The organism is Providencia sp. PROV269, from assembly GCF_028477785.1.
Lineage (GTDB): Bacteria > Pseudomonadota > Gammaproteobacteria > Enterobacterales > Enterobacteriaceae > Providencia > Providencia rettgeri.
In genome coordinates, this window is the sequence record NZ_JAMPLV010000003.1 from 173015 (window position 1) to 230685 (window position 57671).

Here is a 57671-nt window from a genome sequence, read left to right on the forward strand (position 1 = left end):
TGAAATGTTAAAAGGCGGTGGGCCTTCTCGTTTATTTATTTTGCGCCCTGTAGCAACCACATTATTCATGGTGGCTATATTACTCGCAGGGATCATCGGTTATCGCTTCTTACCTGTTTCTGCCCTGCCTGAAGTCGATTACCCAACGATTCAAGTTGTTACCCTTTACCCAGGCGCCAGCCCTGATGTGATGACCTCGGCAGTGACAGCACCACTGGAAACCCAGTTCGGCCAAATGTCAGGGCTTAAACAGATGTCATCGCAAAGTTCAGGAGGGGCATCCGTTATCACGCTGATGTTCCAATTAACCTTGCCTCTAGAAGTTGCTGAACAAGAAGTTCAAGCAGCGATTAATTCTGCCAGTAGCTTACTACCTTCGGATTTACCCTATCCTCCAATTTATAATAAGGTAAACCCTGCTGATCCACCTGTACTCACCTTAGCGGTCACCTCTGATGCAATGCCGTTAACGCAAGTACAGGATATTATTGAAACGCGAATTGCCCAGAAGATATCCCAAGTAAATGGAGTGGGCTTAGTGACGTTAGCCGGCGGCCAACGTCCTGCTGTTCGTGTGAATATCAACCCACAAGCCATGGCTGCTAAAGGGCTAGATAGCGAAACAATTCGCCTTGCCATTAATAATGCGAACGTCAACTCCGCAAAAGGGAGTTTCGATGGCCCTACGCGCGCGGTAACGCTGTCTGCTAACGACCAAATGAAGTCACTTGACGACTATCGTCAACTTATTGTGGCCTTCCAAAATGGTGCGCCGGTACGTTTAGGTGATATTGCAACCATTGCACAAGGTGCTGAAAATGCCTATTTAGGTGCATGGGCGAATAATGAGCAAGCGATTGTGATCAATGTTCAGCGACAGCCCGGCGCTAACGTGATTGAAACCACAGATACCATTCGTACGCTATTGCCCGAATTGATTGAAAGCTTACCTAAATCGGTTAATGTCGAAATTTTAACCGATAGAACCAGTACCATTCGTGCATCCGTTAATGATGTCCAATTTGAATTAATGCTAGCCATCGCCCTCGTAGTGATGGTGATTTACTTGTTTTTACGCAATGGAATTGCCACCTTAATACCGGGTATTGCCGTACCGTTGTCACTTGTTGGCACCTTTGCAGTGATGTATTTCTGTGGTTTTTCTGTCAATAACCTCACCCTAATGGCTTTAACCATCGCCACCGGTTTTGTGGTCGATGATGCGATAGTGGTGATTGAAAATATTTCTCGCTACTTAGAGCAAGGCGATAAACCGCTGGTCGCCGCACTCAAAGGGGCTGGTGAAATCGGATTTACCATTATTTCCCTCACCTTTTCCTTGGTTGCAGTATTAATCCCACTGTTATTTATGGGGGATATTGTCGGCCGGTTATTCCGCGAGTTTGCCATTACCCTAGCCGTGGCTATTTTGATCTCTGCTGTCGTCTCATTGACGCTAACGCCAATGATGTGTGCGCGTTTATTAAAACCGGAGTCGCAGCATAAACATAACCGTTTTGAACTAGCGTGTGAGCGCTTCTTTGACCGTATGGTTGCTGGATACGCAATTTGGTTAAAACGTATTCTTAATCACCAATGGTTAACCCTTTCTGTGGCGCTAGGTACCATGGTGCTGACTGTTTTACTGTATCTGTGGATCCCAAAAGGTTTTTTCCCTTTGCAAGACAGTGGAATTATTCAGGGCTCAATTGAAAGCCGCCAATCTATTTCATTTGCAGCCATGGCGCAAAAGCAGCAAGAAGTCGCGTCAAAATTATTAGCAGATCCTGCAGTCGACAATGTCACCACCTATGTGGGTGTTGATGGCAGCAACCCGACATTAAACAATGCGCGTCTCCAAATTACATTAAAGCCTCTTGATGAGCGTGAAGACAGAGTGATGGCGATTATTGATCGTCTCCAGCAATCCGTTGATAACATTGCTGGAGTGAATCTCTATCTGCAACCCATGCAAGATCTCACCATCGATACGCAAGTAGCGCGCACACAGTATCAATTTACTTTACAGGCTGGTTCATTAGAAGAATTAACCACTTGGGTTCCACGCTTGTTAGATGCCCTAGAACAACAACCTGAACTCACCGATGTCAGTAGTGATTGGCAAAATAAAGGGTTAGTTGCCTATGTGAATGTTAATCGTGATACGGCAAGCCGTTTTGGTATCACGATGTCGGCTATTGATAACGCCTTATATAATGCGTTTGGGCAGCGAATGATTTCGACTATCTATACGCAGTCAAATCAATATCGTGTGATATTAGAACATGACACACAAACCCGTGATGGTATGGATGCGCTGAATGATATCCGTCTAAAAGGGACTGATGGTGCCATTGTACCACTGAGTACTTTAGTGAACATTCAAGAAGGTAATGGGCCATTAGCCATTAATCACCTAGACCAATTTCCCGCGGTGACTTTTTCGTTTAATGTAACGGATGGCGCTTCTCTAGAGTCAGCTGTCAATGCAGTGAAATTGGCCGAATCTCAAATTGCGATGCCAAAATCTATTACAACGCAATTCCAAGGAGCGACTTTAGCCTTTGAAGCGGCACTGAGCAGTACTATTTGGTTAATTGCAACTGCCATTGTGGCGATGTATATCGTATTGGGCATTTTATATGAGAGTTTTATCCACCCGATTACGATTTTATCTACCCTACCGACAGCCGGGGTTGGTGCATTACTTGCTTTAATGATGGCAGGGAAAGACCTTGATGTCATCGCGGTCATCGGCATCATCTTACTAATTGGCATTGTGAAAAAGAATGCCATTATGATGATTGACTTTGCCCTTGCCGCGGAGCGTGAACAGGGAATGTCCCCTTATGATGCCATCTATCAAGCTTGCTTGCTGCGTTTTCGCCCAATTCTAATGACCACCATGGCGGCCTTGCTGGGTGCCTTACCATTGATGCTGAGTACTGGTGTAGGTGCAGAATTACGTCAACCATTAGGGATTTGTATGGTTGGTGGCTTAATTATGAGCCAAATCCTCACTTTATTTACCACACCGGTTATTTACTTATTGTTCGACCGTCTTTCTCATTACTTTAAAGACCGTCGCCAAGCGAAGAAGGCACAGGTGTCATAATGAAGCGCTTTTTTGCTCTGTTTATTAGCCGACCGGTAGCAACGACGCTTATCAGCGTTGCGATTACTTTGTGTGGTGCCCTGAGCTTTCTGTTTTTACCCGTTTCTCCGTTGCCTCAAGTGGACTACCCTGTGATTAACGTGACAGCGTCACTTCCAGGGGCATCACCCGAAACTATGGCGTCCTCCGTTGCGACGCCACTTGAACGCTCTTTAGGCAGTATTGCTGGGATCAGTGAAATGACCTCAAGCAGTGCGCTTGGGCGAACCACCATTACACTAGAGTTCAATCTCGACAAAGACATTAATAACGCTGCACGCGAAGTTCAAGCCGCAATTAATGCCGCACAGAACCTGCTACCCAGCGGTATACCAAGCCGTCCACGTTATTACAAGTCAAACCCGTCTGATGCGCCAATTATGATTTTGACCATGACCTCAGACACCCTAAATACTGGCGAAATTTATGATATTGCTTCGACGCGTTTAGCCCAACGAATTGCCCAAATTGAAGGGGTTAGTGAAGTTTCTGTGGGGGGAGGCTCGCTCCCTGCCGTACGCGTTGAACTCAACCCAACCGCCCTATTTAACCAAGGGGTTTCCCTTGATGCCGTGCGCTCAGCCATCAGCAGTGCTAACGTTCGCCAACCGCAAGGCTATATCAATGATGACGAAAAACGTTATCAGGTACAGACCAATGATGAACTAAAAAAAGCCGCAGATTATCGACCCATTATTGTTCATTATAGCCAAGGTAATGCCGTTAAACTCAGCGATGTCGCCAATGTTAAAGATTCCATTGAAAACGTGCGTGCGGCAGGTATGGCAGACGGTAAACCGGCTATTTTGATTGTCATTCGTCGTGAAGCGGGTGCCAATATCATTGAAACGGTTAACCGTATTCGTGATGAATTACCCGAATTCAATGATATGATCCCCGCCGCCATTGAGTTAAAAGTAGCACAAGATAGGACACCGACCATCCGCGCGTCTTTAGCGGAAGTCGAGCGCGCCCTACTGATTGCCGTTGCCTTGGTGATCCTCGTTGTGTTGCTATTCTTACGTTCAGGTCGCGCTACTTTGATCCCTGCTGTTGCCGTCCCCGTCTCATTGATTGGAACTTTTACGGCCATGTATTTATGTGGCTTTAGTTTAAATAACTTGTCATTGATGGCACTAACGGTTGCGACTGGCTTTGTGGTCGATGATGCGATTGTGGTATTAGAAAATATCTCACGTCATATCGAAAATGGCACAAAACCGTTTATTGCCGCGGTTAAAGGCGTGCATGAAGTCGGCTTTACTGTCGTTTCCATGAGCATTTCTTTGGTGGCTGTTTTTATTCCCCTATTGCTAATGGATGGGCTAGTCGGGCGCTTATTTCGCGAATTTGCTATTACCCTTGCAACCGCTATCGGTATTTCATTGGTGATTTCGCTAACGCTCACCCCCATGATGTGTGCTTATTTACTGAAGAAACGTCCTCGCAACGTCAAAGCCAAACATCGTGGGTTTGGACGTGTGTTACTGCGTTTGCAAGAAAGCTATGGTGTCGCTTTAAATTGGGTGCTCGGACATCGCCGGAGTGTTCTCGCGGTGCTATTTGCCACAATCGGCTTAAATGTTTACCTGTATATCACCGTTCCGAAGACTTTCTTTCCTGAACAAGATACTGGCCGAGTGCTGGGCTTTGTGCGCGCAGACCAAAGCATTTCATTTCAGTCAATGAAAGAAAAAATGACCCGTTTTATGCAGCAAGTTAAAGCCGACCCAGCGACGGATAATGTCACCGGTTTTACTGGCGGTAGCCGAGTAAACAGCGGTTTTATGTATATCTCATTAAAACCACTGGGTGAACGTACTGAAAGTTCAGCTGAAGTCATTAATCGGTTACGCATGAAATTAGCCAATGAGCCTGGGGCTAACCTGTTTATGATGCCAGTACAAGATATTCGTGTGGGAGGTCGACAGGCCAATGCCAGTTACCAGTTTACCCTGCTTGCAGATGAACTTTCAGCATTGCGTGACTGGGAACCCGCTATTCGTAAAGCACTCGGTGAATTGCCACAGCTAACAGATGTGAACTCGGATAAGGAAGACAAAGGCGCGGAAATGGCGATCACCTACGATAGGGACTTAATGGCCCAGCTAGGTATCGATGTCCGTGAAGCTAACAGTCTGCTTAACAACGCATTTGGCCAACGCCAAGTTTCCACTATTTATGAGGCGATGAACCAATATAAAGTCGTGATGGAAGTTGCTCCTGAATATACGCAAGATGTCAGTGCTCTCGACAAAATGTTTGTCATCAACAAAGATGGAGACGCTATCCCACTGTCTTATTTTGCACGTTGGCAACCCGCAAATGCACCGCTAAGTGTGAATCACCAAGGGCTATCTGCTTCATCCACTATCGCGTTTAATGTTGCGGACGGCTATACCTTAAATGATGCCATTGTCGAAATTGAAAAAACCATGACTGCACTTGGCGTACCATCGACGGTAAGAGGCACTTTTGCAGGAACGGCACAAATATTCCAAGAAACCTTACAGTCACAATTGTTTTTAATTTTAGCCGCCATTGTGACCGTTTATTTGGTTCTGGGTATATTATATGAAAGTTATATTCACCCACTGACTATTTTATCAACTCTACCCTCTGCAGGTGTCGGGGCATTATTAGCTCTTGAATTATTTGATACGCCATTTAGTTTAATCGCCTTAATTGGCATCATGCTATTAATTGGGATCGTCAAGAAGAACGCGATTATTATGGTGGATTTTGCCATTCAAGCCCAGAGAACGGCGGGTTTAACCGCCCGAGAAGCCATCTTTCGTGCCAGTTTATTACGATTTCGCCCTATTTTGATGACAACACTCGCAGCTATTTTTGGTGCATTACCGTTAATGTTGGGTAGTGGTGATGGCGCAGAACTCCGTCAACCTCTCGGGATCACCATTGTCGGTGGCTTAATAATGAGCCAATTGCTAACGTTATTTACCACCCCTGTTGTGTATTTAAGTTTTGATAGCTTGAGACAACGTTGGCAGCGCAAGAAATCAGTAACGCAGCAAATTGCGGAGGATACCCATGAAGCTTAGGTTGAATAGCGTGAGTACTCGGCTTTTTCTGGCTATTTTTGCGACATGCTTGTTGTTAGTGCTGATTATGCACCAAGGCGTACGCATGAGTTTCCAGCACGGCTTTATTGATTATATTAAAGAAAATGATCAACAACGCGTTGAGCTGGTTTCTTCTGCCCTTGCCGAACAATATGAAGAAATGGGCAATTGGCGGTTTTTGATTGGTAATGATCGCATTTTCTTTCGCATTTTGCGTTCTGTAGAACATCAACAACATCGTGGCCCGATGCGCCAACGCTGGCGAACCTTTTTTTGGGTTTATGATACACAAGACCGACTCATTTTCGGGCAAGACACGCCCTTGCCGAGTAAAGTTCTTCGTGAACCTATTGTTACTAGCAATGGCGATACCGTCGGCTGGCTCGTTGCCAGTTATGAAACAGGAATTAGCAGCGCCCTTGACCGCCGTTTTGATACCAAGCAAATGTATACCAGTTGGATCATCGCTGGGCTATCTTTGTTTGTGGCTCTGATTGCCACATTGTTCCTTGCTCGTAGCTTTTTAAAACCAATTAAGCGGTTACTCGAGGGCACTAACCGGCTCGCCAATGGTGACTTTGCCACACGAGTTCCTGAATCTGGCCGCGATGAACTAGGGCAACTGGCTAAAGATTTTAACCATCTGGCCTCGACTCTCGAAAAAAACGAACAAATGCGTCGTGACTATATGGCGGATATTTCCCATGAACTCCGCACACCATTATCAGTTCTGCGAGGCGAATTAGAAGCAGTGCAAGATGGCGTCCGGCAAGCCACTCCCGAAACAATCAATTCTCTACTCAATGAAACCCAAACTTTAATTAAGTTAGTTAATGACCTCCACCAGCTCTCATTATCGGATAGAGGTTCATTGGTCTACCGTATGCAACTTACCGATATTATCCCTTTAATTGAAATGGCAATAGGCCAAGCCCGCTGGCGGTTAGAAGACCAACAACTTTCAGTTGAACGGAAATTTATTGCAGAAGGCTACGTGTTTGCAGACCCAGATCGCATCACCCAGTTGTTCTATAATTTAATGGAAAACAGCTTACGCTATACGGATCCACAAGGTAAAATTGCCATCCAAATCACACAAGACCAAGACCAGCTCTGTATAATTTGGCAAGATAGCGCTCCGGGGCTTACAGCTGAGCAATGCCAACATTTATTTGAGCGTTTTTATCGCGCTGAAGGCTCACGTAATCGCGCCAGTGGTGGTTCCGGTTTAGGACTGGCCATTTGCTATAATATTGTTGAGGCTCATCATGGTACAATTTCTGCAGCACCGTCATCATTAGGAGGTGTCAAAATTACCATCAATTTGCCGATTCAATTAAAAGATAAAGGGTTATGATCATGGCTGAACAGAGCAATACCCCTATTTTGGTTGTGGAGGATGAACCCAAACTAGGCCAACTGCTGTTTGATTACTTACAAGCTGCAAACTACCAACCTGCGTTAATTGCACGTGGCGACGAAGTCATTGAGTATGTGAAACAACACCAACCTGCGCTCATTTTATTAGATTTAATGTTACCGGGTCTGGACGGTATTTCAGTGTGTCGTGAACTGCGAAAATTCAGTGATGTTCCCATTATTATGGTGACGGCAAAAACTGAAGAGATTGATCGCTTATTAGGGTTAGAAATCGGCGCTGACGACTATATTTGTAAACCATTTAGCCCACGAGAAGTTGTGGCTCGTGTCAAAACGATTTTACGTCGTTGCCAACCAAACATAACGACCAACAATAACCAAACCAAACTTATTATCGATGAAAATGCCTTCCAAGTACGCTATGGCTCACAGTTACTTGAACTCACACCTGCTGAGTTTCGGTTGCTTAAATTTATGTCTGATAATGCAGGCATGGTATTTTCTCGCGACCAGTTACTGGATATCTTGTATGACGACCACCGCGTGGTAACAGACCGTACAATTGATAGCCACGTCAAAAATTTACGCCGTAAATTAGAGTCCCTCGATAACGAAAAAACTTTTATTCGGTCAATCTATGGCCTTGGCTACCGTTGGGATGAATGTTAAGTAACCAATAGACATACTATTCTTGTGGGATATTTGGTTTTTTTAGCAAATAGGAGTAAAATCCCCATCCCTTAAAAACACTCTCTCGTATGAGTGAGTGCTGACTTGACATCAGATAGAGAATAACCATGTTTACACCAGAGCTTTTATCCCCCGCCGGTTCGTTAAAAAATATGCGCTACGCTTTTGCGTATGGCGCAGACGCCGTTTATGCAGGCCAGCCTCGTTACAGCTTACGCGTACGAAATAACGAATTTAATCACGAAAACTTAGCCAAAGGCATTCAAGAAGCCCATGAGCTGGGTAAAAAGTTTTATGTGGTCGTGAATATTGCCCCTCACAATGCGAAATTAAAAACCTTTATTCGTGATTTAACCCCCGTCATTGAAATGGGACCAGATGCACTGATTATGTCTGATCCTGGCCTTATTATGATGGTTCGTGAAGCGTTTCCTGAGATGGATATTCATTTATCTGTGCAGGCCAATGCGGTTAACTGGGCATCGGTGAAGTTCTGGAAACAAATGGGCTTAACACGCGTGATCTTATCGCGCGAATTATCCCTCGACGAAATTGCTGAAATTCGCCAACAGGTACCGGAAATTGAGCTTGAAGTTTTTGTCCATGGTGCCCTTTGTATGGCCTACTCCGGCCGTTGTTTACTTTCCGGTTATATTAATAAGCGCGACCCTAATCAAGGGACTTGCACCAATGCTTGCCGCTGGGAATACAACGTACAAGAAGGTAAAGAAGACGATGTGGGTAACATTGTCCATATTCATGAGCCCATCCCAGTACAAAATGTGACACCAACCTTAGGTGCGGGTGCGCCAACAGATAAAGTCTTTATGATAGAAGAAGCCAAACGACCTGGCGAGTATATGACCGCCTTTGAAGATGAACATGGCACTTATATCATGAACTCAAAGGATTTACGCGCAATCGAGCACGTAGAAAATTTAACAAAAATGGGTGTTCACTCATTAAAAATTGAAGGCCGTACAAAATCGTTTTATTACTGCGCTCGAACAGCACAAGTCTATAGACGTGCAATTGACGATGCTGTCGCTGGAAAACCCTTTGACCCAACGTTACTCTCCACTTTAGAAGGATTAGCGCACCGTGGTTATACTGAAGGCTTCTTACGTCGCCACACCCACGATGCCTATCAAACCTATGAATATGGCTACTCTGTTTCTGAAACTCAGCAATTTGTGGGTGAATTTACCGGCAAACGTGTCAATGGTATGGCAGAGGTTGATGTAAAAAATAAATTTAGCGTTGGAGACAGCTTAGAGATGATGACACCTGCGGGTAATATCGTCTTTACCTTAGACGCCTTAACAAACCGCAAAGGTGAAACGATTGATGTTGCACCAGGCAACGGCCATGTGGTTTATCTGCCAATCCCTGAAGATGTTGATGTCAATTTTGGTTTGTTGATCCGTAACCTAGCAGGAACAACCACCCGAGCACCTCATCAAGCTCAGCCAGAAAAGCAAATTGCAGGCTAATCACCACTTAGTTATTTTTAAATAGCTTGTTCACTATAAGCCAAAACATCATCGTTTAATACTTTGATATTTTGGCTTTTTTTTACCTATAAAACGATATTATTTCACTTTATATGCTTTTTTCTTATATGATAATCATTCGCGTTATTGACATTTCCATTAAAAAATGCGCTGAATATCCAATTTTATGCAACAGATCACATCAATTGGTTATTCAATATCGTATAGTCACTCTCGAAAACGAAGAACTAGAAAGTCATAAAATAAGACTAGGAACCACCTCCTTGGCTGGCTCAATCTCCCTTGAGCTAGCCATTTCTTTTATCTGCTACTTTATTTCATTTCTCTTGTTAACTCTATTTCTGTAAAAAAACTAAAAAAAGCTCATCAATATTTTATTAATCCATTTATACTCATTTTAACGAATATTTGACATACGTTAAGCCAAATGGATGGGTATTTATGAATCAATATCAGTCAGCCATGGTTATTCTTAATGGTAAACAAGCAAATCACATTGAGCTGCGAAAAGCCATTACTCACCTGCGTAAAGAAGGCCATAAAATTCAAGTCCGTATTCCTTGGGAGCTGGATGATACGCATTATTTTATTTCTCAGGCGATAAAACACGGTGTTGATACCATTATTGCCGCCGGAGGTGATGGCACAGTGAATGTGGTTGCCAGCACCCTGATGAAGTTCCCTAGCGAGTCTCGTCCTGCTTTAGGGGTCCTTCCGATGGGTACAGCAAATGATTTTGCCACTAGCGCGAATATCCCAATGGATATTGAATCTGCCCTAGCACTCTCATTAAAAGGCAAAGCTGTGCCTATTGATATTGCGCAAGTCAATGAGCAATATTATTTCCTCAATATGGCCACTGGCGGCTTTGGGACACGTATTACCACCGAAACACCAGAAGCACTAAAGTCAGCATTAGGGGGAGCGGCTTACGTGATAAATGGCTTACTGCGTCCTGACACACTAAAAACGGACATTTGCCATATTGAAGGGGAAAATTTTAGTTGGGAGGGAGAAACGTTAGTCATTGCTGTCGGAAACGGCCGACAAGCAGGTGGAGGTCAGCAATTGACACCACAAGCACTCATTAATGACGGTGCATTAAATTTACTGATTATTCCTGCAAGGGATGTGATACCCGCATTTTTATCGAATTTATTTTCAGCTGATAAAAACGAACACTTAGTTGAAAAGCAATTATCGTGGGTAAAAATTTCATCTCCTCACGATATGATCTTAAACCTTGATGGTGAGCCATTATCGGGAGATACCTTTACGTTCTCAGTGCAGCCAAACGCCATTCAGTGCCGGTTACCTCCTCAATGCAACTTATTAACCTAAAACATAATATGAAAGCCCAAGTATTTGGGCTTTCAATCTTTTAAGGTTACCACCATGCATGGAAGTGATGCACAGGACCAATTCCCTTTCCAACCTCTAAGCTATCTGCTTGTTCTAACGCAGCTTGTAAATACGCTTTAGCCTGCGTAACCGCTTCTTGCCAATCAGCGCAACGAGGCCGCAACGCAGCCAAAGCTGCTGACAAAGTACACCCTGTACCATGGGTATTTTTAGTATTTATACGAACTGACGTAAAACGCCATTCACCTTCTGGTGTGATTAACCAATCTGGGCTTTCAGCATCACTTAGATGACCACCTTTCATCAATACCGCTTGGCAACCTTTCTCAAGCAATTTATACCCTTGAGTCAGCATTTGGCTTTCTGTTTGTGCGACTTTTTCGTCTAACAATACCGCGGCTTCGGGTAGATTTGGTGTAATAATAGAAACGAGGGGTAATAACTGTTGACGTAGCGCATCAACCGCATCTGGTAATAGCAACGGGTCGCCACTTTTAGCCACCATTACAGTGTCCAATACCACATACGGAATAGGATATTGTTTCAGTGCATTCGCCACAACTGCGACATTACTTTGGTTAAACAGCATACCGATTTTTGCGCTATCAATTCGCACATCACTGAGAACCGAGTCTAATTGTGCCGCTACAAATTCAGGGGGTAAGTCTTGAACAGATTGCACACCTCGGGTATTTTGAGCCACCAATGCTGTCATCACACTCGTACCATAAGCCTCTAATGCAGAGAACGTTTTTAAATCTGCCTGAATACCCGCCCCACCCGATGGGTCTGTTCCGGCTATGGTTAACGCATTGATCCTCATGTGTGATTCCCCTTTTCGTCGGCTAAAGCAATTGAATAGATTGATAAGCAAGGTTTACTGACATCATTTTAAACCAAACAATAAAACCGCCTTAATTGTCTCATAACATTTAACAAATACCAGCGGTTAGTGAATGAATTTTAATGAGTTAGATAAAAAGAGAGGATATCTCACACAGGAAAAATTGACATGATTTATAAGTACACATTAGGCAAATGAATATGACCAACGCCTCGTTGTCGTAATAGTTGAGCGAATGCCTCCACTTCTGTTTGGGTTGCCGCAGGCCAGCTAGCTGCTTCATTTTTTACGCCATATTGTTGAAAGGCGTTAATCTTTATCCGTGTGTTTGTAGGCAATTGATTTAGGAAATCAGCAAGTTTATCAATATGCTCTAAGTAATCTGTTTGCTGAGGAATATACAATAAACGCAATTCATACAATTTCCCCGCTTGCGCCAAATATTGAATTGATTGAAAAACACGCTGGTTATCTTTTCCTGTTAGCCTTAAAGCACACTCATCACTCCATGATTTCAGGTCAATCATCACGCCATCCGTATACTCAATCACTTTATTCCAACCCGCAGAAGCCAGATGCCCATTACTGTCAATAAAGCAGGTTAAATGCTTGAGCTCCGGTGTAGCCTTAATTGCTTTAAATAATTCAATAATAAAAGGTAATTGTGTTGTTGCTTCCCCACCACTAATGGTTACGCCATTCAGGAAAACAACATTTTTTTTCAAGTCATTGATGGCGTCATTAACACTTAATGGCACCGTCATCGGGCTTGAATTTTTAGTGCAAGTTTGTAAACAGGTATCACAAAGCTGGCAGGCATCGCTATCCCAGATAACCTGACCATCTACAAACAATAACCCATTGTGAGGACAGGTAAAAACACAGTCCCCACAATGGTCACAAAGCGCCATGGTATATGGATTATGGCAATTCAAACACCGTAAATTGCAACCTTGCAAAAAGATAACATGCCGATTACCCGGCCCATCTACACAGGAAAAAGGAATAACCTTATTCAGCGTAGCGCATCGATTGCTCATGACTAATTACTCGTTGCTGACGGGCTGTAATTTTACAGTTCTTAGTCGCTTCCTCCCCTAACCAGGTAGTGTTACTTCTAGAACCTTGTTCTTTGTATTTTTCGATATCCGACAGACGTACCATGTAGCCAGTAACACGGACTAAATCATTACTCGCCACGTTTGCAGTAAACTCACGCATTCCACAGCTAAATGCCCCTTTGCATAATTGCATTAGTGCTTGCGGGTTTTGTTTAATCGTTTCATCGATGGTTAAAATGTCACTGATCCCAGATAAATAGTGTTTGTGATGAGGAGCTACGGCTTGGATATGCGAAACAGGATCCGGCTCTTCACCGTATGGAATGCGAGCCCCCGGTGTAGTTCCTATATCCGAACTGATCCCAGATTGAGCATGGAGCATGGCTCGGTTTTTATAACCATATTTAACAGGTGTGGTTTCGACAAAGTCTGCCAACTGTTCACTGATTTGATAAGACAGTGGTAAGGCGGGTGAATTTGCTTGATATGCGCCTTTCGCTCCGTCTTTTTCCATGAGGATATTCACGGCTTCGGCTAAACCATAAATACCAAACATCGGGGCAAAGCGTTCTGGTTCTATTAACCCTTCTTGGACAAGAAAACTGGTTTGGAAGAAGTTTGATTCCTCAAATAAAAATGCGCTACGTGTTTCTATAAGTTCCATTTGTAACTCACAATACTTTTTCAATTGCACATTTAAAAAATCAACTGAATTTTGACTGCGTAATGCAACCTCGCGCAAATTAATACGGACTAAAGTGCTTCCTCCACCTGCAACAGGCAATGCATTATAACAGCTGACAATGCCGTAACCTTGTTCATCAAATGCAGCACGATGAATAATATCATTCGCAATATGCGGTTTGCTACATTCACAAATATTTTCAATCGCTTGTAAGAAAAGTGATTCAGGTGTGCGCTGTGGGTGATAAACAAATGTCAGGTTAGGTGCTACTTGTTTCAATTCCGCATCGATACGTAAAATCAAACGGCAAATCACATTGTCATCCGGCCCAATATTGGCATGCATAAAGGCATCAGGTAACGTTCGGTCTAATTGTATCCAAAATCTTTTTAATTTGGGGTACAATTGTTCTTCTGTCAATTCACCTACATATGGCATGAGCACTTTATCTAAATACCCTAAAAATACAGGGAAATTGGTTACCGACGGAACGTGATGATACAAAATCATCAGATGATTAAGCGCATCATCAAAGTCCTCTGCAGGGGCTAATTCTAAGTATGTTGAACCTTGATTGAGGTATTTTACATAGTCAGGCAACACATAGCGCGGCTTATATGGTGCATTTCCTTCATACATATCACAAATAACACGTTCACTTAACGCCTCTGCGAGGGGTTCGCTCACCGCAAGATAGGGAATATGGCTATCCGCTTCTACCGCTAAAAAATTGGCTTTTTGTTTTGGTGATAATATTTTATCTGTGGCGATAGCCAAGCATTTAGCTTGGTATTCAGTCAGTGGTTCTTGGCGTTTCATCATGGTGATGTTCCTTTTTTAGTTAGAAGCTAATGTTGCTTACAGCAATGTATCTGCCATAAACTTTCAAAAATTAGCTCCTAGCCGTGTTGACATGCAGCAACTTATAACCGCCGCCTATGTCCTCCATTTCATCCCATTGAGACAAGTCATTATTTGACGTGCGTCATACTTTTTGGATTTGTTTGCACGCTATTTTTCATAAATGTCTGCTCTATCAACATTACTAGTCGTTATCACCTAAATAATACGAAATATCTCTTTATTACAGAAAGTTAGCCACAGCTATAATGAGTGATACATTGGTTTTTCTTATCTTTTTTAACTCAATTCAGCTCATTTATTTTCATCAAGTAATCACATTATCTAATTTAAAAATGGAGTATTCTGTCAATTATTGGTTTTTAGGAGAATTAACCTATTCAATAACCAATTTGATCAGCTAATATCCCTTTCTACTGTCGGTTATCCCCCTTAAAAATAGGCAAAATTAAACAGTTCTAATATGACCAGCGAGTTATTATCCTTAACTATGTAATTAATACTGTTATATTCTGTACATCTTAATTAAAATAATTGAGCTCAAAATTATAATAATAATGCTAATCTGATAATCATTAGCGAGCTAATCATCATTTTTATATCTGCGATACAGAACTGGATTTACAATGAGAGTTTATAAAAACATACAGTTGGCTGTAGGTGCTTCGCTACTCATGAGCGCCTCAATCTGCATATCATCGCCTGCCGTTGCGCAAGAACAATCGGCAAATTTATGGGATAAATTTAAAAATAATGTCAGTACCACATGGGACTCTGACAAATATGAGTTATATGTTCCAGCGGTGACTTGGCACAACCGTGCAATGTACGACAAGAAAAAAACGGATGAGTATAACGAGCGACCTTGGGGTTTTGGCCTTGGTAAATATCGTTATGATGAAGACAATGACTGGCATGCTATCTATGCAATGGCATTTAAAGATTCACATAATGATTGGGAGCCAATTGGTGGTTATGCATTCCAAAAAATGTGGATCCCAGGGGACATTGATGGTTTTCGCATGGGAGCAGGTTTCACTCTGAGTGTCACTGCCCGTAGGGATATGTACTATATTCCAATCCCAGCACCGCTCCCGCTAGTATCAGTGGAATATGACAAGCTTTCGCTGCAAGCCACTTATATTCCTGGGACTTATAATAACGGTAACGTATTATTTGCTTGGCTACGTTGGCAATGGTGACCTAACGACTTCATCGCAGTATAAAAAGACCGGTCGGGTATTCCCACCGGTCTTTTTATTATAAGAAAAAACCAAATCTAACTGAATTGTTGGCTTTTGGCTAAGTCTTGTTTTTTAGCCCCTGAGAATTGGTATCCAACCCATAGAACTGCTATCCATAATGGCATAATTAATACTGAAATGCGCAAACCGTCCATTGTTAGGATGATCCCTAAAATCAGCAGTAAAAATGCTAAGCACAGATAGTTCCCAAATGGATACCAAATGCTTTTAAATTTCGTTTCAACACCTTGTTTGTTCATTGCTGCTCTGAACTTCAAATTTGACACACAAATCATAATCCAGTTTAGAACTAACGTTGTCACGACCAATGACATTAACAATTCGAAAGCTTTACCTTCCATCACAAAGTTAATTAAAATCCCGCCAGAAGTCGCAATACCTGAAACCAATAAAGCCATGACGGGAACGCCACCTTTATTCACTTTCGCAAGAAATTTAGGTGCGTTACTTTGTTGTGCCAAGCCATATAACATACGGCTTGTCGCGTAAGCCCCACTGTTATACACCGACAACGCAGCGATTAGAATGACAACGTTCAATGAATTAGCAACCAGTAAGTCCCCTAATTCATGGAAAATTAATACAAATGGGCTTGTTTTGCCATCAAGGTCAACCCAAGGATATAATGCGAGTAATACCGCTAACGAGCCAATATAAAAAATTAAGATACGGTATACAACTTGGTTAATCGCCTTTGGAATGCTTTTATCTGGGTCTTCTGCCTCTGCGGCGGTAATACCGACAAGCTCTAATCCCCCAAATGAAAACATAATAATTGCCAAAGCCATTATTAGCCCATTAAAGCCATTAGCAAAGAAACCACCATATTCCCATAAGTTACTGACTTTCGCTTGTGGGCCGCCATGACCGCTGAGCAGTAAGTAGCAACCAAAAATAATCATAGCAACCACTGCAATGACTTTGATTAATGCAAACCAGAATTCCGTTTCCCCATAAGAGCGCACATTGACCAAGTTAACCGCATTCACAGCAATAAAAAATACCGCGGCAGAAACCCATATCGGGAGTTCAGGCCACCAATGTTGCATATATTTACCTGCGGCGGTGAGTTCCGTCATCCCAACAAGGATAAACATGACCCAGTAGTTCCACCCTGAGAGAAAACCCGCAAAGCCACCCCAATACTTAAATGCAAAATGACTAAACGAACCCGCGACAGGTTCCTGAACAATCATTTCTCCCAACTGGCGCATAATAAGAAAAGCAATAAACCCACACAGTGCGTAGCCAAGTAAAACCGATGGCCCTGCCATTTGTATGGTTGTTGCTATTCCAAGGAATAACCCTGTACCAACAGCGCCTCCCAAAGCAATCAATTGGATATGCCTGTTTTTTAATCCCCGCTTTAGCGTCTGTTGCTGTTGCGCCATAACTTTACCCTTTCGTCCTCTTACTTGCTTTTTATCGTCCAAAATAATGATAATGACACAAGTTTATTTGAATTTTCTTATTAACACTACATTCTTCTGGCTCTGTTTTTACCATATCTTACGGCCCAAAAGCAGGTGCTATTAGTTATTTTTTTTCATCACATAACAAAATGATACAGCGGGATAGCTACCCCAACTCAATATCATGGATTGTGCATTAAAAAGCAAATTCAAAATGGTAACAAGTCAGTTACACGACAAATACCAAAAATAAAGTTTTCTCCTCCCTGATCACACAGGTTGTCCATCGCTAAGAGATAGAAAAAAAGACACGCTAAAACAGCACTTACAGCAATAATTAATTTACGACCAAACACCGACAATTCCTTCATATTTCTATGATGATTTTATTTTTCAAATGATTACAATATTAAGGTACTGCCATTTTATGATAGATATCATTTATGGCATTGCACGTAATGCGTTTATAGAATAAATGGTACTCTAATTTAGAGCGTCAAATTTGAGGAAAATATGCAATTAACCTCTTTTTACAAAAATTCCGCTCATTTTAGGTGCTATTGGCCAGTAACTTATTCTGATTGTGCTTTTTTTACCCTAAAAATGGGAAATACCGCACAAGCAGCCTTTGTCATCATGAAATGAAGTTGTGTATACTTCTGCTACCGTAAAACTAGAAAACATTTGAGATGCCACAAGATAACCACTTAGCACTTGTTTATGCTTTGAGTAAATGGATAGAAGAACACTTAGGGCGCGTGATCCACTTAGAAGAGCTCGCGGCTTATTCAGGCTATTCACTTTGGCATATGCAAAAAATATTTAAAGAAGTCACAGGGATTTCACTGGGTAAATATATCCGTCAACGCCGTCTTGCTGGTGCGGTTAACTTACTGCGCAATAGCAGCCAGTCTATTTTCGATATCGCTCTGGATTTTGGTTTTGGGTCACAATCCCACTTTACCTATATGTTCCGTAAAGAATATGGCATTACGCCATTTGATTTTAGACAGAATGACCAAATTCAATTAGATGTGAAGCAACCGCTTCATTTGATTCATAATTATGAGTGAGAATATTTTAGCCGCATTAATCTATTGATTCACATGCTAATGCTATAAAACATTGTCATTTCAAGCTTCGACTATTGAACAGAGTTCCTGCCTTGTATTCTGTTCAATTTCAAATCAAACACCCATTATTCTATTGTGAATAAAATTATAACTATTTGTATAATTTACATTCTGAATAATTGGAGTAAGGTATTGGCAGAAAGCACGCATTTTAGGAGGCATTGGATGTCAATCAAACTGGTCGCCATTGATTTAGATGGCACATTACTTAACTCCCAACACCAAATATCTCCCGCAGTAAAAGAGGCTGTCACTCAAGCCAAACAAAAAGGTGTACATATTATTTTAGCCTCAGGTAGGCCATTTTCGGGGATCTCCCCTTACCTACGGGAACTAGATTTAAATACCGCAGATAACTATTGTATTAGTAATAATGGTAGTGTCATTCACCAAGCCAATGATGGCAGTCATCTGGCAGAGAATTTGTTAGATTTCGCTGACTTCCAATATTTTGAGGAACTGGCTAGAAATGTCGGGGTTCACATGCATGCTCTTGCGGATAACAGCATGTTCACGGCAAACCGCCATATTAGTCACTATACAGTTGCAGATGCTTATTTAACTCACACTCCGCTTATCTATTGCCCCGTTAATGAAATGGACTCTTCTTTGGAATTTACTAAATTTATGATGATTGACCATCCAGAGAAATTAGATATTGGTATCAGTTATCTTCCAGAGAATGTCTTCGATAATTACGCTTTAACCCGAACAAGCCCGTATTTCCTAGAGGTATCAAATAAAACCTCAAGTAAAGGCGCGGCATTGCAATGTATCTGTGAAAAACTGGGTATTACACCTGACAAAGTCATGAGTATTGGTGACCAAAATAATGATATCCAAATGCTACAATACGCCAGTGTTTCTGTCGCAATGGGCAATGCTTTAGAGCCAATTCGCCAAATGGTTAAATTTGTGACCACAACTAATGATGAAGATGGCGTTGCCGTCGCCATTAATAAATTTATTAATGTATAAGCCCGCAAAAATTCACTTCAGTATATTTTCTGTTGCAGCGCTTATCTGGGACGCGCTGCACCTTTTAACCGCGTATTGGTTTTTGCCTCGTCGCTAAAAAGCAAATCACCGACCCCATTGTCACCATTAACACACCTTGCCAAAAACTTAACGTTAATGCCGTGCTTAATAACATAGACGCGAATGCAGTTGATATAACTGGGGTAAAATAAGAGAGTGTCCCTAAAAAAGCCACATTGCCCTTGATAACCGCAAATGTCCATAATGCATTCGCACCGCCAGTCGCAATTGAGGCCACCACTAATAATAACAGGCTTTCTTTATTGATAATAAACGGTGTTGGAGTACTGAAAAAATACAATATCCATAACCCAATAGAGGTCATGATAAAGAATAGTACCATACCATTGTGACCTCCAGAAATACGCTTAGTGACATTGCTGTAAAACGACCAAACAATAGCCCCAATAAAGGCTAAAAAATAACACAGTGGATTACTTTGAATATTTGCCCAAATACTTTGCACCGACAATGGTTGATTTCCTGAAATTACCCAGATCAACCCCATAAATGCTAAAACTAAACCTAATCCCAATAATAAAGTGAAACGTTGACGGTTAAAAAATACAGCCAGTGCGATAGTAAAACTTGGCCACAAATAATTCACCATACCAAGTTCAATAGCTTGCTGCCGGCTATTGGCTAAGCCTAACGCTAATACAAAACAGATTTCATAGCTAACAAACAGTACCGTTCCCCAAAGCAAGTAGCGTTTGGGATACTTCGTTATTTTAGGCACCCCCATGGCAAGTACTAACACAAGGGAACCGACTGTATAAACTAATGCTGCACCACCGACAGGCCCAAAATTTTCACTTACACTGCGGATCAGTCCTACCATTGTGCTCCACAACAAGATTGAAATAACTCCATACAGCGTTGCAGCGTACTGATTCAATTTCATAACTCTCTCGGCTATTTAAATTAGAAAATGATATATATTGTGATAATACATTTATTTTATCATCTTAAAAAACCTTATAGCTCAAAGAATTATAAAACAAACATTTATTCTTATTAAACCTTGATAATATTTCATAAAAAAATTCTCAGGCTTTCACCTAAGAATTTTATGCTTTACGTTTTTTATATTAGCGAGATGTTTCTTTCTCAACCCACTTATCGACTTCTTCTTTTTCCCATATCCCCTCCTCAAACTGTTTCTTTAATTCAGGGTGCTGATTAATATCAAAAGTCGGTATTTTACCTGCAACCAATTGCTGGTTATAATCTTTAGCGAGTTTGAAAGCGATACCCGATAATAAAAGGATCGCGATTAGATTTGTTATTGCCATTAACCCCATGGATAAATCAGCAAGTTTCCAAATAAATGGCATTTCAGCAAGTGCGCCAAACATCACCATACCTAAGGCAGCTAAACGGAAAATAAATAAACCCGCTGTATGGTTATTTTCTAGAAAAATCATATTGCTTTCAGCGTATGCATAGTTAGCAATGATTGATGTAAACGCAAAAAAGAAGATAGCAATCGCAATAAAGGTACTTCCCCAGCTACCAACGGCAGAAGATAGCGCAAGTTGTGTCAATTCAATGCCATTAATGTTATCCATCCCACTTTCTAGAACACCAGATGACAAAATAATAATTGCGGTCGCACTACAAATAACAATGGTATCCATAAAAACACCAAGCATCTGCACATATCCTTGAGATGCAGGATGAGGTGGATAAGGCGCTGCAGATGCCGCTGCATTCGGTGCTGACCCCATCCCGGCCTCGTTAGAGAATAGCCCTCGCTGAATACCTTGTGTCATAGCCTGAGCAACACCATAACCAACAGCACCACCCGCTGCCTCTTGCAAACCAAATGCATTTCGGATTATCAGCATAAAAACTTCAGGTAATCGTTCAATATGGTGCCCAACAACCCAAAATGCCAATAACAAATAGGCTAACGCCATAACAGGAACAACTAATTCAGCAACCCTCGCAATGGATTTCAATCCACCAAAAATAATAATTCCACTTAATAAAACTAAGCCAATGCCAACATAAATTGGATTGAAATCAAAGGCGACTGCGGTTGCTTGAGCGATAGAATTAGCTTGTACTGCATTAAATACCAAACCAAAGGCAATAATGAGGAAAATTGAAAATAACACGCCCATCCATCGTTGGTTTAAGCCTTTTTGCATATAATATGAAGGCCCACCGCGATAATTTCCTTTATCATCTTTGGTTTTGTATAACTGTGCTAAAGTACACTCCACAAAAGACGTTGCCATCCCGAGTATAGCAACGACCCACATCCAAAAAATAGCACCCGGTCCGCCAGCTGTTAGCGCAATTGCGACCCCGGTTAAGTTTCCTGTACCGACCCTAGCGGCTAAACTTGTACATAGTGCCTGAAAAGATGAAATACCTGCGCTATCAGATTGTTTACTGTTTTTTAAGACACTAAACATATGGCCAAAATGCCTAATTTGAATAAACCCTGATCGAAGCGTAAAATACAGGCCTGCTCCCAGTAATAAATAAATAAGTAACGAACCCCAAATAATATTAGTTAGTGAGTTTATAAATTCTATCAAATTACACTCCTTTTTTATTAGAACGATTAATAATGTATTAATCGAAAATCAAATCCTCACATTTAAAACATAACTCCAGAAAAAGGAGTTTAGCCTACAAAAGCCAAATCATCTTAATATGATTATCAGAAATTATATTTTTTTCTCTTTAATGTAAATTAATTTCCGTTTCATCAATCGTTAACTACATTGTATTTTAATTAAAACAAGTTAGATACTCATAAATAAACACATATAACACCTTGAAAAACCTAACCAAGAAAAAATTCTTTATGATTAAGTAAGAAATAAATCAAATGATTGATTTTCAGTATTTATTTTAACCAAAAAGTTACTTAAATAAATAAAAAACCATTATTCATTTTATCACTTCAATCTTAATTAACTTATTTCTTAACAAAAATATTTGTAATATTTATTTTGCTTAATTCATATATTATTTGGAATATCTAATCAATAAATGAGGTTAATTTATAATCAAAAAGCCTATCACGTTACAATCGTCACAATTAGATAGTTGCTTATACTTTCACTTAACAATAAACTGAGCCTAATTAAATTTTATAGACAAGAGGTTAACGTATGGAAATTAATATCAAGTTATCTGATGACCCACTTTCTCAGCTCCCTGAAAAATCATATGAATCCTTCATTGCTGAGTTGAAAGCACGTGTTTTAGAAGTTTACCCTGGCAGCTATCTTTTGATTACTCATGATAATGGCCCAACAACCTTTCAAACTAAAGGCTTCCATGATGATAACGAAGCCCATATTGTCTTACATGAACTTGTCGAAGATGTCTTAAAACATGGCCATTGGTTAAAACAGTAATCTCCGTGTTAGGTTACATGAACAAAACCAGCTATGAGTCTACCTGACCTCTAGCTGGTTATTTTTTATTTCTCCCATATTTCGATAACACGCCTCTAATATGGGTTCAAACTCTGATCAAGATCATACTTAATCTTAACTTTCACCAAAACAAGTTAAAATCGCTTTACCTCACATCGTTATATGATACTGTATATAACGTAATTTTCATTTACATTGCTTTTGCTAATTATAGCGGCCAGTATTTATACTGGCTCTTTTTTATGAAATCATGCTAAAACCCTCTTCTTCATCCCCCATTTTAGGCCTAATCTGCTATAGTATTTTTCTAGTACCAGATAGAGTTATTATTCATTGTGTGCAAAATAGAGGTATGACTATGAAGCGTTTGTTACTGGCTTTTTGCCTGGCTCCAGCCCTTGTTATGGCTGATAATGCCCCATTAAATATTAGTGAAATAGCCAAAGATTATTGTGAGATCACTGGTCAAGCACTAAGTGAAGCATACAGCACTGACAAAACTAGCAGTGAATTAACCCAATCAACCATTGCTAAATTGAAAAGTGAAAATGTCGACCTCAAGCAATTAGCCACTGTAGAGTCAGACCTCCGCGAAAATCTAACATCAGCGATTGACACCGTACGTAGCAATAAATCTAAGTTTGCTAATGAAGCTGACTTCAATAAATCATTAAATGACTCCATTTCAGCTTGTAAGATCCAAACTGAACTACTTTTGAATAAATCTTAATCATTTAATTTTTAAAAAAAGAAAAAGCGCTCAAACTAAAATTTGAGCGCTTTTTTATTAATTGGTTGTTTTTTTAACACACAACTGTTCAATCGAGAATTGTAATTCAGGTGTTTCACTAATAATCAATTGCCCATGCTCAGAGAAACGCCCTTCTTTAATGCTGACATTTGCAACAAATGGTAGCGAGCTATCTTGGCTCGATAAGCGGTATAAGCCGCAAACCCGATAACTCTCTCCTTCCTTAAACTCGCTTTTTTGCACTATATCCACATCACTGAACTCAATTACTGATGCATTTCCTAGCTTTTTTTCCACCATGCTTTGCGCTTCATTTTTAACATCTGAGTCACCAATACTGGTATAAGAATGGTATGCAAATACGCCTAAAGCCAATAGCAATACAATTAATAATTTTGTTTTTATACGTTTCAACGCATCACCTTTCTACTTTATGATAACTTAACCTAGTATAAATGTATTATATCAATTTGAGTAAACAATTTGAGCTTTTGCCTTACGCATTTACGTTTGTCCTAACCAGTTGACACTACTTTATAAAAATTAGTTTTTAAATTGAAAACATAACCAATGTCCTTCCTATTATTATTGATTCAATCTATATCTATTAAATTAACATTAATAAAAAAAACATTTTTTATTTATTTATTTAGTTTTATACTGGCCTATATACTACCTGACTGATTTAATATATTTTTATGAAAGAAAAAATCGTTAAAAACCTTGTTAGCCTAACTCATGGTACCAACAATGATGTTAAAATAGCGGCGATAAATGCATTAGGAGATTATATTTGTTCTATTGAACAAGAAGATGCTATCGATAGACTATTAGCTTTATGTGAGGATTATAATAAAGATATTGCTGTAGCATCAATTGTATCAATTAGCAAACTAGCTAAATTCTTCCATGAAACCCAACAAAACAAAACCAATTAAAAAAATAACGATTTAACGTAAAATTCATTTATTTAACAAATGATTTGCATTATGAGAAAATAAAGGAAGAAACATGACTGAATTATGGTTTATTCATTTAGATAAGTAAATTCAATTGAATTAATTAATTCCAATGGCAGAATAATAATCAATAAATATCTAAAGGAGATATAACATGAATATATTAAAACCATTAATTCTCAGTGCAAGTTTAATCGCGATTAGCTTTTCAACATTCGCTTACCCAGGAGATGGTAATGGTTCATGGCACCGCGGAGGGTACCAAAACCAACAGCAATATAATGATAGGCCTTGCGATAATTACCGTCACTCTAATCATGCAAATCGTCACCGTGGTATGATGCAGTATTCAACATCAATTCAAACTACTCAACCAGATGAAACACTGAAAAAAATTGCTGCAGATGCTCCTAAAGGAGAAAATGGTAAACAATATATGGTTAAAGTTGCGGTTGTAGAAATTACACCTAACTTTCCAGTACAAGGCCAATAATTTTTACCAAGGGTAGAATAAACTACCCTTTTTTGTTTATATGACTTCAATGGTTATACCCCCCCATAATTGATCCCCCTTACTTTGCTATCTTGGCATGACATGTTTCTTTTCTTATTTACCGTAGATAAATTTGCAATAGTTCAGAAACCAACCAGATGAATAAGTAATCATAAAAAGTAAATAATTATTTACTTTGGAACTATTTTGAGTAATCTAATACTTTCAAAGATAATAATTTCAGGGAATAACTATGGATCGCCGTTCGTTTCTTAAATCCACATCACTAGTTGCAGGTGGAATTGCACTTAACTCACTTTTTAATCAAGCCATTGCGCAAACAAACAACATAAATATACCAAGTGAAAAACAACCTCTCTTGCTGAATTTTAATGAAAATTCATTAGGGATGTCACCGAGTGCAAAAGAGGCCATTATCAAAGCGTTACCTAATGCATTTCGTTATCCGGATGACGCTCGTGCTGAATTACAGCATAATATTGGTGAGCTCTACAGTTTATCTAATAAGCACATTAGTATGGGTAATGGATCATCTGAAACGATTCAAGCTGTTGTCGCTATGTTGGCAAATAAAGCAAACAAACTCGGTAAAAAAATTCAACTAGTCACCCCTGATCCAACGTTCAATTATGCAGAACTTTATTCTCTGCCATTAGGTATTAAGATAACCAAAATTCCTTTAAAAACTGATTTATCATTTGATCTAGAAGGAATGGAAAAAGCTGCTAATGATTTTGACGGTTTATCAATGGTCTATATTTGTAACCCGAATAACCCGACAGCAATGATCACGCCTTATAGCCAGTTGGTTAAATGGATGAGTAAAGAGTCTGACAACACATTTTTTATCGTTGATGAAGCTTACGCCGAGTTTGTTGAAGACCCAAATTTTACGAGTGCTATTCAATTAGTCAAAAAAGGCCAAAATAACCTGATTGTCACACGTACTTTCTCAAAAATTTTCGCCTTAGCAGGTTTAAGAGTTGGCTATGGTGTTGCGACCCCCGAAATTATTGCTGCTGTAGACGAATTTTTATCTATTGATAATACCAATACAGCGGGAGCAGTCGCTGCAATAGCGTCTCTAAAGGATAAATCATTTATTGAATACAGCCTAAAATCTAACAATATTTCGAGAAAAATCGTAGAAAAAGCATTAAATGAGATTGGGTTAGAATATGCCCCATCACAGGCTAATTTTATTTTCCATAAAGTTAAAGGTGACGTAAAAACCTATCAACAACGTATGGCTGAAGCTCATGTTATGGTTGGCCGTGAATTCCCACCTGCCATTGGCTGGAATAGACTCACACTAGGAACCCCCGAAGAAATGCAGCAATTTGTTGTGATATTAAAGCAGTTTCATGAAAAAGGATGGGTATAAATTAAGTTCTCTCCAAAAAGAGCAGTTCAAGCTGCTCTTTTTACATTAAAATGGCCCCTTAAAGATAAAAAAGGCGCCTGCAAAAATAAAAATAAAACCAATTAAATGGTTAATGGTAAAATTTTCACCTAAATATAATACCGAAAAAAGAACAAAAACACAGAGTGTTATCACCTCTTGCATTGTTTTTAATTCAGCCGCACTGTAATACTGATGCCCTAACCGATTAGCTGGCACTGCAAAACAGTATTCAACCAATGCAATTAACCAGCTAAAGAAAATAACAACATACAACGGCTTTGTTGTGAACTTTAAATGGCCGTACCAAGCAAACATCATAAATACATTTGAAATAATAAGTAAGAATACTGGATAAAATTTAGTTAACATGCTGATTCAATAGACAAACAATAAATAACCGATATTATGAGGTTAGAATTAACACACGACAATGTGCTCCCATAAATACCCCTGCGCTTCATATCATAAATTTAAACGTATTTAGCAATCATTACGAGGTAATAATGAATATTAAATATGAATTAATGACACAACCAGATTGTCCTGCTGTCGCTCAATTATTGCAATCTAATTCTGAATCTCAACAAGGTGGATTACTCGGTGAATACCCTCAAGCCAAAGTCAATGCAATGTTTGCAGGAAGTCTGACTACCGTTGTAGCTCGAGATGGAAATAAAATTATCGCTGTCGTATTTAGCTTTGACCCTAATTCCTCATCCCTCCCCCCTATAGCACATTTGATCATTAAACAGCATGCAGAAATTGTACAAGGCAACTGGTTCTATGGTCCTGTTTGTATCGATAGTGATTATCGAGGGAGAAATATTCTCAAATCACTTTTTGATAAAATTTGTTCGTACAACCAAGGAAAGCCTATTGCCTTTATTAATGCAAACAATCTCAGATCGCTTATGGCGCATCAAAAAATAGGCATGAGCAATGCCACTAACTTTGAATTTAATGGCATCACATATCATCTAATGGTAGGGAGTTAATTGTGTACCAATTGGTACATTTTTATTTTAATTTGCTTATTTTTTGCTACACTGTGACAAATTATTGTATACAGGAGTCATTTTATGACAGATTTCATTAGTGCAAATCAAAAAGCATGGGATAAACAAGCTGAATCACAACTTGCTTGGTCAACCCCCGTTGATTCCAAAACTATCAATGATGCCAAACAGGGAAAATGGCAAGTTCATTTAACACCAACTCCTGTTGATGATACTTGGTTAGGGAATGTAAAAGATAAAAAAATTCTTTGCTTAGCTTCTGCGGGGGGGCAGCAAGCTCCGGTACTCGCGGCAGCAGGAGCAAATGTGACTGTTTTTGATTTTTCTCAGAAACAGCTTGACCAAGACAAAATGGTGGCAGAAAGAGATAATTTAACCTTAGAGATTGTTCAAGGTGACATGCGATCATTACACATGTTTGCTAATGAAACATTTGATATTATATTTCATCCTATTTCTAATCTGTATATTCCGGATGTTAGCCCTGTCTGGCAAGAATGCTACCGTGTTTTAAAACCAAATGGACGGCTGTTATCCAGTTTTTTTAATCCTGTTGTTTTTATTGGGGAACGAGATAAGCAATATGACGAACAAGGTATAATAAAGCCAAGTTACACTATGCCTTACTCCGAACTATCTACTTTATCGGCAGAGCAAATAGCACAAAAGCAGGCAAAGCAAGAAGCTTTTGTATTTGGTCATTCACTGACAGATCTCATTGGTGGGCAAATAAAGGTAGGTTTTCATATCACAGGCTTTAAAGAGGACTGGCAACCTAATCCACGCTTTGTCGTTGACAATTATCTACCCACATTCCTAGCGACGATGGCAGTTAAATCAAATTAATATTAGTGACGCTCGTTTTGCTAGCAACTCAACGAGCTATCATTAATTTAGCTTCTTTTACAATATCTATCCCACACAGCTTCAAATTGTTCTGCGGGAATAATATCATCTGTTTTTTCTACAAAAGGAATGGATATCATTACTTTTCCAGCTCTATTTTTATGAAGCCTAACGATAAATCTTTTATAGCCATGGGGTAACTCATTTTCAAAACCAAAGACTTCACCGCAATAATAGCCCGTTTCATCCCCTTCTTCATTTTTCGTCAATACATAATATTGAACATTTTTATAATTTGCAGCAGAAGGGTAAGCAAGAAAATCTTCGACAGAACTTTTCACTCGGCTTTCGGTATCTAACTCAGCATCAAGTTTAACTTCAGTCATAATTCCTGCAATATACGCACAGCCAGCAACTAACAGTAATACCAGGGTTCTTAATAACATTTTAATGGTACAGCTCAATAGAAAACATTGCTTATCATTATAATTAATACTTAAATTTTTGCGACTATAGCCAACCATGTTTAAGCCGTCAGCATATCGAGAGAGTTTAGTTTTATGATGTTTTATAGCTAATTATTTTACTCTATGTTATTTATTGAGTGAGTTGCCATATATAAACTAATATTGCCGCTGTTATTATCCAAATAGCGGTTGCCATACTTAAACTTCCCCAAGCGGTCATTTTCGTTGCTAACAAATATACCGTTAGTAAATACATTGCATAAGGAATGAGAGACCAGAGCCCAAACAGTGCAGTTTTTCTGAGAGCTTCTGTTCCTTGTTCTTGAACGACGATAACATGAGCAATTAATGCAAATGTAGGAAATAACGGAACTAAACCTGCAATATAGTAAATTTTACTACGTGAAAATAGTGCAATAATCAATACGGCTAAAGCACCTAAAAGGCATTTAAAGAATAAAGAAAGCATACCGCACTCTAGACTCAAATTTTAAACGTTGACTATTATTATCACAAATCACTCGTAAATTAACTCTCTTGTAGGTAGCAATCTACAACAATTATTTCCTCTTATTCCCTCGTTATCAGTAAAAGTTGCCTAATCCCTTTCAATTTTATGAGCTAAGTCAAATTGTTGAATATAAAGTATCCAGAATTAGTGCCGATACATTTACTTAGTCCCTACGCCTGATGCTTTCGCGTGACTACATATAACTTTTTAGCTATCGGACAGCTTCGATTTGCTCATGGTTAATAACGTTATGTTTAGAAGTCGTTCTTAGTATGCGTACAAACATACTACTCGATGGTATGAAAGGAAATAATCAATGATGTCTGGTAATTTAAAAAAAATTAATTTTAGTTCAGCTAAATTCTCTTTTTCTGGTTTTAAGACAACAACCCTAGTCTGGTTTATTTCAGGCCTGCTTATCGCCCTTCTTCTTTCAACCTGTTGGTTTTTCTTTAGTTCTTTAAAACAATATCAAGAAACATTAACCAAGCTCGATACTATCTATAACGAACAAACACAGTTGAATAATACATGGCAGTCTTTATTACAGGCACGAAATACTTTAAATCGTGCTAGCTCTCGCCATTTGTTGATTATCAATAAGATGAAAACTTCAAATACTGACATAGATAGCCTTATCGAGTTTTATCATAAAAAAATGGCAGAAACAGGTAATTATTGGGATGCATTCACTGCCACCTCACTCTACAAAAATAGCGATAAATTTGCTGAGTTAGAAAAATCATATAAAGCGTTATATGCTGCATTGAATGAACTTTCAGTCTTTCTAGTTCAAGGAAAAACATATGACTTTTTAAACCAGCCGACTCAAGGATTTCAGGATACATTTGAGAAAAACTACGTAAGTTATCATCAACAATTAAATAGTAGTTATCATGATATTGCTCTTGCAAGTGAGCAACTGTATAAACAAAGTTTGATTGGTTTAATCATTACTATCTCAATAGTTATCCTCTTAGCTCTATTTATTCGATTTATTCTACAACTTTTCTTTATTCGCCCACTAAACCAAGTTATTGATGGTATTGAAAAAGTTAGCCAAGGCGTTTTATATCACAGCTTTGATAATAAAGGGTTATATGAGATCAAGTTACTTAAACAGCATGTGTCTAATATGCAAAGTAAACTGATTGATATCGTCAAAAATATTTATGACAACACTCACCATATAAAAGTTGAACTTGGTGACATCACTCAAATGAATCACGACCTTTCTATTCGAGCAGATCAACAGGCCGCAGCCATTGTTGAAACAGCAGCCAGTGTCGAAGAGCTCGATTCCTCTTTTAAATTAAATACGGCCCACACTAACCAATCGTGTCAATTGATGTCCGAGACGAGTGTAACGATTGATAAAAGTAATGAACTTATTTCTGATGTTGTAGAAAACATGGATGATATTGTCGATTTTTCCAAAGAAATCAGTAAAATCACCTCCACCATCGATAACATTGCTTTTCAAACTAATTTATTAGCATTGAATGCCGCTGTAGAAGCTGCCAGAGTGGGTGAACATGGCAAGGGCTTTGCGGTTGTCGCAAATGAAGTACGCGAATTATCAATTAGTTGTACTCAGGCATCCAAAGAAATTAAGCTATTAATTAATAATTCAAACGATAAAATTAATCACTGTTTCCAATTAGCTGCGGATGCAAATGATAATATCGTTTCAATTGCACAAGACACATCTAATATCAATGAAATGATCCAAAGTGTTGCCCTTGCTTCGAATGAGCAAACCCATGGGGTAAGCCAAATACACTTAGCAATTAATGAGTTAGATAATACCACACAAGCGAATGCAGCTATGACTCGCGAATTGCAATCATCCTTAAAAGCGTTAGAGTCTCAATCAGATTTATTAGAAGATATTATTTCTATTTTTCACACAGAACCGAAAAGTGACCATGAAGTTGACAGTGATATTCACTACGAGGTGAAAAAAGTAAAATAATTTGTCTAAACATGTATTATCTTGTATCGCAATTTATTTAGGAGGTTGGCTTTAGATAGTCGCCTCCGATAATTTTCTCATATCCCTCTCATTCCTCCAATTTTTGTTACTATGTTTTATCGCCATTTAATAACTTTTTACAGTTTATCTGATATAACAGATTACGATTACTTCTATTAAACATGAGTTCATGATGACAATAAAAATTACTGTTCTTGTAGATAATAATACCCTAATTGATAGCTATTTTTGCGGTGAACCCGGTGTTTGCTACTATATCGAAGCTGATAATAAAAAAATATTATTCGATACAGGCTATTCAGATATATTTATTGATAATGCACATATCTTAAATATTGACCTTGCTGAGATCACTGATCTGGTTCTTTCTCACGGCCACAACGATCACACATGGGGCTTAAGTCACTTAATTCAACATTTTGACCGCCGTAACATTGAAACACAAGAAGCTAAGCACCTGATATACCATCCAGATGCCCTAATTCCAAAAAAATTTCAATCTAAAGTCATCGGAGCGAATACACCTAAAGAGTTTTTAGCTTCTTATTTTCATTGTATTGAAACGACTAAGCCATATTATCTTTCTGAAAATATTATATTTTTAGGCCAAATTCCTAGAGCCAATAGCTTTGAAGGAAAAGACCCCATTGGTACTACCCTCGACTTCAACCATAATATCGTTGACGACTATGTCTTTGATGACTCTGCACTTGCCATTAAAACATCGGAAGGCCTAATTGTGATAACGGGTTGCTCTCATTCTGGAATTTGCAATATTACTGAATATGCAAAGCATGTAACTGGCATCAATAACATTGTTACTGTGATAGGCGGGTTTCATTTGCAGCAAGCCTCAGAAGAAGTTTTAGAACAAACAGGTAATTACTTTCGCCAGCAAGATTTAAAATTTATACACCCATGTCACTGTACCGATCTTAACGCCAAAATACATTTAGCGAAATTTGCGCCCGTACAAGAAGTTGGCACAGGGTTACAGTTAACTTACTCAAGTTAATATAAAACCAGTTAACACAAAATAGAATAAAGTAAAACCTAGTGTTACATTAGGTTTTACTTACACCAGTAATATTAAGCCCTTACAAAAACAATCAAAATTTATGTTCTTGAGCCCAAATCTTCATCCGTATTACTGCCTTTAATCATTCTTGTCATTTCTTCGCAACGGATAATTTTCCCATCTTCTATTTGAAAACAAGCAAATACCTCAAATTCACTTATTGAACCATCTTTTTTAGTCGCTTTTGCCAGATGCTGAGTATGAACACACCCATCCCCTTCTGCGATCGATTTTATAGTAATAACGATTGATTCAGTGGCTTCTTTCAATACCTGCAAATGGGCAATAAACTCATTAAAATTAATTTGTTTCCCATCAACAACTTGGATATATTTATCTGAAAAATATTGCTTAGCCACAGACAACGAACCTATATCCTCGCCCAATACCGCATTTAATGCTTGTGTTACCCACTGTGCGTTAGTCATATTTTATCCCTTATCATAAAAACAGCTTTCATCATTGTTATGGGAGTATTATTTTGTATTTCAAGTCAAAAACCAATTTATTATCTTTTTAATTTTATTCTTATACTATATTTCAATAATTTCTTATTTGTCCGTAATTTAATCTACAAAATACCACTTAATTTACCATTTTTATGATTACTCTGATTTGGATTAAGCACTAATCACTGGTATTATCTAATGGTCTATCTAAGCAATAGACACCTTATAACAATAACTATAAATATACATTTCCATTAGATACCCCTGCATGCAGGGGCTTTTTTTATTAAATAATTTCATCCCCCAAAAAACCATTATTGATAACCTGTGACTTTTTCCTCATTTTACGACTCTCCTAATTGCTAACATCATACTCCAATCCCATACTTTTTAAGCATTATGAAAATATCTTAGCTAACCACCTAAAGAGGTTAATCATGAAGTTACTTTTGTTAGGATGCATACTTACTGCTTCTTTTTCTTTGCAAGCAATTGCCGCTACTGAAACGCCGATCCGGCTAGTTATCCACGGTGGTGCTGGTACTATTACAAAAAATACAATCACGCCTGAACAAGAAAAAGCATACCAAGATAAATTAAATGAAGCGCTAAAAGCAGGTTATAACGTATTGAATAAAGGAGGTTCTAGCCTTGATGCAGTACAAGCTTCCATTAATGTAATGGAAGATTCGCCTTTATTTAATGCAGGCAAAGGTGCGGTATTCACTCACGATGGAAAAAATGAAATGGATGCCTCAATTATGGATGGTAGTAACCTGAAAGCAGGCGCCGTTGCTGGTGTTACCAATATCAAAAACCCAATCAATGCCGCCTATGCTGTTATGACAAAAAGCCCTCACGTGATGATGGTTTCTAAAGGTGCTGAGCAATTTGCTGCAGAGCAAGGCATTGAAATTGTTGATCCATCTTATTTCCGTACTGATTTTCGCTGGGAACAATTGCAAAAAGCGAAAGAAAAAGAAAAAGTCGTATTAGATCATGATGGGAAAACAGCTGCACTATTTGTAGACCCTATGTTATACGATTATAAATATGGCACTGTTGGAGCTGTTGCTTTAGACAAACAAGGTAACCTTGCAGCTGGTACATCAACAGGGGGTATGACAAACAAACGGTATGGTCGTGTTGGTGACTCGCCTATTATTGGTGCAGGAAATTATGCAGATAATAATACCGTGGCTGTTTCCGCAACAGGCTCTGGAGAAATGTTTATTCGTACAGCAACGGCTCATAATATTGCAGCACAGGTAAAATATAATAAAGCCACCCTTTCTGATGCATCTCGTAATGCACTCGATGACGTTAAAGCTATCGGAGGCAGTGGCGGTGTAATTGTATTGGATAAATCTGGCAATTACGCAATGGAATTTAATTCAGAAGGTATGTACCGTGGAACTATAGGTGATGACGGTATCCCTCATGTATCTATTTATAAAGAATAAACTTTAAATAAACAACAATCCCTCAGACTTAATTAATAAGTATTGAGGGATTTTTATTTCTATTATGACAATATTAAGATGAATGACAGTTACAATCTTTAACTATTTGTAAAGGAAATAAACATGCAATTAGAGTAGGTTAATTAATAATTATAACTTTTATAAAAGGTATTTTTATGCGATTTAATCTAACTCAAGTAAATATATTAGAAGAAAACACAAAGGTTACAGGGTTACATATAATTTTACTCGGTGATGATAGTTCTGTTCATACACTTAAAATGGATATAAAAGGTTTGGATACCATGAACATGAGTTTAAGAGATATAGAAAAATATGCTATCAAACAACTTAAACATAACTTTGAACATTGTTCTAATGGTTAAATTTTACGATTACTTCTAGGCAATAATAAAATTTATTGCCATATAAATAAAATTTTTATTCTTCATCAGGATTTTTAAGCACTTTATATATTTCTTCTTTTAATCGTAGTTTCTGTTTTTTTAACTCAACCACCTCATCGCCATACCCTCTTCGGTCTGAATGTTCCAATCTTGCAATTTCATGGTCTAACTGATTATGTTTTTCAAAAAGAGCACGAAAATGAGGGCTTGATTGACGAAGTTGAGAAATTAAATCGCGGTACTCTGGAAACATAAGTTATTTCTCCTGCGTTAGTTTTATCAGCACATAATCTAATCATTTTCACCTAAATCAAAAATAATATCATCCACCTTATATCAAATTTACAACCGACTTCAACTAAATTCCATGTCATTTCGAGTTAAGCATCATCACTATGTTAGCTTAAGCAAGTTATTAATACTTTATTTATGGGTTCATTAAGTTATCAATAAAAGACAGCATCATAATGACTCTATTACACAATGCGTTAATGTTAATATAGCATTTCTACCTCTCATGAAATTTAAACCAATGAGTAAGGTGCACTCAAAAATTTAAGATATCTATTTAGAACTCGGGAAAATAAATGCAAATTAAAAATACCGGCGAAATTGAGCAAGATATTCAGGTATACCTTGTGAATTCTTTCACACAAAATAATACTGGTGGCAACCCTGCTGGTGTTGTTCTCAACCCGCCAGCACTCAGTACTTCACAAAAAATAGCTATTGCGCAACAAGTCGGTTTTTCAGAAACAGCATTTGTCTATAATGGTGAACAAACTGATTTTGAAGTAGATTTCTACACCGCTGAAGGTGAAGTCGATTTTTGTGGTCATGCCACATTAGCGGTGTTTTTCACTTTAGCGTCACTTAAGCTGATTTGCTCTGGGTGTTACACCCAAAAAACCAAGGCCGGTATTCTAAGTGTGTCTGTTAGCCCGAACAATATCGTTATGGAGCAAGCGCTACCCACCCTGCGAGATGGACCTAATATCAATGAAGTTGCAGCAGCCCTTGGCATAACGAGTGACATTATCACTGAAACAAGCTTACCTATCATGATAATTTCAACTGGGTTACCCGACATTATTATTCCCGTAAAAACAGGTTATTTAGATTTACTACAGCCTAATTATGAAGCAATAGCGAAACTAAGCCGTGAATTCAATACGATCGGCTTCCATGTATTTGAGTTAAATCAAGACACATCAATCACAGCACATTGCCGAAATTTCGCACCGCTCTATGGAATAAATGAGGAATCGGCAACAGGCAGCGCTAGCGGAGCGCTTGGCTGCTATTTGGTCAATTATGTCTTACCAAATGAAACTCAATTTCTATTTGAGCAAGGTCGTGCCATGGGATGCACCTCATCGATTCAAGTAAACATTCACTCACAAGCGAAAAAGATTACTCAAGTGAAAGTTGGCGGCCAAGCCGCCATGATGGGAACTCGAATAATACATATTTAACTAGAAGTACAATATGTTAGGCCATAGATTATGATTTAATTATTCAATAAAACAATGAGGCTAGCACATGCAAGATTGGAACCCTGATTTGTATCTGCAATTTAAACAGGAAAGAACTCGCCCATCATATGACTTAATCCGCCATATTCATGCCGATAACGTATGTAATTTAACCGATTTAGGTTGTGGTCCAGGTAATTCAACTCAAATACTTCGTGAAATGTACCCATTAGCAAGAATAATTGGGGTCGATAACTCTCCTGCCATGCTAGTTGAAGCAAAAAAGAACCTTCCTGACTGCCAGTTTATAGATGCAAACATTGAAACCTGGGTTCCTGAAATCAAACAGGACCTTATATTTGCCAATGCTTCGTTACAATGGTTACCTGATCACAACCTATTATTCCCTCATCTTGTTGATCAATTAAAAAGCAACGGTATTTTAGCCATCCAGATGCCAAATAATTGGAATGAACCCACACATGCTTTAATGCGCAAAGTGGCCAGTGAGCAAGCGATTTCCGCCGTCAATAGAACAGCGCTTTTATCAATAGCTGAATATTATGATTTGCTTTCAGCAGCCCATTGTTCTGTTGATATATGGCAAACGACTTATTATCACGTCATGCCATCGATTGATTCAATCATTGATTGGTTAAGCGCGACAGGATTAAGACCCTACGTTGAAAACCTAGATAAAAAACAAACCGAACAATTTCTCGCTCGTTACCATGAATTATTAACAGAAGCTTACCCAGCACAAGATAATGGCTATGTTTTAATGCCATTTCCTCGATTGTTTATCATCGCAAGAAAGCTTAACTAGTTAGTATGGAAATTTTTCCCATGGATGGGATAGTCTAGCAATATAATGAAATGCTAAGCTGTTAGCCTATAACTATCTTCGATTAACTCCTTGAGTTCATCATCAGTAAGGCGCCCTGGCAACTTTATCGTAATCCAATGCTCTTTACTCATATGATACGCTGGATAAATATCATCTTTTAACCGCAATGAACCAATAAGTTCAGGGGGAGCTTTAAGGTTGATAATATTAATTACCTCCTCATTTTTATTTATTTCTAATTTCTTAGATGAAATACGCATAATAACTGCAAACCACTTTGCGTTGTTTTTTCGTCTAAAAACAATATATTCAGGGTACTTCATCCATGGAGTTTCAGGCTCCACACCATAATTATGCTGAATATAATCAATCAATTCACTTCTGTTCATTTTATCATTCCATCTCATCAATGATGATTAAATAAAATTACTTACCTACGGAATTATACGCCTTCTCGCTCGCTCTGTAACAATATCTTTATTTCATACAGTTATACTCAAAGGAGTTTTCTTTTACTAAAATTCTTATGGCAACATGAATATCACCAGTGAATCTTCTAGAGGAACTATTGAACCGAGATTTATTTTTCGAACGATAAATTAACAAAGAACAGTTACTAAATAGAAATCACTTTAATGATCCCAAGCAACCACAAGACCATTATAGTGAATAATGTGCTTAATTACTGACATCGATTATCCCAAATCTTCTGAAAATCCGGCTCAGAGATCATTTCCCCCTCGAAATCAAATAAAGGAATGGAAAACACGCACTGGCCTTCATGATTAGCAGCAATTTCAACAATAAACCGCTTATACTTATATGGTAAATCATCTTTAAATGTAAACACTTCACCACATACATCCCCAATAACCTTATGACCCATCATTGAACCATGTGAATAGAATTTAACATTTCTCATGTCAGCAGCTTTCGGTTGGTGCATAAAATCCACTACTGTCTGTTTAGCGCCATCAATAAGGGTTGGTTTTTTACTAAAGTTTATTGAAACACCTATGATAAAGGCTAATAATATCAACAACAAAACACATAGAACTCGCAAAATTTTGGTGTACACAACAAGCTACCACTCCTGATATTAATTGCTTATAATGTATTCCTAATATACGTTTAGGGCAATCATAACCCCTATTTAGCGTGTGATTTGCTTAAGTCCTTTGAAGAAAACCATATCTGTTTTGCACTTACATGAACCCTTTTCTGTTAAAACTCGCTATTACCATTCGATGTTGTATCTATCATGGCAGATAAAATCTGATACAAATATTACAACTGATAAAACATCAATTATGTGTATTTAATCAATCTTGAATATGTATATTCACCCATTATTTTATAAGAAAATTAATATTTGAGGGTGCTAATTTTTACATTTAGTTAAAAATGCACCAATTCAATTCACATAGGAAGTAATTATTTAAAGAATATAACAATAAACACTAAAGACAACCTTTACCTTTGGAAATATGAATAGCTATACTGTTTTATTTTTCAGCAGTAAATAAATAATAAACGCATGGTTCCATATTGAAACGAGACATGAAAATTTCACCCTTCACAATTAATTTACTCAAGTATATAAAACCACTGCCGATATTCTAAATAATCACGACTAGATTTAATATAGATCCGTTATTACTCATAGTAAAATCAGTACATAATAAAATTCCCTGGACTGATTTATTATTATCCAATCAATTAATTTGTAACAAAACATTTCAATTGGTAATATTTTATTACCAATATGATACAGCATTGTAAATAAGGATATTTATATATGTATAAATTAAATAGAAATATAGAATAAAAAAATAGAATAAATAAAATACTAAACAATAAGCATAATTTAATCATTAAAATTAATATTCAATGTATCGTATAAAAATGAAATCGCAAATACTCTTTATACGAGTAAATACAATTGTCAATTCATTTATCTCGCAATATTGGAAAAATAGCAAAAACTGATTTAATTGCTATTTATCAATATGTTGTTACAAGCTGAAAATTAAAATCAAACGATTGACTTTTCTCTTTCAATCGATTGCGCCTATGAAAAATATATCATTAAGCGTTTTAAACGATTGTACTTAATATTATTATTTGATTAATTTTTATCTCAGAAAATTCTTACTCACTATAGGGGTTAATATGGATCGTGCTATTTTAAATAGCAAAGTAAACATCTTAATTGGAAATTATTTAAGGCAGAAACGTATCGAAAATGATCTGACAGGAGAAGATATAAGCAAATTACTTCATGTCAGTCAACAACAGGTTTCACGCTACGAAAATGGTGTTAATACTATATCATTCAGTCTAATTTTAATGTTTTTAATACAATTAAACATTAGCGTAGAATCCTTCTTCGTTTCTTTATTAAAAGAATTGGAGAGCGAAGGTGAAATTATTGATTTGGGTTTAAATTTATATTCAAATTCATTACCCAACAGAAAACAATATCTTTATTTATAATAACATTCATTATCAACAAAAATACTGCACCAACACCAATATGCTAGAAAAAGAAATAATAAAGAAAGAAATCACACAAAGGAATAAGAACCTTGGTGAATATATAAAAATTATAAGAGTGAAAAATAAAATATCAACTCATGAAATGGCAATTAATTTGGATATTACAGAAAGTCATTATATAGAGTATGAGCATGGAGGCACCTCAATTTATGCAGATCATTTAATAACCATATCTAAAATTTTTAATATAAATATAAATGTATTCTTAAATGTATATATGAAAAACTAGATATTACCACCTGTGTTAAAAGGCTTGGCTGCTGCTAGCCTTTTAACCTTTTCCCCCTGATTTGTCTACATGCTTAAACTTGAAACTAAGCCATCGAGTTGGGCAAAAACCTATGTTATGACCGAAGAATTTTTCTAAATGCACAAACGGGAGTTTTAAGCTCTCGTTTTTCATCTCATAATACCAAGACTATGTAATGCACTACCCTTAGGGTTTATTAACAATTTATTGAATTGACAATGATTATTATTCAGTGCTAATTATGATTATAATCACTAAGTTTGAACATTTTTCTTTACGCAAGATTAGTAAGTTAACCAAATACCCTGTAGGGCGTAACATGAATAATTACTGCTTTTTTATCAAGTCGGAAAAAACCTAAATCAAGCGAACAAGAAATACAAAAGCTGCTGGCTATATACAGCAATTTGAAGAGGTTGAAGCCCCTTCAAGCAAGAAAACACTTGAACGTTTTGCCGATACTCGCAGTGAAGAAGTTAAAAATATCTATGCCTTTGCTGGTGCTGATATCCTTTTAGGCATCGTTGGCGCTGTCGCAATGGTGTTTAAATAGCGTAGGCTGAAGATTACAAAAGTAGATGCTGAGAATATATGCATTCAATTTCCTCATAGCGTGTTTGCTTCTATCCTGATAAGTTTACTAGGTTGTTAGTCCGTATCTGATTCATGATATCCACACGAATTTTCAAGCAAATCGTGGTGAACAAAAAACTACAAATATAATAACAACAAACTTTAAAAATGCGCTAAATAAGTCCGGTTCTGATTGTGGAGAAAAAACGCCAACTTTATTCTATGAGCGACGCTCTTTATCAGAAGGCTATATCTCGAATAGAGAGTTGATACATTAAACTCAAATCAATCCTCTCCATGATATCGACTCGTTCTTATTGGAAAACCTAACCACTTAAAATAGATAAAAAGGAATGTCTTAATGTTGTCTAAAGTCACTCGATTATTCCCATTATGGGCTCTACTCTTATCCATATTTGCTTATTATACACCAAACTCATTTACAGGGGTCTCCCCGTTTATTAGCTACTTACTGATGCTAATTATGTTTACTATGGGAGTAACACTAAGAATTAGCGATTTTAAACGCGTCGTGACAAGACCCGCCCCAGTGATTATTTGTACCTTTATTCATTACTTGATTATGCCCCTAGCAGCTTGGCTTTTGGCTAAAGCTTTTGATATGCCAGCTGATCTTGCCGTTGGAATGATATTAGTGGGTAGCGTGGCGAGTGGAACGGCTTCAAACGTGATGATCTATTTAGCGCGCGGGGATGTGGCATTATCTGTTACGATTTCATCGGTATCTACCTTGGTTGGCGTATTTGCAACACCTTTATTGACTCTGTTATATGCAGATACATCAATTAGTGTAAATGTCATGGGTATGTTGCTGTCTATCTTACAAATCGTAATTATCCCTATCATTGCAGGGTTAGTCATTCATCATCTTTTCAGTGAAATAGTGAAAAAAATTGAACCATTTTTACCTTCTTTATCAATGATTTGTATATTAGCAATAATCAGTGCTGTCGTTGCAGGTAGCCAAAGCCATATTGCTTCTGTTGGATTTATGGTCGCTATTGCTGTTGTATTACATAATGGAATCGGTTTAATTGGTGGCTATTGGGGCGGGCGTTTATTTGGTTTTGATGAGTCAACTTGCCGAACTTTGGCAATTGAAGTTGGCATGCAAAACTCAGGGTTAGCAGCAACTTTAGGAGCGCAATACTTTGGTGCTATGGCTGCTCTTCCAGGCGCATTGTTTTCTGTTTGGCATAACTTATCGGGCTCTTTACTCGCCGGATATTGGCAAGGAAAACCAACTAAATAGATACTGTTTGAATACTTAATATCCCCATTAAAAAATTGAGCTACCCAATAATTTGGGTAGTTCCAGTAAAAAGACCATTCCTTGTCATATAGAGGACTAAAGATTTAATATAATGAAAGTTACTCCGCAATAATTTGCCCTTGATGCATTAAAATAATGTGATCAGCAAAGCGAGCCGTAAGGTTTAAATCGCGTAATACACAACACACATTTATTTTTCGTGTATTGACTAGATGCCGTAACAAACGAAAAAGATGTTGTTGGTGGTGAATATCGAGTACTGATGTCGGTTTATTCAAAAATAACCATTTAGATACAGGTTCATCTCCCCAAAGCTGAGCCAATAATATTGCCAACACCCTGCCCACCAGTGCCAAAAACTAACCATCTTGCCATTAATTATTCTCTTTAAGTTGCTTAACTAATAAACGAAAAGCTTCAAGTTGTTCCTGTAATAATTGACGGTGTTCATCACGCCCTAAGAAAATTTTAAACATGGCATCTCCTGATTGATTAAAAAATAAAATCGAGGCGGTATCCATTCCCATAAATTTTCGTTCAATTAGTGCAATATATGTACAATTTTCAGCTTTGATATGCCCTGTCATGCCTTTTTTACCACGTAAATTAAAATAACCATGGCGATGAAAACCTGAAGGCAACTCACCTGAAAATTCTAGAATAACATCCTGCGTATGAACTAGCGTGGTGACATTACCCCATGTGTGGACAGCATCCCAAATCAAGTCAAAATGTTTTCCTATCGTCAAAGCCATATCGGGCAAATGTCTTACTACATCCAATAAGGTGGTATCATATTGTTTTGCAATAGTTTCTAATGTTCCATCGGGCTCTGTTTTCAAAAAATCAGCTAACGCTACATTACTCATTAAATGTTCCTTTACGATATTTTTTCTTGCGTGAATTGGATAGAATTAAGATTCACGATAATCTCTTGAAGTGATTGAAGAATATTACTTGCCCAAAAACGGCCTTCATTCGTTAGTCTTAAATCAGTCGAAGTATCTTGTGTTAATCCTGACTGATACCACTGCTGTAAGAGTGGAGACAGCATTTGCGCATGAGGGGTAAATTGTTCAAGTACAACTCGCGCTGTTTCAATACCAGCCTGTAAGCGATGGCGCCATTGATACTGCGGATCGGTCGTCTGCATCATCATCATGAGCGGTTTTCTTTTCGCATTAATTGCTTCATAATACGAGGTCAGATTCCTCTCCCCCATCCATGAATATCCATTGAGAGAGCCCCCGGCACCAGAGCCAAACGCCAAGCAATCAGCCCCTTGTTTAATCAACAAATTATATAAATTGCGTTCCCGTGTTGTCCGCGCCCAGTGGCTATTACTGATGCAGTGCCAGCCTTGTTTATCCATAAATTCGCAGCCTTGTAAATACAAGTCACGACGCTTGGCAGGATCAGGAACTGTGACTCGATTATTTTCAACCGCTTTACCAAGTGGCGTACTTGGGATCAAATTAAGTGCATAAAGGTCGACACCATCTAGGCCAATCTCACTTGCAATTCTCAGGTCTTCACCCCAAAACTCGGTTGTCTGCTCAGGTAAACCAAATAACAAATCACAAACCACCGCCGCTCTATCTCGATGGCACAATTTTTCCATAAATTTCCGAGCTTCCTCACCATTTGATGTCCGGGCCATTTTTTTACGAATTTTGCTATTAAATGACTGAATACCAATTGAAAAACGATTTGCTCCTGCATCTAAGCATGCATCAATACGTGCATCATCAAAATTAAGAACTCTCCCTTCAATGGTTATTTCACAATCAGGAGCTAATGGTAAACGAAGGCGTAACACATTAATAATACGCGCTAAATCATTAGCAAAAAGTGCAGAGGGTGTTCCACCGCCAAAATAAACAGCATGGATCGGGGCAGACTGGTGTAATACGTTGTCGGCTTCCGTTTCAATCTCCCGGATCAAATACTCTGTATAAATATGGCTTTCAGAGGCATCATAGCGATTTTGGTAGAAACCACAGAAAGTACAATGTGTTGCACAAAAAGGAATATGTAGGTATACCAATCGCTTACGTGGTTCGAACGTCGAATTGATTAATTTCTGCCATGTGTCTTGTCGTTTATCAGCACTAATTGGTACCGCCCCGCGCCAAGGCATTGTTGCATGCCTATCTTTAAATGGTTGATGGCCTTCTAATGCAAAATAAGGCGATAAATCAATATCATATTTCATATTATCACTCACTATCCGTTTCATCTGGCCAAATATTGTGGTGTAAAATCTCAACGGCATCCGCAATTCGAGGCCCCATACCTAAAATGAGTGCCTGATCGATACTCACAATGCGTTTATTTTTCCAAGCAGAAGTTCGGGTAAGTCCGGGAACTTGTTCTAGCTGGTTAAGGCCCTTTTCTACCATCTGGCTGGTTACAATGATCACTTCAGGGTTTGCCGCAATCAAACCTTCTGCGCTATAACTTCTGTATTGTGTGTGTTGCGCAAGATTGTTCGCACCAGCCAGTGTCAAAATGATATCGGCAACGCTACCTTTCCCTGCAATTTGTGGCGCACTACTACCCGCGGAAAGAATAAATAGCACATTGATTTTTTTGCCTTTCTTTTCATTTATTTGAGCAATATTATCCAATCGGCTACGTAACTGATTAACCAACGCATTCCCCTGTTCCGGTTTATGTAACACCTCCGATAAGGTATGAATATTGAGATACATTTGTTCAACCGTAGCTGGTATTCGAGGTAACGTTAATACACTGACTTTTTGCAGTTTTAGCTGATCAAAAACCAATTGAGGGCTTGCATCTTGCCAAGTGACAAACAACGTTGGATGCAAAGATAAAATTCCTTCGGCACTTAACTGTTTCCAATAACCAATATGAGGTAATTTTGCTGTTTCCACTGGCCAACTTGTTGTTTCATCAACACCAATCACTTGGTTTCCAGCGCCTAAAGCGTAAACTAACTCTGTGAGAGAGCCTCCTGCCACAACAATTCTTTCACTCGCAGCACTCACTATTGAAAAACTGAGTACAAATAGTGCAGCTATTATTTTTTTCATTTTTAGAATTTCCATACAAAGCCTGTTGCAGCGCTAAAACCAGAAGCAGGGATTGATTCGTGGGCAGTTTGGTATTTTTTATTGGTTAAGTTATTTAACGATAAGTTAATTTGGTACTGATCGTCTGAGCCAAATTCTGTATTAAACGCAAGGTTAAGAGTGGCCCAGCCTGCTGTGCTCGTTGGCTTTTCACCCGTTTTATCCTGTGCTTTTGCAGCAGCTCGAAGATATAAATCTGAGGTTAAGTTCACTTGGTCTAGAATCAATTGATGTTTAGCTCCAAAGCGCCCACTAACATTAGGCTCTCCGGTATCCCAAGTTTTTATATTCACACCATCAAATTGACGACGTAAATAATTCCCTGTGGCATAAGGAGTGATATCCCATCCTTGGTATTCGACGGTCATTTCTAGCCCGTATGTTTTCGCACGATTGATATTGTCATAATAGTGATATCCTGTTCGTGAAGAATTACTGTTTCCACTGCATATTGACTGCCCTGAACATGTGACTAAAGCGATATAATCCTTCGCTTCAGAATAATATAAAGCGCTATCGATATACCATTGATTACCGTTATAACGCGCACCGATTTCATAGTTGTTAGAACGCTCTGCTTTTAGTCCCTCATTTCCATAATTGATACTTCCCCCCGCTGAGGTTTGCATAAATAATTGGCTCAATGTTGGAAATACATAACCTTGAGCGAATGCGATACGCAGCTCTGTATTCTCAAACCCTGAATACCGTAAGCTTGTTGATGTAATAAATTGATTATCATGCGTTTTTGAGCTTTTAAGGTTATGATAAGTGTTCCCCGTTGTTGAGTGATTTGTATTTTCAAAACCACTTAACAACTCCGAACTTAACCAATATTGCCGCGCCCCTAATGTCCACTTCCAATCATCTGCAAAAGCATATTGATTTTGAGCGAATATCGACCAGTTTGTTTGCTCTGTTCGATTATGTGAATCACTGGTTTTTGTATAATTGACGGCAGGAGGGAACTGCGTTGAGCTTTGGGACTCTGTTGAACTTTTTGAAGACTGCTTTACACGGTCGCGCTGAAGCTGAGCTCCCACAACCAGTTGATTATTCGCGGGTAGTGTAATATCTGTTTGTAGTGTGATCCCTTGAGTATATTGTTTGTCATTCGATTGAGTCTGATTAGCTACTCGTAAATCGCCAATCATTGGGCTCCCTGTTGGTGTCACAACCGCCAGCTTATTTTCAAAATCACGCTCAATAGTTTGTTCATAAGCATCTAAATGAATATTTTTAATATATTCACCATCCGCTTGATAATCATAAAAAAGACCAATTTTTTCACGAGTTAAATCAGGAATTTTGACACTGAAGTGTTCATAGCTTGGGTCTTCATGCCATGTTTGTGTCGACAATTTATATCTATCAAGGGAAAGACCAAATTTATGTTTACCTTCGGTGTAACCTAACCACATACCTTGGCTATTATTGCGATGGTTCGTATTTTTTAGGCGCCCCTCGGGAGTATCTCTGTCACCTTGATCGGAGTAACTTCCGTTGAGCCGATAATCAAACTTACCTATGCTCCCCCATGCCGCTGCTGACTCTTCCCACCCTGTCGTTGCGGAGTTATATACCGCCTTAACAGTGCCTCCCAATGGCTTATTGCCACCTTTTTTGGTTATGAAATTAACGATACCACCAATAGCTTGAGAGCCGTAAAGTACTGAATAGGGGCCTTTCACCACTTCAATGCGTTCCAATGCGGATTCATCAATAAGCAGCCCAGCACCATAATCTTGCCCTGCCCGTTGATAAGTGACTTCTTGCCCATCAATTAAGATCAATACTCGAGAAGATGCTTCCCCACGAATGCGAATTTGTTTACGTCCCGCTAAGGCATTATCGGTAATTTCAACACCTGGAATATCGCGTAAATCATCTGCTAGCGCTATGTTTGTCGAACTATCAAGCTGTTGCTTATCAATGACTTGCATTGTTACTGGGCTATTCCATAAACTACTTTCACTTCGAGTTGATGTGACAACCATCGTTTCACTGGCATCAATATGGGCACGCGGTGGAGGCGTTGATGCAGAGAAGGCTCCTTGACTAACAAAAAGCGCTAATGAGCTGAGTAAAAATGTTCCATTAATATCCGTACGCATAGTTAACCTTTATGATAATAATAATCAGTATCATTACCATTTATAGTTTAGGGACTAATTAATGGTCAATTAATAAATTGCAAATAGCATGCAACTTTGATTTAAATCAAAAAAGCATAACGAAAATTATAAGTCCACCCTCCAGCAATCCGCTGCTGCAGTGCGCCGAACTTATTCACCCATAAAACTGGAAGGGGAAATATTGCTCAAGGTTGCCCCTGTTCCTGAAAGAAAGGTCGTCAAATTCTCGCTGGAGCTTATTAAGTTCATAGAGGTTATGATTATCACAAGCTGTAATTTCTTAAGCTTTATGACAAAATTCGGGATGGCAATTGCGAATAATTATTTATGTAAATAATAAAATTAAAGCACTAAACTGTACCATCAATATCTTCAATGCTACATCGCACACATTTGAGGACTAGAATATGAGTACCTTTTACCAATTAACGGCTAGAAGTCTTAGTGGCCAGCTTGTCTCTATGGCAGACTACGCAGGTAAGGTGGTTCTAGTCGTTAATACAGCCAGTCATTGCGGTTTTACACCACAATACGGTGGACTTGAATCTCTCTACAAGAAATACGCCGCCCAAGGTTTGGTGGTGCTTGGTTTCCCCTGCAATCAGTTTGGGAAACAGGAACCTGGCAACGCTGATGAAATCGCACGGACCTGCTATATTAACTATGGTGTGAGTTTCCCGATGTTCGAGAAAATAGAAGTCAATGGAGCCGCTACACATCCAGTGTTTCGCTATCTTAAGAACGAACTGCCCGGTTTGCTAGGTAAGAGAATTAAGTGGAATTTTACTAAGTTTTTGATTGGTCGTGACGGCGCCCCGCTCAAGCGCTTTGCACCCAATACTACCCCTGAAAAAATGGAAACGGCAATCTTTGCAGCACTTTCGAAAGAACAATCATAATTAAATATCTACATCACAGGAGATTGATTATATCTGTTATCTTGAAATAGCGAGAAACGGAATCCTTTTCTACCTGTAGTCTTCCCAAGAGTTTTCTTTGACGCCAAACTCAATATTCGCTTCCAATCCTTTTATCTTCTTGATTATAAGTGGGATAAATTGTGATATACATCGCGAATAATAAATTTTCTATCGCCGATATTTTCCTTTTCCAAACAACTCAATAGGCTTTGAATTTAGAATTCAAAATACCTCAAAATATTATTAACCATCATGATAATTTAAAATCGTGTCCCGCTTACCTGAATGCAATTACGAAACAAAACGAAGCAATGAAAGCAGTCATAGGTAGTTAATCTGGTATACCAAATTCTACAAATACTACTCAATGCATAGCATTTGTAGAATTAAATAAAAACAATCTCGAAGTATTCTAATGAGGGAAAACACCGAAGTTATAAGCACTGTAGATAAAGTAAGGATTAACCAATAATCCAAAGTAAGGAGTTTTTGACAGGCATACCACTTGAAGTTACCTTATTGTTATAGAAAACAAAAACCACACAGCACAACCTCATGGATTTCTTTGCGCTTTGCACTTAACCTTTGTAGCCTCAGAATACCCCCTTTAAAACAGGATAGACAGTATGCATAAAAACAAAGCTATATTAGTATGTTTTGTTATCGCTTTAGTAACAGCTTGTTCATCAAACACTAAACCCCAAACTAAGTCAGATACTTGCGAGATAAAAATGGATACTCCCGAAGGTAACTTACCTGGGAAAATAGAACAGTCCAGTGGAAATAGTCCCGAATGTAAAGCGATTGAAAGAGCGATAGATAAAGCTATCTAACTAACATACGAATTAGACAGAAGCTAGCAAGCGGAGTTTTCATTGCAGAAAAGCCCCGATCATGGGGCTCATTAAAGATTTACGATTATTTATTGATAATAGTTACTCGCTTCACATCAACTTCTAATGAAGCCCACTCTTTATCAATTTCACCATCTAAACGAACTTTTGTTTCAGGCGTCACAACCTGTCCACGCCAGCGTCTATCATCAATATCTACAGCGATTGAGCCAGTACTATCTTTAAATTCGTAAAGCTCTTTACCAATCTGTTTAACAATATGACCTTCAAGTGAAACCCATGCATCATCAGGAAGCTCTTTCGCTTGAACGACAGTTGTCACTGCTTGAGCCGTTGCAACAAACCCACCTTTTGGACCAACAGAACCATCATTCGAAACAAATCCGCCAGCATGGTTGTTAGCTAACACGCCAAATGAAGCTGCTGATAATACGAGCGCAATAATTGCCTTATTCATAATAATTCCTTTTGTCTGTTAATTTTTTATAGTTTATCGATTAAATCTTAACAGAATCTTAAGGCAAATAATTAACACTTTAGAGGGGTTATTGCAGATAACTGCACATGTAACTCTGACCAATCGTGACGATAAATCTTATGTTTATTTTAACTATAAAAAAGACCGCCTAGGCGATCTTTTATGGATAACTGATATAGCGCAGACGAACCGTTTAAATTAGGGCTGCTCAAATATCCAAGCACTACTGTGCGCTTGGTTCTCTCAATAACACTTACATCATCTTTATAGAAAATGGTCAGGTTCAACACTTACATCATCTTTATAGAAAATGGTCAGGTTCAGCACAAAACCAGAAATTAACGAAAATAATTAGATGGTAATATTAAATATTCCACTTGTGATATGAGCTGACTCTTAAAAAAGAAAACCCGCCATTGCTGACGGGTCATAAATTATAACTCTATGATTTTATATCTTTATTTTCAATAGCTATAACTCGAGGTTTTTCTTCATCTGGGATTTCGTATTCAATGTCCAAAGTAAGTAAACCACTAGATAACTCAGCGCTTTCAATCTTTACATTCTTACCGAGATTAAATTCAAGCGAAAATTTATTTTGAGTGATTCCTTGATGGATCCATTTCTCTTTCTCTGAGTCATTAACTAATTCAGCTGATTGCTCACCTTGAACATACAATTTCCCACCTTTTAAGGATACGCTTAAATCATCTTCCTTATAACCTGGAACACTAATGGTTAATTGATAACTCGTTTCATTTATTTGTTTTAAATTATACGGATGTTCTGAAGTTAAAGGCCTATTACCTGTAAGTTGACTAAACAGACGATCCATTTGGTCAAATCTGTTAGAAAGTAAGCTATCCGATAATGTTGGGAATAATGAAAAAGATCTAATGTTAGACATAATTTCTCCTTCAATATTTTATATATCAAACTAAACACACACTACTCATGCACCATTAATTATGTACTTAGTGTAGAATAATGTTTTATCTTGGTGCATTTCTTATATAGTGTCTCTAACTAGAATTTCAAGCTTGCAATTACATTTCTTTACAAATTAATAGTCATCGTCATAGAATAAAGGACACACCATAGCTGACAGGCCTACACCGTAATCCTAAGGTACTGATCGATATCTTCGAGAGATATAAAGGTAACAGATGAGCTGCATATCGACAGTTACAACAGATAATGCCATAAGCGATTAGAAGCTCGTTAATGATACCATCAAATTTATGGGAGAGAATGTCGGGGAGCCCTAGTTGCTTTCGCTTCCACTTGGCTTTATTACCTTGTAATCCTCCAAACTCAGCGAGCCACTTCCGAATCTTTATGACTTTTTTTATTATTTCTGCCACGTGTTTCTTATGCCAAAAATTAACAAATTAAAACGCAAGCGCTCAGCTATCGGCTGAATAGGGAGAGCTTCAACACGCTTTATCTGAAAGGTTATATAAAACAAGGCATCGATACTAAAAGTTTATCAGGCCATAAGAGTCAAGCTATGACTGATAAATATAATGATGACCGAGGTAAAGAATGGCAAATTACCGCAATCTAAATAGCCTATTTTTTGAGCCGTTTTGGGGAGGGGTTTTGGGGAAAATTTTAATTGAACAAAAAATAAACGGGAATTTTTAGGCTCCCGTTCCTAATCACACCATGTAATAAATTACATGTGTTTAATGATTTCGTCACCGAACTCACTACATTTCAGTAAGTTAGCGCCTTCTAATTGACGTTCGAAGTCATACGTTACAGTCTTAGCTTCGATTGCGCCTTCCATACCTTTAACGATTAGGTCAGCCGCTTCAGTCCAGCCCATATGGCGCAGCAGTATATAGCTGCATTAATCATAATCATCTGATATTTATAATATTATCATTAATACTTTATCTTTCTCATAGTAAAAATAGCGACTTTTAAATTATTGATAACACAAATGATTAACTTAGTTTTGATAACTACTAATTATCAAACATTGACCGCAAATTAGTCGATTTCTATAGATTCAAATCCTGCCATGTCAGCCAACCTTCAAAAAGAAGAGCAGATATTCACTTCCGTTTTTGTCTAAATTTCAAGTAGGACAAAACTAGGATTAAAACCCTCTTACAACAATCGTCTTATATAGTTGCTCAAAATCTCTTTACTGTATTATCAGTTAACTAAAGTCGACAGTCTGATTTGAGCGAAGAACAGACGTTCACAGTTCTTCTAGCAACTGTAACCGCAAGATTAACATTTAGGAAATATAACCAATGAGCAGGCTGTTACAGCTTGCTTATCTTAATTAAACCTAGCCAAACCTATAAGGTATCAAGGAGCCATCTGAGAAAATTATCAAAGTTAGTTTTATTGATTTGTTGGGAGAACTTACAATTAAGACGAGGAAGTAATATTAAAAAGCCCTAACCATTGCGGTTAGGGCTTTTAAGGTACTTCAGACTTCAAATTTAACATTAATGAACTTAAAAAAATAATACTACGTTTATACTGCTTTCAAATGTACCCGTTTACTATAGATAATATTAGGCATTAATACTAAAATCCTCCCTCTATTTATCTCATCATACATCTGCCTGCGCTTTCAGAACCTAAGCCTGGCAATCTAAACAAGCACATCCCCCTCGCGACATATACTCTTTGATGCGTTGCCCTTTGCTCATACGGTTACCATAAATAAAAAACCGTCAGCATCAACTAAAAACAAGGCCTTACATCGTCGCACTAATACTACCATTTTGCAGATCAGCACAATCACTACAAGGCCTGAAAGCAACTAGATCCCAAATAACAAACTTCGTGGCCTGTAAAGCAAAATGGCTTTCCCAGAACTTCTTTCCATTTTCTAACTACTTTTATTGTGCTGCTGGTTATTAATTTACTCATTTGAGATTTAAGGTCAATACTGTTTTTTAAAACATGTTTTTATTTACATCGATAGTAACAGTGCTGTATCGCGCTACTCATTGTACCTGCCTAATAGCAAAGTCCAATATTGGCATTCAACCGCCAGCATGCAGAGAACACAAAGAGATAGTTTAAGTAATGGATAGATATTATTCATGCTTTGTGATTTAACTCCAGCTAAAGAAATCACCAACAAACCTTGGATAAGGTATAACAACTCTTAATTATTTTTTAATTCCAGAGTTAAAATGGCAATAAATCACTATAATGAAGATGAATATCGTAAACAATCAGGAATGATGTCTATATGAATTTTTATGGGATAGATTACTTGCAAACGCAGTCTAATATAAATGATTATTTAAAATATATTGTTATTTTTGGAACTTTGTTTGTTTTAATAGTTTTTTTTATCTTGTATATGCGTCACCGCCTACAAACTAAATATCGGGATTTAACGATTATCGCCTTCTTATTTTTACTCTTCATTTCAGGTATTCAGTATGAAGATTATACTGATAGCCAAAATATACACTCAAAATCATCACAAATGGTTAATTTCGTAAGGTTATTATCAAAAGAGAAAGGTGTAGATGTCAATTCTATATTTTCTAACTCGGTACAATTATCTGATGGCATCATCATTAAAATTGATGACCGGTATTACCGTATTCACTTAAGCTTAGATCAACAAACTTACAGCTTAGAAAAAGTTTGGTTAACAAATCCCAAAATAACAATCATAAAAAAATAAGGCATAAAATGATTATTTATACACCTATTATTATCAAACTTGGATTGGGAATCCTATGTTTGATTGTTCAAATAAACCTCATGGGCAAAGGCAATTTAGCCCCCTCATCAGCAATGGATCAGGTTCAAAACTATGTTCTAGGCGGTATTATTGGTGGTGTCATTTACAATGAATCAATAACAGTACTGCAATTTATACTCGTGCTAATCATCTGGACTTTGCTTGTTTTCGCCCTTAAATTTTTAAAAGAGAATAATCCTTTCATTAAGCGAATTATTGATGGTAAACCTATAACCTTGATACATAATGGCAGTGTTAATGTTAAAGAGTGTCTAAAAAATGGCGTTTCCGCTAATGATTTGATGTTCAAACTAAGATCAAATGGCATTTACGAAATAGAGCAGCTAAAACGCGTTGTTCTCGAACAAAATGGACAATTAACAATCATCCAAAGCGGTGATGAAAATATACGTTATCCAATTATTGTTGATGGCTTAGCTAACCATGACCTACTCGAAATTATCAACAAAGATATTGAGTGGTTAGAAGACAATATATCGAAACAAGGTTTCAGTAAAATCAGTGAAGTATATTTAGGTGAGTATTTGTCGGGTAGGATTAATTTATATGGATATGAGAAAAATAGTACCGAGATTTAAGTCAGGTTTGCACCTTGTATTGTTCTGATAATACTTCTAGTACCTTATGGCTAATAAGGTACAATTTTACGCATGTCATCATGTTCTACCTTGTCTAAAGATGCTGACATTAACTCCTGCTTTGACACAGAGTTGTCCGTTAGATTCAATTTGGCTCTGTGTCCCAGCAGTGTCAGGCCAAAAAACAAAGTCCATATTGTTTGTGTTTCACAGCTCTTCTTCCTACGTTTAAAGCATCCAACCCATGTCCTAGCTTTTAACCACTGGCAATTCATCAAAATTTGTCGTGTAAGCAGGTGATAACATTTCTCTTTTCATTTTGTATCCACTATCACCGCCCTTACTTGCAAACCAAACTTTACCCTGTCCGCTCTTATTAATCGCGTCTAATGTTTTCATTAACTCATCGCTATTACGAAATGGCTTTTGTGTTGAAAACATATCAAGCTGAGCAATATCTGAATCAGTAAAATCAGATAGTATGATGCCTGCTTTATAATACCGGTAACCGTCACGCCAAATAGTATTTAACCCACGCATTGCTGCATTGATAATATCTCTGGTATCACTGCTGGGGTATTCGAGTTTTATATTGATACTATTCGAGTAATCTTCGCCTGATGCGTGGCGGCTGGTTTGAATAAATAACCCAATAATTTTGCAGTGTTGCTTTTCTTCTCTTAATTTTTCTGCTGCGCGTTCAGCATAATCACACACCGCCTTGCGCATTGTTTCTATATCTAAAACTTTCTGCCCAAATGAACGTGAACAAAGAATTTGTTGTTTTATTTTTCGGACTTCTTCTAATTCAATACACGGCTCACCATTGAGCTCTCTCAATGTCCTTTCTAATGTAACCCCGAATGTTTTACGGATGGTTGCTACTGGCGTATTTGCTAAATCCAAAGCGGTATTTACACCCATGATCCTTAATTTTGCCGATATTCTACGGCCAATACCCCACACCTCTTCGATTGGAATAAGAGATAATAATTTTCGCTGCCGTTGCTCGCTGGAGAGCTCGACGACACCACCTGTTTTTTTCCATGTTTTTGCCGCATGGTTGGCTAATTTAGCTAAAGTTTTTGTAGGGCCAATGCCTATACCTACAGGGAGGTGAGTGTTTTGGAGGATAGTTGATTGAATTTCACGGCCGTATTCCTCAAGATTAAAAGTATTATTCATACCTGCAAAATCAAGAAAGGCCTCATCGATTGAATAGATTTCTAAACGGGGCGCGAATGTTGATAATAGTGACATGACTCTATTACTCATGTCAGCATAAAGTACGTAGTTAGAACTAAATATATTAATGTTGTTTTGTCTATAAAAACTGTGGCGCTCGTAATACAGTTCCCCCATCTTTACGCCAAGTTTTTTCGCTTCTGATGAACGTGCAATCACACAGCCATCGTTATTACTTAAAACAATTACCGGCTTCCCTGCCAGATCTGGCCTAAAGACTTTCTCACAACTTGCATAAAAACTATTTACATCAACAAGCGCAAACATTATTGCGCCCGATGAATAATGTAGGTAACAACACCAAATATTTGAAAATCCTGCTCATCGCTGATAATGATCGGCGAATAAGTGGGATTCATAGGCAGTAGCATAGGCGGGTTGAGATGTAGTTTCTTGACCGTAAACTCGCCCTCGAAGCTAGCTATAACGATATCTCCCTCTTTTGCTTTGACCGCGCTGTCAACAATAACAACATCACCATCATTGATATTCGCATCAATCATTGAATTGCCTTCGACCCTGAGCATATATGTGCTTTCAGGGTGCTTAATGAGGGCGCTATTTAAATTTATGCGGTCTTCAACATAGTCCGCAGCGGGTGATGGAAAACCTGCTGGCACTCGGTCAAGAAAGAGAGGGAAGCTTGCTAGTAAATCATCTGTTTCAATTAGTCTTAATTTCATACGACACCAATAATACTGTATGCATGCACAGTATTATTTGATCATTTTATGCGTATGTAAAGCCCTATTTTTACATGCCTCTACATCGTACTAGTTAGTAAGATTTATATTTTTCCGACTGATCTTGATATAATCCTCCCTGTGGCTCACATATCATACGACCTCATAATCGGAGGTTACATGAACAAAAATCAACTACTTTTACTTGCATTAAACTGTATCAACGAAAATAGAGAGCCATCTCACACGGAGCAGTCAAAGATTTACGTTTTTTATAGAACTGAAATAGATTGCAAAGGCATTTCAATTAACGAGTTTATGCTTAACCAGAATTGGCAACTCGCTGATGAACAAAAGATTCAAAAAGTGATAAGATTCATTGAAACATATCTTCATCTGTCATTAAAAAAAGCTAAAGATAGAAAAAATGTCGAACAAAACTCTCGGTGAATTTATTAAGCACTTACGCTTATCTCAAAGCATATCAACATCGGAAATTGCAAAAAATCTCACTATTTCCGAGGTCGACTATATAAAGTGTGAAAATGGCGAAATATCTGTCTATGCAGACGACTTGATGATTATCGCAGATATATTGTCCGTTGAAGAATCAACTCTAATAGAAAAATATAAAGAATAGGCCAAAACAAATTGGCCTTGCGATTTATTCATCTCTTTTCTACGCATATCCGTGCATTATTACAACAATACATCATTTTCGCCAAGGCCATACTGTTTACGTTCTGCAGCCTCCTGCTCCGCCCTTTCCACTTCCTCTGCTGCACGTTTAGCTTCTTCTTGCGTTAATACCCCGATCTAAATATCGATATAAACTCGAGTACTCAAGATAACGTGTCTATCGACGGTCTTGGGAAGAATGAGAAGAAAACGTATATTGAATAAACGCTGGAAGAGATATTTAACGATGGTGATTGGCTTCCTGAAACTCAAGAAGCCGAAGTGGAATATTTTGATAAGTGATCTATGTGCGCCAACTACTCGAGCTGGCGCATTATATTAAAGCTTATATCAATTCACAATCAACCTACCATGTAAAGGCTGGATTGGCCGATTATTTGAATGCTCCAGAGCTTGTTGAAATTTCTTTATTTGTTCTCTTGATGCATTTATAGGCTGCTTCATGACTAACCATACTACACCTTCAGTACACGGCGGAGTGGTTAAAGAACCACTAAAACGGTAATAGCTTTTATCATCTGGATAAAGTGCTGTTAAGTCGATACTTTTACCTAACTCTTTTTCCTGATTTTTTTCTTTTGGTATATTACTCAATACTTGCTCTATAGCTGGGTTAGTGTCACCTTCCTCTAACATGATTGCTAGTACTGCAACTCCTCCATCATCTTTGGAATGAACAAAATGCAGCTCCAATGGATATTGTTTACCTTTTATTTCATTTTCACTTGGGCTATGAAAGTGAAATTGCTTTAATTGATAAGTTGCCCCATCAATAGAAAAATCATCGTCATCATTAACATTGATTTGTATTGAGTGCCCATTGTTGACGATTTTTTGTGCGTGCGTATGTATATTTATAGCTAATGGCTTTAATTTTCCATCAATAACGTTATCAATGTTAATTGGTGATTGATTAAATCCACTTTCACAAACTTTAAATTCATCACTCAATTTCCCCCAGTTTTCAGGTGCGCCACTACCTTCATAAGTCCATAATGAATTCGCTTGTGATGAAAAAGCAAAAACAGCCAAAATGCATAATATAGTTTTATTATAACTCATGTAATAATAACTCAAGTTGTTAATATGAGTTTTAAAACTACACTTTGATTCACACAAATGGCATTGGGATTTATCTTATTAATTCAGTAAAAAGCACACCTTAACCAAAATAAATCATACTACACTCCACCATAATCAAAATACTATTCCAGAAATCAGTCTAAATCTCTAAATCCATTTCAGCTTCTTCTTGCGCTAATCGCGCTGCTTCTAGCTTAGCGAGTCTCTCTGCTTCAGCTTGCTTTTGATTGTAGAGGGAGTTAGGTGGCATTTCGACACGCATGTCTATCCAGCGCGATTCAGGTACGTCACAAGGCTCGTAGTTTTCGAAGTAAACAGGCGCGCCTTCTTCATCAAAGTGCTTAATGCGCTTGTTCTGGAAACGTTCTGGCATATCTGCGTTCTGTTGGTGGAAAACA

At 38.0% G+C, this 57671-nt stretch carries 56 protein-coding genes and 3 pseudogenes (2 of these 59 running past the window's edge); 32 read left to right on the forward strand and 27 right to left on the reverse strand.

The genetic code is table 11. The features are described from left to right. The 6 genes from PR683_RS05240 to yegS form a co-directional block, all read left to right on the forward strand. Positions 1-3115, forward strand: the 3' portion of a protein-coding gene (locus PR683_RS05240) for an MdtB/MuxB family multidrug efflux RND transporter permease subunit (RefSeq protein WP_272581705.1). It extends 8 nt beyond the left edge of the window; 3115 of the gene's 3123 nt are visible here — the last part of the coding sequence; the start codon falls outside the window, past its left edge; its stop codon occupies positions 3113-3115. Then, positions 3115-6216 carry a multidrug efflux RND transporter permease subunit MdtC gene (gene mdtC / locus PR683_RS05245; RefSeq protein WP_272581706.1) on the forward strand — a complete coding sequence of 1034 codons (3102 nt, stop codon included), beginning with the start codon at positions 3115-3117 and terminating at the stop codon, positions 6214-6216. Before PR683_RS05240 ends, mdtC begins: the two co-directional genes overlap by 1 nt. Next, entirely contained in the window at positions 6206-7594 is a 1389-nt protein-coding gene (gene baeS, locus PR683_RS05250; RefSeq protein WP_109912429.1) for a two-component system sensor histidine kinase BaeS, read from the forward strand. Before mdtC ends, baeS begins: the two co-directional genes overlap by 11 nt. Beyond that, entirely contained in the window at positions 7591-8286 is a 696-nt protein-coding gene (gene baeR / locus PR683_RS05255; protein WP_109912428.1) for a two-component system response regulator BaeR, read from the forward strand. Before baeS ends, baeR begins: the two co-directional genes overlap by 4 nt. A 128-nt stretch (positions 8287-8414) precedes the next feature. Then, on the forward strand, positions 8415-9800 hold the full coding sequence (gene trhP / locus PR683_RS05260; RefSeq protein WP_109912427.1) for a prephenate-dependent tRNA uridine(34) hydroxylase TrhP: 1386 nt from the start codon (positions 8415-8417) through the stop codon (positions 9798-9800). A gap of 462 nt (positions 9801-10262) precedes the next feature. Next, positions 10263-11162, forward strand: coding sequence for a lipid kinase YegS (gene yegS / locus PR683_RS05265; RefSeq protein ID WP_272571572.1), 900 nt, complete (start codon positions 10263-10265; stop codon positions 11160-11162). A 46-nt stretch (positions 11163-11208) separates the two neighbouring features. On the opposite strand, the gene thiD is transcribed toward yegS, so the two are convergent. From thiD to PR683_RS05280, 3 genes are all read right to left on the reverse strand, one after another. After that, the gene (thiD, locus tag PR683_RS05270; protein WP_115167137.1) at positions 11209-12006 is read right to left on the reverse strand and encodes a bifunctional hydroxymethylpyrimidine kinase/phosphomethylpyrimidine kinase; all 798 of its coding nucleotides are present in this window, start codon (positions 12004-12006) and stop codon (positions 11209-11211) included. Between the two features lie 194 nt (positions 12007-12200). After that, positions 12201-13067: a YjjW family glycine radical enzyme activase gene (locus tag PR683_RS05275; protein WP_272581707.1), complete on the reverse strand. Its 867-nt coding sequence runs from the start codon at positions 13065-13067 to the stop codon at positions 12201-12203. Further along, positions 13039-14595 carry a YjjI family glycine radical enzyme gene (locus PR683_RS05280; protein WP_196719470.1) on the reverse strand — a complete coding sequence of 519 codons (1557 nt, stop codon included), beginning with the start codon at positions 14593-14595 and terminating at the stop codon, positions 13039-13041. Before PR683_RS05280 ends, PR683_RS05275 begins: the two co-directional genes overlap by 29 nt. Positions 14596-15260: 665 nt before the next feature. Between PR683_RS05280 and pagP the strand changes: the two genes are divergently transcribed. After that, entirely contained in the window at positions 15261-15836 is a 576-nt protein-coding gene (pagP, locus tag PR683_RS05285) for a lipid IV(A) palmitoyltransferase PagP (RefSeq protein ID WP_109912424.1), read from the forward strand. 77 nt (positions 15837-15913) lie between these two features. Here pagP and PR683_RS05290 read toward each other — a convergent pair whose 3' ends face one another. Next, on the reverse strand, positions 15914-17290 hold the full coding sequence (locus PR683_RS05290; protein WP_117162299.1) for an amino acid permease: 1377 nt from the start codon (positions 17288-17290) through the stop codon (positions 15914-15916). A gap of 230 nt (positions 17291-17520) precedes the next feature. After that, on the reverse strand, positions 17521-17667 hold the full coding sequence (gene mgrB / locus PR683_RS05295) for a PhoP/PhoQ regulator MgrB (protein ID WP_004911439.1): 147 nt from the start codon (positions 17665-17667) through the stop codon (positions 17521-17523). A 333-nt stretch (positions 17668-18000) separates the two neighbouring features. On the opposite strand from mgrB, the gene PR683_RS05300 reads away from it, so the two are divergent. Continuing rightward, the gene (locus tag PR683_RS05300) at positions 18001-18384 is read left to right on the forward strand and encodes a helix-turn-helix domain-containing protein (protein ID WP_004911441.1); all 384 of its coding nucleotides are present in this window, start codon (positions 18001-18003) and stop codon (positions 18382-18384) included. Between the two features lie 225 nt (positions 18385-18609). Beyond that, positions 18610-19422 carry a sugar-phosphatase gene (gene yidA, locus PR683_RS05305; RefSeq protein ID WP_196718345.1) on the forward strand — a complete coding sequence of 271 codons (813 nt, stop codon included), beginning with the start codon at positions 18610-18612 and terminating at the stop codon, positions 19420-19422. A 64-nt stretch (positions 19423-19486) separates the two neighbouring features. On the opposite strand, the gene yddG is transcribed toward yidA, so the two are convergent. Together yddG and PR683_RS05315 are read right to left on the reverse strand one after the other, a co-directional pair. After that, on the reverse strand, positions 19487-20386 hold the full coding sequence (yddG, locus tag PR683_RS05310; RefSeq protein WP_042851608.1) for an aromatic amino acid DMT transporter YddG: 900 nt from the start codon (positions 20384-20386) through the stop codon (positions 19487-19489). 187 nt (positions 20387-20573) lie between these two features. Next, positions 20574-22034, reverse strand: a complete 1461-nt coding sequence (locus PR683_RS05315) for an alanine/glycine:cation symporter family protein (RefSeq protein ID WP_004911454.1) — start codon at positions 22032-22034, stop codon at positions 20574-20576. A 582-nt stretch (positions 22035-22616) separates the two neighbouring features. On the opposite strand from PR683_RS05315, the gene PR683_RS05320 reads away from it, so the two are divergent. Together PR683_RS05320 and PR683_RS05325 are read left to right on the forward strand one after the other, a co-directional pair. Beyond that, positions 22617-22865, forward strand: a complete 249-nt coding sequence (locus PR683_RS05320) for a DinI-like family protein (protein ID WP_004253462.1) — start codon at positions 22617-22619, stop codon at positions 22863-22865. Positions 22866-23244: 379 nt separating this feature from the next. Continuing rightward, entirely contained in the window at positions 23245-23616 is a 372-nt protein-coding gene (locus PR683_RS05325; protein WP_004911457.1) for a hypothetical protein, read from the forward strand. 57 nt (positions 23617-23673) lie between these two features. On the opposite strand, the gene PR683_RS05330 is transcribed toward PR683_RS05325, so the two are convergent. Next, complete coding sequence (locus PR683_RS05330; RefSeq protein ID WP_004911465.1) at positions 23674-24051, reverse strand: hypothetical protein; 378 nt, start codon at positions 24049-24051, stop codon at positions 23674-23676. Between the two features lie 284 nt (positions 24052-24335). Here PR683_RS05330 and PR683_RS05335 point away from each other — a divergent pair, with 284 nt between their 5' ends. The 3 genes from PR683_RS05335 to PR683_RS05345 all read left to right on the forward strand — a co-directional run bounded on the left by PR683_RS05335 (position 24336) and on the right by PR683_RS05345 (position 26494). Next, positions 24336-24575: a HEAT repeat domain-containing protein gene (locus tag PR683_RS05335; RefSeq protein ID WP_004911467.1), complete on the forward strand. Its 240-nt coding sequence runs from the start codon at positions 24336-24338 to the stop codon at positions 24573-24575. Positions 24576-24750: 175 nt separating this feature from the next. Next, positions 24751-25089 carry a hypothetical protein gene (locus tag PR683_RS05340; protein ID WP_004911469.1) on the forward strand — a complete coding sequence of 113 codons (339 nt, stop codon included), beginning with the start codon at positions 24751-24753 and terminating at the stop codon, positions 25087-25089. 253 nt (positions 25090-25342) lie between these two features. Then, complete coding sequence (locus PR683_RS05345) at positions 25343-26494, forward strand: pyridoxal phosphate-dependent aminotransferase (RefSeq protein ID WP_004911470.1); 1152 nt, start codon at positions 25343-25345, stop codon at positions 26492-26494. Positions 26495-26539: 45 nt separating this feature from the next. Here the strand turns inward: PR683_RS05345 and PR683_RS05350 are convergent, their stop codons facing one another. After that, positions 26540-26884: a DMT family protein gene (locus tag PR683_RS05350; RefSeq protein ID WP_109912416.1), complete on the reverse strand. Its 345-nt coding sequence runs from the start codon at positions 26882-26884 to the stop codon at positions 26540-26542. A gap of 134 nt (positions 26885-27018) precedes the next feature. On the opposite strand from PR683_RS05350, the gene PR683_RS05355 reads away from it, so the two are divergent. Further along, on the forward strand, positions 27019-27510 hold the full coding sequence (locus PR683_RS05355; protein ID WP_117162301.1) for an N-acetyltransferase: 492 nt from the start codon (positions 27019-27021) through the stop codon (positions 27508-27510). An 84-nt stretch (positions 27511-27594) separates the two neighbouring features. Further along, the gene (locus tag PR683_RS05360) at positions 27595-28377 is read left to right on the forward strand and encodes a class I SAM-dependent methyltransferase (RefSeq protein WP_117162302.1); all 783 of its coding nucleotides are present in this window, start codon (positions 27595-27597) and stop codon (positions 28375-28377) included. Between the two features lie 47 nt (positions 28378-28424). Here PR683_RS05360 and PR683_RS05365 read toward each other — a convergent pair whose 3' ends face one another. Together PR683_RS05365 and PR683_RS05370 are read right to left on the reverse strand one after the other, a co-directional pair. Then, complete coding sequence (locus PR683_RS05365) at positions 28425-28823, reverse strand: hypothetical protein (protein WP_042851843.1); 399 nt, start codon at positions 28821-28823, stop codon at positions 28425-28427. Positions 28824-28974: 151 nt separating this feature from the next. Then, positions 28975-29313, reverse strand: coding sequence for a GlpM family protein (locus PR683_RS05370; protein WP_004911490.1), 339 nt, complete (start codon positions 29311-29313; stop codon positions 28975-28977). 358 nt (positions 29314-29671) lie between these two features. Here PR683_RS05370 and PR683_RS05375 point away from each other — a divergent pair, with 358 nt between their 5' ends. Together PR683_RS05375 and PR683_RS05380 are read left to right on the forward strand one after the other, a co-directional pair. Next, positions 29672-31330 (forward strand): methyl-accepting chemotaxis protein, encoded by a 1659-nt coding sequence (locus tag PR683_RS05375; RefSeq protein ID WP_109912412.1) that lies wholly within the window; start codon positions 29672-29674, stop codon positions 31328-31330. A gap of 193 nt (positions 31331-31523) precedes the next feature. Beyond that, the gene (locus tag PR683_RS05380; RefSeq protein WP_004911498.1) at positions 31524-32366 is read left to right on the forward strand and encodes an MBL fold metallo-hydrolase; all 843 of its coding nucleotides are present in this window, start codon (positions 31524-31526) and stop codon (positions 32364-32366) included. Between the two features lie 101 nt (positions 32367-32467). Here PR683_RS05380 and PR683_RS05385 read toward each other — a convergent pair whose 3' ends face one another. Continuing rightward, positions 32468-32857 carry a nuclear transport factor 2 family protein gene (locus PR683_RS05385; protein WP_004911500.1) on the reverse strand — a complete coding sequence of 130 codons (390 nt, stop codon included), beginning with the start codon at positions 32855-32857 and terminating at the stop codon, positions 32468-32470. Between the two features lie 458 nt (positions 32858-33315). Here PR683_RS05385 and PR683_RS05390 point away from each other — a divergent pair, with 458 nt between their 5' ends. Both PR683_RS05390 and PR683_RS05395 read left to right on the forward strand, forming a co-directional pair. Then, entirely contained in the window at positions 33316-34341 is a 1026-nt protein-coding gene (locus tag PR683_RS05390) for an isoaspartyl peptidase/L-asparaginase family protein (RefSeq protein ID WP_109912411.1), read from the forward strand. A 176-nt stretch (positions 34342-34517) separates the two neighbouring features. Next, entirely contained in the window at positions 34518-34727 is a 210-nt protein-coding gene (locus tag PR683_RS05395) for a hypothetical protein (protein ID WP_109912410.1), read from the forward strand. Positions 34728-34782: 55 nt separating this feature from the next. Here the strand turns inward: PR683_RS05395 and PR683_RS05400 are convergent, their stop codons facing one another. Then, a complete protein-coding gene (locus PR683_RS05400) occupies positions 34783-35001 on the reverse strand; it encodes a YdcH family protein (protein WP_110731982.1) in 219 nt (72 codons plus the stop codon). A 334-nt stretch (positions 35002-35335) separates the two neighbouring features. Between PR683_RS05400 and PR683_RS05405 the strand changes: the two genes are divergently transcribed. Continuing rightward, positions 35336-36223, forward strand: coding sequence for a PhzF family phenazine biosynthesis protein (locus PR683_RS05405; RefSeq protein WP_196718340.1), 888 nt, complete (start codon positions 35336-35338; stop codon positions 36221-36223). A 67-nt stretch (positions 36224-36290) separates the two neighbouring features. Beyond that, positions 36291-37049 (forward strand): trans-aconitate 2-methyltransferase, encoded by a 759-nt coding sequence (gene tam, locus PR683_RS05410; protein WP_164528750.1) that lies wholly within the window; start codon positions 36291-36293, stop codon positions 37047-37049. 53 nt (positions 37050-37102) lie between these two features. Here tam and PR683_RS05415 read toward each other — a convergent pair whose 3' ends face one another. Next, on the reverse strand, positions 37103-37459 hold the full coding sequence (locus tag PR683_RS05415) for an MmcQ/YjbR family DNA-binding protein (RefSeq protein WP_272571578.1): 357 nt from the start codon (positions 37457-37459) through the stop codon (positions 37103-37105). 293 nt (positions 37460-37752) lie between these two features. Further along, positions 37753-38148 (reverse strand): hypothetical protein, encoded by a 396-nt coding sequence (locus tag PR683_RS05420; RefSeq protein ID WP_272581708.1) that lies wholly within the window; start codon positions 38146-38148, stop codon positions 37753-37755. A gap of 1094 nt (positions 38149-39242) precedes the next feature. Here PR683_RS05420 and PR683_RS05425 point away from each other — a divergent pair. From PR683_RS05425 to panS, 3 genes are all read left to right on the forward strand, one after another. Next, positions 39243-39566, forward strand: a complete 324-nt coding sequence (locus PR683_RS05425) for a helix-turn-helix domain-containing protein (RefSeq protein WP_004911517.1) — start codon at positions 39243-39245, stop codon at positions 39564-39566. Between the two features lie 40 nt (positions 39567-39606). Beyond that, positions 39607-39858, forward strand: coding sequence for a helix-turn-helix domain-containing protein (locus tag PR683_RS20320; protein ID WP_004911521.1), 252 nt, complete (start codon positions 39607-39609; stop codon positions 39856-39858). Positions 39859-40813: 955 nt separating this feature from the next. Continuing rightward, the gene (gene panS, locus PR683_RS05430) at positions 40814-41725 is read left to right on the forward strand and encodes a ketopantoate/pantoate/pantothenate transporter PanS (RefSeq protein ID WP_004911522.1); all 912 of its coding nucleotides are present in this window, start codon (positions 40814-40816) and stop codon (positions 41723-41725) included. Between the two features lie 125 nt (positions 41726-41850). On the opposite strand, the pseudogene hmuV reads toward panS, so the two are convergent. The 5 genes and pseudogenes from hmuV to PR683_RS05455 all read right to left on the reverse strand — a co-directional run. Then, positions 41851-42081 (reverse strand): annotated as a pseudogene (hmuV, locus tag PR683_RS05435) (heme ABC transporter ATP-binding protein); the annotation flags it as partial. 39 nt (positions 42082-42120) lie between these two features. Then, entirely contained in the window at positions 42121-42615 is a 495-nt protein-coding gene (gene hutX, locus PR683_RS05440; protein WP_109913089.1) for a heme utilization cystosolic carrier protein HutX, read from the reverse strand. An 11-nt stretch (positions 42616-42626) separates the two neighbouring features. Continuing rightward, on the reverse strand, positions 42627-43961 hold the full coding sequence (gene hutW, locus PR683_RS05445) for a heme anaerobic degradation radical SAM methyltransferase ChuW/HutW (protein WP_210850429.1): 1335 nt from the start codon (positions 43959-43961) through the stop codon (positions 42627-42629). A gap of 4 nt (positions 43962-43965) precedes the next feature. Next, the gene (locus tag PR683_RS05450) at positions 43966-44820 is read right to left on the reverse strand and encodes a heme/hemin ABC transporter substrate-binding protein (RefSeq protein ID WP_109913090.1); all 855 of its coding nucleotides are present in this window, start codon (positions 44818-44820) and stop codon (positions 43966-43968) included. Then, positions 44808-46958: a TonB-dependent receptor gene (locus tag PR683_RS05455; RefSeq protein ID WP_115167120.1), complete on the reverse strand. Its 2151-nt coding sequence runs from the start codon at positions 46956-46958 to the stop codon at positions 44808-44810. Before PR683_RS05455 ends, PR683_RS05450 begins: the two co-directional genes overlap by 13 nt. A 428-nt stretch (positions 46959-47386) precedes the next feature. Here PR683_RS05455 and PR683_RS05460 point away from each other — a divergent pair, with 428 nt between their 5' ends. Then, positions 47387-47878 (forward strand): glutathione peroxidase, encoded by a 492-nt coding sequence (locus PR683_RS05460; RefSeq protein ID WP_004911535.1) that lies wholly within the window; start codon positions 47387-47389, stop codon positions 47876-47878. Between the two features lie 647 nt (positions 47879-48525). After that, the gene (locus PR683_RS05465) at positions 48526-48732 is read left to right on the forward strand and encodes a hypothetical protein (RefSeq protein ID WP_004261484.1); all 207 of its coding nucleotides are present in this window, start codon (positions 48526-48528) and stop codon (positions 48730-48732) included. Positions 48733-48817: 85 nt separating this feature from the next. Here the strand turns inward: PR683_RS05465 and PR683_RS05470 are convergent, their stop codons facing one another. Next, entirely contained in the window at positions 48818-49210 is a 393-nt protein-coding gene (locus tag PR683_RS05470) for a YgiW/YdeI family stress tolerance OB fold protein (RefSeq protein WP_004911541.1), read from the reverse strand. A gap of 463 nt (positions 49211-49673) precedes the next feature. After that, positions 49674-50138, reverse strand: coding sequence for an Hsp20 family protein (locus PR683_RS05475; RefSeq protein WP_004911545.1), 465 nt, complete (start codon positions 50136-50138; stop codon positions 49674-49676). A gap of 527 nt (positions 50139-50665) precedes the next feature. Here PR683_RS05475 and PR683_RS05480 point away from each other — a divergent pair. Beyond that, a pseudogene (locus PR683_RS05480) lies at positions 50666-50798 on the forward strand (integrase); the annotation flags it as partial. Positions 50799-50909: 111 nt separating this feature from the next. On the opposite strand, the pseudogene PR683_RS05485 reads toward PR683_RS05480, so the two are convergent. Next, positions 50910-51077, reverse strand: a pseudogene (locus PR683_RS05485) (NADP-dependent isocitrate dehydrogenase); the annotation flags it as partial. Between the two features lie 1380 nt (positions 51078-52457). On the opposite strand from PR683_RS05485, the gene PR683_RS05490 reads away from it, so the two are divergent. Together PR683_RS05490 and PR683_RS05495 are read left to right on the forward strand one after the other, a co-directional pair. Next, complete coding sequence (locus tag PR683_RS05490; protein WP_109913094.1) at positions 52458-52904, forward strand: DUF3290 domain-containing protein; 447 nt, start codon at positions 52458-52460, stop codon at positions 52902-52904. 8 nt (positions 52905-52912) lie between these two features. Continuing rightward, positions 52913-53563, forward strand: coding sequence for a DUF421 domain-containing protein (locus PR683_RS05495; protein ID WP_264967303.1), 651 nt, complete (start codon positions 52913-52915; stop codon positions 53561-53563). 249 nt (positions 53564-53812) lie between these two features. Here PR683_RS05495 and umuC read toward each other — a convergent pair whose 3' ends face one another. Then, positions 53813-55075 carry a translesion error-prone DNA polymerase V subunit UmuC gene (umuC, locus tag PR683_RS05500; protein ID WP_264967305.1) on the reverse strand — a complete coding sequence of 421 codons (1263 nt, stop codon included), beginning with the start codon at positions 55073-55075 and terminating at the stop codon, positions 53813-53815. Beyond that, positions 55075-55491, reverse strand: coding sequence for a translesion error-prone DNA polymerase V autoproteolytic subunit (umuD, locus tag PR683_RS05505; RefSeq protein WP_264967307.1), 417 nt, complete (start codon positions 55489-55491; stop codon positions 55075-55077). Before umuD ends, umuC begins: the two co-directional genes overlap by 1 nt. A 180-nt stretch (positions 55492-55671) precedes the next feature. On the opposite strand from umuD, the gene PR683_RS05510 reads away from it, so the two are divergent. Together PR683_RS05510 and PR683_RS05515 are read left to right on the forward strand one after the other, a co-directional pair. Then, positions 55672-55941, forward strand: a complete 270-nt coding sequence (locus tag PR683_RS05510; protein ID WP_264967309.1) for a hypothetical protein — start codon at positions 55672-55674, stop codon at positions 55939-55941. After that, positions 55919-56131, forward strand: coding sequence for a helix-turn-helix domain-containing protein (locus PR683_RS05515; protein WP_272581709.1), 213 nt, complete (start codon positions 55919-55921; stop codon positions 56129-56131). The genes PR683_RS05510 and PR683_RS05515 overlap by 23 nt, the downstream gene beginning before the upstream one ends. A gap of 389 nt (positions 56132-56520) precedes the next feature. Here PR683_RS05515 and PR683_RS05520 read toward each other — a convergent pair whose 3' ends face one another. Together PR683_RS05520 and PR683_RS05525 are read right to left on the reverse strand one after the other, a co-directional pair. After that, positions 56521-57252 carry a carbonic anhydrase gene (locus PR683_RS05520; protein WP_264967310.1) on the reverse strand — a complete coding sequence of 244 codons (732 nt, stop codon included), beginning with the start codon at positions 57250-57252 and terminating at the stop codon, positions 56521-56523. Between the two features lie 160 nt (positions 57253-57412). Continuing rightward, positions 57413-57671 carry the final stretch of a phage tail fiber protein gene (locus tag PR683_RS05525; protein WP_272581710.1) on the reverse strand. Its footprint extends 1178 nt past the window's final position, so the window shows 259 of its 1437 coding nt (coding positions 1179-1437); its start codon lies off the right edge, out of view — the gene reads right to left on this strand; its stop codon occupies positions 57413-57415.

What these genes read in the sequence shown, in the direction of transcription:
- mdtC (WP_272581706.1), top strand. Translation starts at nt 3,115, where the DNA reads ATGAAGCGCTTTTTTGCTCTGTTTATTAGCCGACCGGTAGCAACGACG.
- baeS (WP_109912429.1), top strand. Translation starts at nt 6,206, where the DNA reads ATGAAGCTTAGGTTGAATAGCGTGAGTACTCGGCTTTTTCTGGCTATT.
- baeR (WP_109912428.1), top strand. Translation starts at nt 7,591, where the DNA reads ATGATCATGGCTGAACAGAGCAATACCCCTATTTTGGTTGTGGAGGAT.
- trhP (WP_109912427.1), top strand. Translation starts at nt 8,415, where the DNA reads ATGTTTACACCAGAGCTTTTATCCCCCGCCGGTTCGTTAAAAAATATG.
- yegS (WP_272571572.1), top strand. Translation starts at nt 10,263, where the DNA reads ATGAATCAATATCAGTCAGCCATGGTTATTCTTAATGGTAAACAAGCA.
- thiD (WP_115167137.1), bottom strand. Translation starts at nt 12,006, where the DNA reads ATGAGGATCAATGCGTTAACCATAGCCGGAACAGACCCATCGGGTGGG.
- PR683_RS05275 (WP_272581707.1), bottom strand. Translation starts at nt 13,067, where the DNA reads ATGAGCAATCGATGCGCTACGCTGAATAAGGTTATTCCTTTTTCCTGT.
- PR683_RS05280 (WP_196719470.1), bottom strand. Translation starts at nt 14,595, where the DNA reads ATGATGAAACGCCAAGAACCACTGACTGAATACCAAGCTAAATGCTTG.
- pagP (WP_109912424.1), top strand. Translation starts at nt 15,261, where the DNA reads ATGAGAGTTTATAAAAACATACAGTTGGCTGTAGGTGCTTCGCTACTC.
- PR683_RS05290 (WP_117162299.1), bottom strand. Translation starts at nt 17,290, where the DNA reads ATGGCGCAACAGCAACAGACGCTAAAGCGGGGATTAAAAAACAGGCAT.
- PR683_RS05300 (WP_004911441.1), top strand. Translation starts at nt 18,001, where the DNA reads ATGCCACAAGATAACCACTTAGCACTTGTTTATGCTTTGAGTAAATGG.
- yidA (WP_196718345.1), top strand. Translation starts at nt 18,610, where the DNA reads ATGTCAATCAAACTGGTCGCCATTGATTTAGATGGCACATTACTTAAC.
- yddG (WP_042851608.1), bottom strand. Translation starts at nt 20,386, where the DNA reads ATGAAATTGAATCAGTACGCTGCAACGCTGTATGGAGTTATTTCAATC.
- PR683_RS05320 (WP_004253462.1), top strand. Translation starts at nt 22,617, where the DNA reads ATGGAAATTAATATCAAGTTATCTGATGACCCACTTTCTCAGCTCCCT.
- PR683_RS05325 (WP_004911457.1), top strand. Translation starts at nt 23,245, where the DNA reads ATGAAGCGTTTGTTACTGGCTTTTTGCCTGGCTCCAGCCCTTGTTATG.
- PR683_RS05335 (WP_004911467.1), top strand. Translation starts at nt 24,336, where the DNA reads ATGAAAGAAAAAATCGTTAAAAACCTTGTTAGCCTAACTCATGGTACC.
- PR683_RS05340 (WP_004911469.1), top strand. Translation starts at nt 24,751, where the DNA reads ATGAATATATTAAAACCATTAATTCTCAGTGCAAGTTTAATCGCGATT.
- PR683_RS05345 (WP_004911470.1), top strand. Translation starts at nt 25,343, where the DNA reads ATGGATCGCCGTTCGTTTCTTAAATCCACATCACTAGTTGCAGGTGGA.
- PR683_RS05350 (WP_109912416.1), bottom strand. Translation starts at nt 26,884, where the DNA reads ATGTTAACTAAATTTTATCCAGTATTCTTACTTATTATTTCAAATGTA.
- PR683_RS05355 (WP_117162301.1), top strand. Translation starts at nt 27,019, where the DNA reads ATGAATATTAAATATGAATTAATGACACAACCAGATTGTCCTGCTGTC.
- PR683_RS05360 (WP_117162302.1), top strand. Translation starts at nt 27,595, where the DNA reads ATGACAGATTTCATTAGTGCAAATCAAAAAGCATGGGATAAACAAGCT.
- PR683_RS05365 (WP_042851843.1), bottom strand. Translation starts at nt 28,823, where the DNA reads ATGTTATTAAGAACCCTGGTATTACTGTTAGTTGCTGGCTGTGCGTAT.
- PR683_RS05370 (WP_004911490.1), bottom strand. Translation starts at nt 29,313, where the DNA reads ATGCTTTCTTTATTCTTTAAATGCCTTTTAGGTGCTTTAGCCGTATTG.
- PR683_RS05375 (WP_109912412.1), top strand. Translation starts at nt 29,672, where the DNA reads ATGATGTCTGGTAATTTAAAAAAAATTAATTTTAGTTCAGCTAAATTC.
- PR683_RS05380 (WP_004911498.1), top strand. Translation starts at nt 31,524, where the DNA reads ATGACAATAAAAATTACTGTTCTTGTAGATAATAATACCCTAATTGAT.
- PR683_RS05385 (WP_004911500.1), bottom strand. Translation starts at nt 32,857, where the DNA reads ATGACTAACGCACAGTGGGTAACACAAGCATTAAATGCGGTATTGGGC.
- PR683_RS05390 (WP_109912411.1), top strand. Translation starts at nt 33,316, where the DNA reads ATGAAGTTACTTTTGTTAGGATGCATACTTACTGCTTCTTTTTCTTTG.
- PR683_RS05395 (WP_109912410.1), top strand. Translation starts at nt 34,518, where the DNA reads ATGCGATTTAATCTAACTCAAGTAAATATATTAGAAGAAAACACAAAG.
- PR683_RS05400 (WP_110731982.1), bottom strand. Translation starts at nt 35,001, where the DNA reads ATGTTTCCAGAGTACCGCGATTTAATTTCTCAACTTCGTCAATCAAGC.
- PR683_RS05405 (WP_196718340.1), top strand. Translation starts at nt 35,336, where the DNA reads ATGCAAATTAAAAATACCGGCGAAATTGAGCAAGATATTCAGGTATAC.
- tam (WP_164528750.1), top strand. Translation starts at nt 36,291, where the DNA reads ATGCAAGATTGGAACCCTGATTTGTATCTGCAATTTAAACAGGAAAGA.
- PR683_RS05415 (WP_272571578.1), bottom strand. Translation starts at nt 37,459, where the DNA reads ATGAACAGAAGTGAATTGATTGATTATATTCAGCATAATTATGGTGTG.
- PR683_RS05425 (WP_004911517.1), top strand. Translation starts at nt 39,243, where the DNA reads ATGGATCGTGCTATTTTAAATAGCAAAGTAAACATCTTAATTGGAAAT.
- PR683_RS20320 (WP_004911521.1), top strand. Translation starts at nt 39,607, where the DNA reads ATGCTAGAAAAAGAAATAATAAAGAAAGAAATCACACAAAGGAATAAG.
- panS (WP_004911522.1), top strand. Translation starts at nt 40,814, where the DNA reads ATGTTGTCTAAAGTCACTCGATTATTCCCATTATGGGCTCTACTCTTA.
- hutX (WP_109913089.1), bottom strand. Translation starts at nt 42,615, where the DNA reads ATGAGTAATGTAGCGTTAGCTGATTTTTTGAAAACAGAGCCCGATGGA.
- hutW (WP_210850429.1), bottom strand. Translation starts at nt 43,961, where the DNA reads ATGAAATATGATATTGATTTATCGCCTTATTTTGCATTAGAAGGCCAT.
- PR683_RS05450 (WP_109913090.1), bottom strand. Translation starts at nt 44,820, where the DNA reads ATGGAAATTCTAAAAATGAAAAAAATAATAGCTGCACTATTTGTACTC.
- PR683_RS05455 (WP_115167120.1), bottom strand. Translation starts at nt 46,958, where the DNA reads ATGCGTACGGATATTAATGGAACATTTTTACTCAGCTCATTAGCGCTT.
- PR683_RS05460 (WP_004911535.1), top strand. Translation starts at nt 47,387, where the DNA reads ATGAGTACCTTTTACCAATTAACGGCTAGAAGTCTTAGTGGCCAGCTT.
- PR683_RS05465 (WP_004261484.1), top strand. Translation starts at nt 48,526, where the DNA reads ATGCATAAAAACAAAGCTATATTAGTATGTTTTGTTATCGCTTTAGTA.
- PR683_RS05470 (WP_004911541.1), bottom strand. Translation starts at nt 49,210, where the DNA reads ATGAATAAGGCAATTATTGCGCTCGTATTATCAGCAGCTTCATTTGGC.
- PR683_RS05475 (WP_004911545.1), bottom strand. Translation starts at nt 50,138, where the DNA reads ATGTCTAACATTAGATCTTTTTCATTATTCCCAACATTATCGGATAGC.
- PR683_RS05490 (WP_109913094.1), top strand. Translation starts at nt 52,458, where the DNA reads ATGAATTTTTATGGGATAGATTACTTGCAAACGCAGTCTAATATAAAT.
- PR683_RS05495 (WP_264967303.1), top strand. Translation starts at nt 52,913, where the DNA reads ATGATTATTTATACACCTATTATTATCAAACTTGGATTGGGAATCCTA.
- umuC (WP_264967305.1), bottom strand. Translation starts at nt 55,075, where the DNA reads ATGTTTGCGCTTGTTGATGTAAATAGTTTTTATGCAAGTTGTGAGAAA.
- umuD (WP_264967307.1), bottom strand. Translation starts at nt 55,491, where the DNA reads ATGAAATTAAGACTAATTGAAACAGATGATTTACTAGCAAGCTTCCCT.
- PR683_RS05510 (WP_264967309.1), top strand. Translation starts at nt 55,672, where the DNA reads ATGAACAAAAATCAACTACTTTTACTTGCATTAAACTGTATCAACGAA.
- PR683_RS05515 (WP_272581709.1), top strand. Translation starts at nt 55,919, where the DNA reads ATGTCGAACAAAACTCTCGGTGAATTTATTAAGCACTTACGCTTATCT.
- PR683_RS05520 (WP_264967310.1), bottom strand. Translation starts at nt 57,252, where the DNA reads ATGAGTTATAATAAAACTATATTATGCATTTTGGCTGTTTTTGCTTTT.